Source organism: Lactonifactor sp. BIOML-A5, assembly GCF_009677585.1.
Taxonomy (GTDB): Bacteria; Bacillota; Clostridia; order Lachnospirales; family Lachnospiraceae; genus Lactonifactor.
In genome coordinates this window covers 1-57,671 of sequence record NZ_WKYV01000017.1, presented here as the reverse complement: position 1 = coordinate 57,671, position 57,671 = coordinate 1, and the positions used below count along the sequence as shown (strand labels likewise).

General features: G+C 46.5%; 53 protein-coding genes (1 of these 53 running past the window's edge). 6 read left to right on the top strand and 47 right to left on the bottom strand.

Annotated elements, in window-relative coordinates; translation table 11 throughout:
- The 17 genes from GKG41_RS14390 to GKG41_RS14310 form a co-directional block, all read right to left on the bottom strand.
- Positions 1-1,027, bottom strand: the 5' portion of a protein-coding gene (locus GKG41_RS14390; protein ID WP_154259775.1) for a methionine gamma-lyase family protein. 275 nt of this gene lie to the left of the window's left edge; the window shows 1,027 of its 1,302 coding nt (coding positions 1-1,027); it begins with the start codon at positions 1,025-1,027; its stop codon lies beyond the left edge, outside the window.
- Positions 1,008-1,976: a tRNA (adenosine(37)-N6)-dimethylallyltransferase MiaA gene (miaA, locus tag GKG41_RS14385; RefSeq protein WP_154259773.1), complete on the bottom strand. Its 969-nt coding sequence runs from the start codon at positions 1,974-1,976 to the stop codon at positions 1,008-1,010. The genes GKG41_RS14390 and miaA overlap by 20 nt, the downstream gene beginning before the upstream one ends.
- 9 nt (positions 1,977-1,985) lie before the next feature.
- The gene (gene mutL / locus GKG41_RS14380; protein ID WP_154259771.1) at positions 1,986-3,953 is read right to left on the bottom strand and encodes a DNA mismatch repair endonuclease MutL; all 1,968 of its coding nucleotides are present in this window, start codon (positions 3,951-3,953) and stop codon (positions 1,986-1,988) included.
- 4 nt (positions 3,954-3,957) lie between these two features.
- On the bottom strand, positions 3,958-6,627 hold the full coding sequence (mutS, locus tag GKG41_RS14375; protein WP_243141049.1) for a DNA mismatch repair protein MutS: 2,670 nt from the start codon (positions 6,625-6,627) through the stop codon (positions 3,958-3,960).
- Positions 6,628-6,632: 5 nt separating this feature from the next.
- Positions 6,633-8,087, bottom strand: a complete 1,455-nt coding sequence (gene miaB / locus GKG41_RS14370; protein ID WP_154259769.1) for a tRNA (N6-isopentenyl adenosine(37)-C2)-methylthiotransferase MiaB — start codon at positions 8,085-8,087, stop codon at positions 6,633-6,635.
- Positions 8,088-8,143: 56 nt separating this feature from the next.
- Positions 8,144-9,034 (bottom strand): M14 family zinc carboxypeptidase, encoded by an 891-nt coding sequence (locus GKG41_RS14365; RefSeq protein WP_173015665.1) that lies wholly within the window; start codon positions 9,032-9,034, stop codon positions 8,144-8,146.
- Between the two features lie 127 nt (positions 9,035-9,161).
- Positions 9,162-10,418, bottom strand: coding sequence for a glutamate-5-semialdehyde dehydrogenase (locus tag GKG41_RS14360; protein WP_279233632.1), 1,257 nt, complete (start codon positions 10,416-10,418; stop codon positions 9,162-9,164).
- A gap of 22 nt (positions 10,419-10,440) precedes the next feature.
- The gene (locus GKG41_RS14355) at positions 10,441-10,989 is read right to left on the bottom strand and encodes a 5-formyltetrahydrofolate cyclo-ligase (protein ID WP_154259765.1); all 549 of its coding nucleotides are present in this window, start codon (positions 10,987-10,989) and stop codon (positions 10,441-10,443) included.
- Complete coding sequence (locus GKG41_RS14350) at positions 10,967-11,188, bottom strand: DUF896 domain-containing protein (RefSeq protein WP_154259763.1); 222 nt, start codon at positions 11,186-11,188, stop codon at positions 10,967-10,969. The genes GKG41_RS14355 and GKG41_RS14350 overlap by 23 nt, the downstream gene beginning before the upstream one ends.
- 19 nt (positions 11,189-11,207) lie before the next feature.
- Entirely contained in the window at positions 11,208-12,053 is an 846-nt protein-coding gene (gene proB / locus GKG41_RS14345; protein WP_154259761.1) for a glutamate 5-kinase, read from the bottom strand.
- 103 nt (positions 12,054-12,156) lie between these two features.
- A complete protein-coding gene (locus GKG41_RS14340; RefSeq protein ID WP_154259759.1) occupies positions 12,157-12,639 on the bottom strand; it encodes a hypothetical protein in 483 nt (160 codons plus the stop codon).
- Between the two features lie 60 nt (positions 12,640-12,699).
- Complete coding sequence (locus GKG41_RS14335) at positions 12,700-13,857, bottom strand: DUF3048 domain-containing protein (protein WP_154259757.1); 1,158 nt, start codon at positions 13,855-13,857, stop codon at positions 12,700-12,702.
- Between the two features lie 14 nt (positions 13,858-13,871).
- Entirely contained in the window at positions 13,872-14,369 is a 498-nt protein-coding gene (ybeY, locus tag GKG41_RS14330; protein WP_154259755.1) for an rRNA maturation RNase YbeY, read from the bottom strand.
- 18 nt (positions 14,370-14,387) lie between these two features.
- Entirely contained in the window at positions 14,388-15,386 is a 999-nt protein-coding gene (locus tag GKG41_RS14325; protein WP_154259753.1) for a PhoH family protein, read from the bottom strand.
- Positions 15,379-16,617, bottom strand: a complete 1,239-nt coding sequence (yqfD, locus tag GKG41_RS14320) for a sporulation protein YqfD (RefSeq protein ID WP_154259751.1) — start codon at positions 16,615-16,617, stop codon at positions 15,379-15,381. Before yqfD ends, GKG41_RS14325 begins: the two co-directional genes overlap by 8 nt.
- Positions 16,618-16,632: 15 nt before the next feature.
- Positions 16,633-16,911 carry a YabP/YqfC family sporulation protein gene (locus GKG41_RS14315; protein ID WP_072852776.1) on the bottom strand — a complete coding sequence of 93 codons (279 nt, stop codon included), beginning with the start codon at positions 16,909-16,911 and terminating at the stop codon, positions 16,633-16,635.
- Positions 16,912-16,932: 21 nt separating this feature from the next.
- Positions 16,933-17,484, bottom strand: a complete 552-nt coding sequence (locus tag GKG41_RS14310) for a DUF2284 domain-containing protein (protein ID WP_154259749.1) — start codon at positions 17,482-17,484, stop codon at positions 16,933-16,935.
- Between the two features lie 188 nt (positions 17,485-17,672).
- On the opposite strand from GKG41_RS14310, the gene GKG41_RS14305 reads away from it, so the two are divergent.
- Positions 17,673-18,338 (top strand): trimeric intracellular cation channel family protein, encoded by a 666-nt coding sequence (locus GKG41_RS14305; RefSeq protein ID WP_154259747.1) that lies wholly within the window; start codon positions 17,673-17,675, stop codon positions 18,336-18,338.
- Here GKG41_RS14305 and GKG41_RS14300 read toward each other — a convergent pair.
- The 4 genes from GKG41_RS14300 to GKG41_RS14285 form a co-directional block, all read right to left on the bottom strand.
- On the bottom strand, positions 18,312-19,151 hold the full coding sequence (locus GKG41_RS14300) for a DUF6179 domain-containing protein (protein ID WP_154259745.1): 840 nt from the start codon (positions 19,149-19,151) through the stop codon (positions 18,312-18,314). The genes GKG41_RS14305 and GKG41_RS14300 overlap by 27 nt on opposite strands.
- Before the next feature lie 17 nt (positions 19,152-19,168).
- The gene (locus GKG41_RS14295; RefSeq protein ID WP_256282003.1) at positions 19,169-19,711 is read right to left on the bottom strand and encodes a DUF6323 family protein; all 543 of its coding nucleotides are present in this window, start codon (positions 19,709-19,711) and stop codon (positions 19,169-19,171) included.
- Positions 19,712-19,887: 176 nt separating this feature from the next.
- Complete coding sequence (locus GKG41_RS14290) at positions 19,888-20,367, bottom strand: NAD(P)H-dependent oxidoreductase subunit E (protein WP_154259743.1); 480 nt, start codon at positions 20,365-20,367, stop codon at positions 19,888-19,890.
- Positions 20,368-20,499: 132 nt separating this feature from the next.
- Positions 20,500-21,318 carry a MerR family transcriptional regulator gene (locus tag GKG41_RS14285; RefSeq protein ID WP_154259741.1) on the bottom strand — a complete coding sequence of 273 codons (819 nt, stop codon included), beginning with the start codon at positions 21,316-21,318 and terminating at the stop codon, positions 20,500-20,502.
- 150 nt (positions 21,319-21,468) lie between these two features.
- Here GKG41_RS14285 and GKG41_RS14280 point away from each other — a divergent pair, with 150 nt between their 5' ends.
- On the top strand, positions 21,469-21,927 hold the full coding sequence (locus tag GKG41_RS14280; RefSeq protein ID WP_347563363.1) for a helix-turn-helix domain-containing protein: 459 nt from the start codon (positions 21,469-21,471) through the stop codon (positions 21,925-21,927).
- Positions 21,928-23,103 carry a macrolide family glycosyltransferase gene (locus GKG41_RS14275; protein ID WP_154259739.1) on the top strand — a complete coding sequence of 392 codons (1,176 nt, stop codon included), beginning with the start codon at positions 21,928-21,930 and terminating at the stop codon, positions 23,101-23,103.
- A gap of 10 nt (positions 23,104-23,113) precedes the next feature.
- Here the strand turns inward: GKG41_RS14275 and GKG41_RS14270 are convergent, their stop codons facing one another.
- The 22 genes from GKG41_RS14270 to GKG41_RS14165 all read right to left on the bottom strand — a co-directional run bounded on the left by GKG41_RS14270 (position 23,114) and on the right by GKG41_RS14165 (position 49,004).
- A complete protein-coding gene (locus tag GKG41_RS14270; RefSeq protein ID WP_347563362.1) occupies positions 23,114-24,754 on the bottom strand; it encodes a Na/Pi cotransporter family protein in 1,641 nt (546 codons plus the stop codon).
- Positions 24,755-24,858: 104 nt separating this feature from the next.
- Positions 24,859-27,918 carry a bacterial Ig-like domain-containing protein gene (locus GKG41_RS23780; RefSeq protein WP_154259737.1) on the bottom strand — a complete coding sequence of 1,020 codons (3,060 nt, stop codon included), beginning with the start codon at positions 27,916-27,918 and terminating at the stop codon, positions 24,859-24,861.
- Between the two features lie 74 nt (positions 27,919-27,992).
- Positions 27,993-28,988, bottom strand: coding sequence for a DUF4003 family protein (locus GKG41_RS14260; protein WP_154259735.1), 996 nt, complete (start codon positions 28,986-28,988; stop codon positions 27,993-27,995).
- 289 nt (positions 28,989-29,277) lie between these two features.
- Positions 29,278-30,870, bottom strand: coding sequence for an L-serine ammonia-lyase, iron-sulfur-dependent, subunit alpha (locus GKG41_RS14255; protein WP_154259733.1), 1,593 nt, complete (start codon positions 30,868-30,870; stop codon positions 29,278-29,280).
- 210 nt (positions 30,871-31,080) lie between these two features.
- Entirely contained in the window at positions 31,081-32,034 is a 954-nt protein-coding gene (locus tag GKG41_RS14250) for a DUF4097 family beta strand repeat-containing protein (protein ID WP_154259731.1), read from the bottom strand.
- Positions 32,018-32,614 carry a DUF1700 domain-containing protein gene (locus GKG41_RS14245; protein WP_256281329.1) on the bottom strand — a complete coding sequence of 199 codons (597 nt, stop codon included), beginning with the start codon at positions 32,612-32,614 and terminating at the stop codon, positions 32,018-32,020. The genes GKG41_RS14250 and GKG41_RS14245 overlap by 17 nt, the downstream gene beginning before the upstream one ends.
- Positions 32,607-32,927 carry a PadR family transcriptional regulator gene (locus GKG41_RS14240; RefSeq protein ID WP_154259729.1) on the bottom strand — a complete coding sequence of 107 codons (321 nt, stop codon included), beginning with the start codon at positions 32,925-32,927 and terminating at the stop codon, positions 32,607-32,609. The genes GKG41_RS14245 and GKG41_RS14240 overlap by 8 nt, the downstream gene beginning before the upstream one ends.
- A gap of 219 nt (positions 32,928-33,146) precedes the next feature.
- Positions 33,147-33,611 carry a VOC family protein gene (locus GKG41_RS14235; RefSeq protein WP_154259727.1) on the bottom strand — a complete coding sequence of 155 codons (465 nt, stop codon included), beginning with the start codon at positions 33,609-33,611 and terminating at the stop codon, positions 33,147-33,149.
- Positions 33,612-33,693: 82 nt separating this feature from the next.
- Positions 33,694-34,530, bottom strand: a complete 837-nt coding sequence (locus GKG41_RS23925; RefSeq protein WP_347563361.1) for a helix-turn-helix transcriptional regulator — start codon at positions 34,528-34,530, stop codon at positions 33,694-33,696.
- A gap of 28 nt (positions 34,531-34,558) precedes the next feature.
- A complete protein-coding gene (gene rlmH, locus GKG41_RS14225) occupies positions 34,559-35,038 on the bottom strand; it encodes a 23S rRNA (pseudouridine(1915)-N(3))-methyltransferase RlmH (protein WP_154259723.1) in 480 nt (159 codons plus the stop codon).
- Positions 35,039-35,112: 74 nt separating this feature from the next.
- A complete protein-coding gene (gltA, locus tag GKG41_RS14220; protein WP_154259721.1) occupies positions 35,113-36,501 on the bottom strand; it encodes an NADPH-dependent glutamate synthase in 1,389 nt (462 codons plus the stop codon).
- Positions 36,501-37,388 carry a sulfide/dihydroorotate dehydrogenase-like FAD/NAD-binding protein gene (locus tag GKG41_RS14215; RefSeq protein WP_154259719.1) on the bottom strand — a complete coding sequence of 296 codons (888 nt, stop codon included), beginning with the start codon at positions 37,386-37,388 and terminating at the stop codon, positions 36,501-36,503. Before GKG41_RS14215 ends, gltA begins: the two co-directional genes overlap by 1 nt.
- Before the next feature lie 104 nt (positions 37,389-37,492).
- Positions 37,493-38,608: a chitobiase/beta-hexosaminidase C-terminal domain-containing protein gene (locus GKG41_RS14210; protein ID WP_154259717.1), complete on the bottom strand. Its 1,116-nt coding sequence runs from the start codon at positions 38,606-38,608 to the stop codon at positions 37,493-37,495.
- A gap of 38 nt (positions 38,609-38,646) precedes the next feature.
- Positions 38,647-41,103, bottom strand: coding sequence for a DNA translocase FtsK (locus tag GKG41_RS14205; protein WP_154259715.1), 2,457 nt, complete (start codon positions 41,101-41,103; stop codon positions 38,647-38,649).
- 31 nt (positions 41,104-41,134) lie between these two features.
- The gene (locus GKG41_RS14200) at positions 41,135-42,010 is read right to left on the bottom strand and encodes an undecaprenyl-diphosphate phosphatase (protein WP_154259713.1); all 876 of its coding nucleotides are present in this window, start codon (positions 42,008-42,010) and stop codon (positions 41,135-41,137) included.
- Between the two features lie 153 nt (positions 42,011-42,163).
- Positions 42,164-42,874: an ATP-dependent Clp protease proteolytic subunit gene (locus GKG41_RS14195; protein ID WP_154259711.1), complete on the bottom strand. Its 711-nt coding sequence runs from the start codon at positions 42,872-42,874 to the stop codon at positions 42,164-42,166.
- A gap of 121 nt (positions 42,875-42,995) precedes the next feature.
- The gene (locus tag GKG41_RS14190) at positions 42,996-43,724 is read right to left on the bottom strand and encodes a YebC/PmpR family DNA-binding transcriptional regulator (RefSeq protein WP_154259709.1); all 729 of its coding nucleotides are present in this window, start codon (positions 43,722-43,724) and stop codon (positions 42,996-42,998) included.
- Positions 43,694-45,079: a hemolysin family protein gene (locus tag GKG41_RS14185; RefSeq protein WP_154259707.1), complete on the bottom strand. Its 1,386-nt coding sequence runs from the start codon at positions 45,077-45,079 to the stop codon at positions 43,694-43,696. Before GKG41_RS14185 ends, GKG41_RS14190 begins: the two co-directional genes overlap by 31 nt.
- 54 nt (positions 45,080-45,133) lie before the next feature.
- Complete coding sequence (locus GKG41_RS14180; RefSeq protein ID WP_072852726.1) at positions 45,134-45,508, bottom strand: type II toxin-antitoxin system PemK/MazF family toxin; 375 nt, start codon at positions 45,506-45,508, stop codon at positions 45,134-45,136.
- A gap of 119 nt (positions 45,509-45,627) precedes the next feature.
- Positions 45,628-46,800, bottom strand: a complete 1,173-nt coding sequence (gene alr, locus GKG41_RS14175; protein WP_154259703.1) for an alanine racemase — start codon at positions 46,798-46,800, stop codon at positions 45,628-45,630.
- A 4-nt stretch (positions 46,801-46,804) separates the two neighbouring features.
- The gene (locus tag GKG41_RS14170) at positions 46,805-48,298 is read right to left on the bottom strand and encodes an NAD(P)H-hydrate dehydratase (RefSeq protein ID WP_154259701.1); all 1,494 of its coding nucleotides are present in this window, start codon (positions 48,296-48,298) and stop codon (positions 46,805-46,807) included.
- A 61-nt stretch (positions 48,299-48,359) separates the two neighbouring features.
- Complete coding sequence (locus tag GKG41_RS14165; RefSeq protein WP_072852719.1) at positions 48,360-49,004, bottom strand: redox-sensing transcriptional repressor Rex; 645 nt, start codon at positions 49,002-49,004, stop codon at positions 48,360-48,362.
- A gap of 134 nt (positions 49,005-49,138) precedes the next feature.
- On the opposite strand from GKG41_RS14165, the gene GKG41_RS14160 reads away from it, so the two are divergent.
- A complete protein-coding gene (locus tag GKG41_RS14160; RefSeq protein WP_154259698.1) occupies positions 49,139-51,049 on the top strand; it encodes an ABC-F family ATP-binding cassette domain-containing protein in 1,911 nt (636 codons plus the stop codon).
- Between the two features lie 68 nt (positions 51,050-51,117).
- Here GKG41_RS14160 and GKG41_RS14155 read toward each other — a convergent pair whose 3' ends face one another.
- The 4 genes from GKG41_RS14155 to GKG41_RS14140 form a co-directional block, all read right to left on the bottom strand.
- Positions 51,118-52,314 (bottom strand): NADP-dependent isocitrate dehydrogenase, encoded by a 1,197-nt coding sequence (locus GKG41_RS14155; RefSeq protein WP_154259696.1) that lies wholly within the window; start codon positions 52,312-52,314, stop codon positions 51,118-51,120.
- Entirely contained in the window at positions 52,311-53,027 is a 717-nt protein-coding gene (locus GKG41_RS14150; protein ID WP_226904428.1) for a GntR family transcriptional regulator, read from the bottom strand. The genes GKG41_RS14155 and GKG41_RS14150 overlap by 4 nt, the downstream gene beginning before the upstream one ends.
- A 15-nt stretch (positions 53,028-53,042) precedes the next feature.
- Complete coding sequence (locus tag GKG41_RS14145; protein ID WP_154259695.1) at positions 53,043-54,440, bottom strand: 2-isopropylmalate synthase; 1,398 nt, start codon at positions 54,438-54,440, stop codon at positions 53,043-53,045.
- Positions 54,441-54,550: 110 nt separating this feature from the next.
- Complete coding sequence (locus GKG41_RS14140) at positions 54,551-55,393, bottom strand: S8 family peptidase (protein WP_072852709.1); 843 nt, start codon at positions 55,391-55,393, stop codon at positions 54,551-54,553.
- 120 nt (positions 55,394-55,513) lie between these two features.
- Here GKG41_RS14140 and GKG41_RS14135 point away from each other — a divergent pair, with 120 nt between their 5' ends.
- Positions 55,514-57,205: a S8 family peptidase gene (locus tag GKG41_RS14135; RefSeq protein ID WP_154259693.1), complete on the top strand. Its 1,692-nt coding sequence runs from the start codon at positions 55,514-55,516 to the stop codon at positions 57,203-57,205.
- Between the two features lie 62 nt (positions 57,206-57,267).
- Positions 57,268-57,540 (top strand): chorion class high-cysteine HCB protein 13, encoded by a 273-nt coding sequence (locus GKG41_RS14130; RefSeq protein WP_154259691.1) that lies wholly within the window; start codon positions 57,268-57,270, stop codon positions 57,538-57,540.
- The last annotated feature ends 131 nt before the right edge of the window (positions 57,541-57,671 follow it).

The following is a 57,671-nucleotide window of genomic DNA, read 5'->3' as shown; positions in this document are numbered from 1 at the left end:
AACCGATGACTCCCTCCGGCTTATGAAAAGTAATTGCCTGGATAATATCATGGCGGCTTTCCCTGCCGTTTGGAAGGACCTCAAACCCCAGCTGCTCGTAAAGGTTTGCCGCAAACACTGCCCCTTTCAGGGCGCCTGCCACAACAGTAGGGGCAAGAAAAAAACCCTGATAAAAGGGCTGGTTTACCCCCAGTGTAGCCCCCACTTCCTTTCCGAGTCCGGGAGAGGTGAGGCGGTAGGCCGCATTCTCCACATATTCTGCTTTTCCTGCAATATACCCACCGATAGGAGCAAGTCCCCCTCCCGGATTCTTGATCAGGGAACCCACAATCAGATCCGCCCCCACATCAGAGGGTTCTCTTGTTTCCACAAATTCTCCGTAGCAGTTGTCTACCATACAAATAATATCCGGTTTTATCGATTTTATAAAAGCAATTAGTTCTCCGATTGCATTCACTGAGAAGGAAGGGCGGGTCTGGTATCCTTTGGAGCGCTGAATGGTGGCAAGCTTTGTTCTGCTGTTTATGGCAGCCCGGATAGCTTCATAATCAAAGCTTCCGTCCGGAAGAAGCTCTGTCTGCCGGTAGCTGACCCCGTATTCGGCCAAAGACCCTTGGGAAGGGCGAATCCCAATCACCTCTTCCAGCGTGTCATACGGCTTTCCCACAGGAGATAAAAGTTCATCCCCGGGCCGCAGATTGCCGGAGAGAGCCACTGCCAGAGCATGGGTGCCGCAGGCAATCTGCGGGCGCACCAAAGCCGATTCCGTGTGAAAGGTATCTGCGTAAACAGACTCCAGGGTATCTCTTCCCAGATCATTATACCCGTATCCGCTGGATGCATAGAGGCAGGCCTCGCTGACCCGGTTTTTCTGCATGGCGTATATTACTTTCATCTGATTATACTCTGCTACCTCGTCTATGCCTGCGAACCGTTCCCTTAAGAGCGCTTCCGTCCTCTGTCCGAACATCCGGACTTTCCCGGATATTCCCAGTTTTTCATATATTTCATCTATTTCCTGTCTCATGTTTTTTCCAAATTCCTTTCTCTTCGCATACGGAAAGCATATACTCCAGTATCTTATCCTCTCTTCCGTCAAATGCTTCCTTTTCCAGCCATATTACGTCCCGCTCCCGCCGAAACCAGGTAAGCTGCCGCTTGGCAAAATGCCTGGTATCCCGTTTCAGTGTATAGACAGCCTCCTCAAGGCTGCATGTGCCGTCCAGGTATGACAGAAGCTCTTTGTAACCCAGCCCCTGCATGGAGACCATATCTTTCGTATATCCCATACGGTGGAGCGCTTTCACTTCCTCCAGAAGCCCCCGTTCCATCATCTGATCGATCCGTTGTTCTATTTTTTCATAAAGGCGGCCTCTCTCTTCGTTCAGGACAAAATAGGCATATTGATAAGGTGACTCCTTCTGCCGTTCCTGTTCATTGTGGGCCGATATGGGCCTGCCGGTCTTCTCGTAGTATTCCAGCGCACGAATAACACGCTTTCTGTTGTTGGGATGTATAGAAGCCCCGGAAACCGGGTCTGCCTGGCACAGGCAGCTGTGAAGGTATTCATTTCCCCGCTCGTTGGCCAGGGCTTCCAGTCTGCGGCGGCAGGCGGTATCGTCATCGTTCTCCGCAAAGTCTATCCCCTTCACTACAGACTGGATGTAAAATCCAGTTCCCCCGGTAAGAACAGGCAGTCTTCCCCTTGCGTAGATATCCTCCATGGCTTCTAACGCCATCGTCTGAAATCTTACTACATTAAAATCCTCGGAGGGCTCCAGCACATCAATGAGATGATGGGGAACTCCCTCCATCTCATCCGGATGTATCTTGGCAGATCCGATATCCATATACCTGTAAACCTGCATAGAATCTGCAGATATAATTTCTCCATTTACAGCTTTCGCCAGTGAGAGGGAAAGCTTCGTCTTTCCCACGGCTGTGGGGCCTGTGAGAACAATCAGCGGTTTCTTCAATCTTTTCACCTACACGATTCGTTTAAATTTCTTTTCCAGTTCATATTTGGTCATGGCAATAATCGTCGGCCTTCCATGAGGACAGTGATACGGATTATCCAGGGTCAAAAGTTCCTCAATGAGCCGATCTGCCTCGCTGCAGGATAATGTCTGGTTTCCTTTTACAGCAGCTTTGCAAGCCATAGTTGCCAGCCGGTGGGTCAGAAGTTCCAGGGAGGAACGCTTGGTGTCTCCCTCCAGATGGTCTAAAAGTTCCAGAAAGAGTTCTGTATCTGCCACACCGTAAAGATTCGACGGAACAGCCCGGATACTGTAGCCTCTCCCCCCAAAGGATTCAATCTCAAAACCAAAGGAAGTGAAAACCTCCATATTAGCCCGCAAAAGTTCCTCTTCCTGGATGCTCAGCTCTATGATAAGAGGCGGACTCAGGTACTGGGAATGTATCTCCTTATTCTGCAAATCCTTCATAATGCGCTCATACAGCACTTTTTCGTGAGCGGCATGCTGATCAATAATATAGAATTTGTTGTCATACTCTACCAGCCAGTACGTATCAAATAACTGACCGATGATACGGTGCCGGGACCTGGCAGACGGGGACAGCAGCTTTTCCTCAAATAATTCCAGCTGTCCGGGAGCTGCTTCGTGGTCTTTCTTCCCCGCCTCTTCTATTTCTGCGGTTTCCCGGGATTTCCCGGCATCCTCCCCGTCAGTCTGAAGAGGCACAGATATCTCCGGCTGTGGTGTCTGTTCCCGGAATACCTTCTGGCTTTCCTCTGTGTTCCCTGTCTGAGGGCGGACAGCTGAGTATTCCGTGTTCTCCCGGATGTGCTCCGAAGGATGCACTGTATTTGCTGTATTCCCGGACGGCTGCACCGCCGTTTGGACTGCCATCCGCTGTTTTTCAAAGGGTTCCGGAATGGTTCTCTTGGGAGGAGGCAATTCCTTTTTCTCTCTGGAACGGTCAAAACTCACCTCCGGAATAAGCTCCTTATGCGTCAGTTGCTCAAGCAGCGCCTGATATACAGCCTGATACACCTCCTGCCCGCTGCTGAAGCGGACCTCCATCTTCGTGGGATGTACATTAACATCCAGTTCTTCGCCTTCCATAGTCAAATGAAGAGAGACAAACGGATATTTATGCTGCATGAGAAATGGCTTATAGGCGTCTTCTATTGCTTTCATTATAATCTTACTTTTCACATAGCGGCCGTTGACATAGTAATTTTCAAAATTCCTGTTTCCTCTGGAGACAGAGGGCTTGCCCATATACCCCTGAATGGCAAGGCCGTTCCTCTCATGACGAATCTCCATAAGCTCCCTGGTAATGTCTCTCCCGTAGATGTGATAAATCACATCTTTTAGATTATTATTTCCTGAAGTGTGTAATTTTGTCTGTCCGTTACTAATATACTTAAAAGAGATGTCACTGTGGGACAAAGCCAGCTGTTCCATAAAGCTGCTGACATAATTGGCTTCTGTCACAGGGCTTTTCAGGAATTTGGCCCGCACGGGAGTGTTGAAGAAAAGATTGCGCACTAAAAAGGTGGTTCCGTTGGGCGCCCCGATCTCTTCCAGCGTTTTTTCCTCTCCCCCCTCAATGACATACCGGGTTCCCGTCAGCTCCCGGACGGTTTTGGTAATTAACTCAACCTGTGAGACAGCAGCAATGCTGGACAGAGCCTCACCCCGGAACCCCAGGGAGGATATGTGGGTCAAATCCTCTGCCGACGCAATCTTACTGGTGGCATGACGCAGAAAAGCAAGGGGCACCTGTTCTTTTTCCATACCCGCTCCATTGTCTGTGATTCGGATAAAAGAGATACCCCCTTCTTTTATTTCCACAGTTACGGCGGTGGCCCCTGCATCAATGGCATTTTCCACCAGCTCCTTAACTACCGAGGCAGGACGCTCCACGACCTCCCCGGCAGCAATTTTGTCAATCGTACTTTTGTCCAGTACTGCTATTTTTCTCAAAGTATCACCACCGATTCTTTAATTTAGTCTGCAGCCGGTAGATGGTATTCAGAGCATCAATCGGCGTCAGGTTTCCAACATCTATGTTCTTCAATTCTTCCAGAATATCATTGTCCTGTACCGTATCCAGAAGAGAGATTTGATCCAGCTCCATCTGGTCATAGGTAACCTGTGCTTTTTTCCTGGAGCCTCTGGTCAGGGCAGAGTCCGCTGCAATCTCCTTGACCGCAGAAGTTATATCCGCATCGCTGAGCTCTTCTACCAGTTCCTTTGCCCGCTCAATCACAGTTTCGGGAACGCCCGCAAGCTTTGCTACCTGAATGCCGTAGCTTTTGTCTGCGCCCCCCTTTACAATCTTGCGGAGGAATACAATATCGTCCCCCTTCTCTTTTACAGCAATGCAGTAATTGTTGACCCCGGAAAGCTTTCCTTCCAGCTCCGTTAATTCATGGTAATGGGTGGCAAATAGTGTCTTTGCCCCCAGAAGCTTCGGGTTGCTGATATGTTCAATCACAGCCCATGCAATGCTGAGACCGTCAAAGGTGCTGGTGCCCCGTCCGATTTCATCCAGAATCAACAGGCTTTTGGGCGTTGCATTTCTCAGTATATTGGCGACCTCTGTCATCTCAACCATGAATGTGCTCTGTCCGCTTGCCAGATCGTCGGAAGCTCCCACTCTAGTAAAGATGCGGTCCACAATTCCTATATTGGCTTCTTTTGCAGGAACAAAGCAGCCCACCTGTGCCATGAGCACGATCAAGGCCGTCTGCCGCATATACGTAGATTTTCCTGCCATGTTGGGACCTGTGATCACGGACACTCTGTTCTTATTATTATCCAGATACGTGTCATTGGGAATAAACATATCATTGGAGATCATTTTCTCCACCACCGGATGGCGCCCTCCCTTGATGTCTACAACTCCCTTGGTATTAATCTTTGGCCTTATATACTGGTTCCTCTGAGCCACCACAGAAAGGGAGGAAAAAACATCCAGACGCGCAATGGCCTTGGCTGTCTTCTGAATCCGCAGCACTTCTTTTGCGATAGTTTCCCGAACCTGGGCAAACAGCTCATACTCCAGAGCGAATAACTTATCTTCCGCACCTAAAATCGTATCTTCCAGCTCTTTCAGCTCCGGTGTGATAAAGCGTTCCGCATTTGTCAGTGTCTGCTTTCTTGTATAAGAATCGGGTACCATGGAGAGGAAAGAATTTGTCACTTCCAGGTAATATCCGAAGACTTTATTATATTTTACCTTGAGATTCTTGATACCGGTGCTCTCCCGCTCCTTTGTCTCCAGCTCTGCCAGCATACTTTTTCCTTCCGTCTTTGCACGGCGGAACTTGTCTACCTCTTCGTTATACCCTTCTTTTATAATTCCCCCCTCTTTCATGGCCAAAGGAGGTTCCTCCATAATAGCACGGTCGATGAGCTGAAAGAGATCCTGGAGATCGTCCATTTCCTCTCTGACAGAAACCAGCTCCCCACAGGAGAACTCTCCTAAAAGCTGCCTGATATAAGGGAGCATCTGAAGAGAGGACTTAAACGCTATGAGATCCCTGGGGTTAGCTGACTGATAGCTGACACGGCTTACCAGACGCTCCAGATCGTAAACAGGTCCAAGGTATTCCCGTATTTCCTCACGGGAGATAGCCTTCTCGTTCAGCTCCTCAATGGCGTCCAGGCGCCGGTTGATGGATTCTTCCTCAATCAGAGGCTGTTCTACGAAGCTGCGGAGCATTCTGGCTCCCATAGCGGTTTTTGTCTTATCCAGTACCCAGAGGAGAGAACCTCTTTTCTGCTTTTCCCGGAGTGTTTCTACCAGCTCCAGGTTTCTCCGGCTGGAACTGTCTATGAGCATAAAGCAGTCTGTAATATAGGGGGATATAGTAGTCATGTGGGAAAGTGAAGTCTTCTGGGTCTCTGTGAGATACTGAAACAGAGCGCCAGCCGCAATTACACCGCAGTCGTAATCCTTTAACCCCAGCCCTTCCAGAGTTTTTACTCGAAAATGCTCCAGCAGGGCCCGTCTGCACAGTTCGTCGTCAAAATACCAGTTATCCAGGGAATATACGGTAATTCCCAGGCGGTTCCGCATATCCTGTATATCAATCCCGCACATATAAAATGGTTCGTTGCAGATGATTTCTGCCGGGGAAAACTTATTGATCTCATCCAAAAGCTTTCGTGATTTATTTACCTCTGTGAGAAAGCAATCCCCTGTAGTGACATCCGCCACGGCAATTCCAAAGATTTCGTCAATGTAGACCAGGGACATGATATAGTTGTTCTTTGTCTCATCCAGGGCCTGGGTATTCAGAGTCGTACCGGGTGTGACTACCCGCACCACTTCCCTCTTTACCATACCCTTCGCCTGCCTGGGGTCCTCCACCTGTTCACAGATTGCCGCTTTATATCCCTTTTCAATGAGACGGTTTATATACGTCTCCGCAGCATGAAAAGGAACTCCGCACATGGGAGCCCGCTCTTCCATTCCGCAGTCTTTACCTGTCAGGGTAAGTTCCAGTTCTCTGGAAACCGTCAGTGCATCGTCAAAGAACATCTCATAAAAGTCACCCAGACGGTAAAATAAGATACAATCCGGATATTCATCCTTTGTCATTAAATAGTGTTGCATCATTGGTGATAATTTATCTCTGTTTATTTCCATTCGTTTTATCCTTCGTTTTTTATTGCTGTCCCCATATAGTAAAAACCTTTGCACTCATCCAGAGAAACCTTGAATAATTTTCCTGTCATAGAGGCATCCCCCGGAAAATGTACCAGCAGATTATTTCCCAGCCGCCCCGTCACCAGAGAATTGTCATGTTCATTTACTTCTTCAACTAAAACCTCCTGTACAGTTCCGGTCAGCCGTGACGAGGTTTCCCGCGAGATTTCCTGCACTTCTTTCAGCAAACGGTCGAAACGCTCCTTGACTACCTCTTCCGGAACCTGATCCTCCATAGCAGCCGCAGGAGTTCCCGTTCTTTTGGAATAGATAAAAGTGAAGGCACTGTCATACCTCACCTTTCTGATAACATCCAGCGTTTCCAGGAAATCTTCCTCTGTCTCCTGGGGAAAGCCCACGATAATGTCTGTGGTCAGAGATATATTGGGAACGGCCGCTCTGATTTTATCAACTAATTGAAGGTATCTCTCTTTTGTATAATGCCGGTTCATCTTTTCCAGAATCCGGCTGCTGCCGGACTGGAGCGGCAGATGGAGATGAGGACAAATTTTTTTGCTCTCTTTCATAACCTGGATCAATTCGTCTGAGAGATCCTTTGGATGAGAGGTCATAAAACGAATCCGCTCAATTCCCTCAACCTTTTCAATCTCCCGGAGAAGTGCGGCAAAAGTCATGGGAGTATCCAGTGTCTTGCCGTAGGAATTCACATTCTGCCCCAAAAGCATAATCTCTACCACACCGTCTGCAGCGAGTGCTTCGATTTCCCGTATAATATCTCTTGGGTTCCTGCTTCGCTCACGTCCCCGGACATAAGGTACTATGCAGTAGCTGCAGAAGTTGTTGCAGCCGAACATGATATTGACCCCTGATTTGAAGGGGTATTTTCTCTCACTGGGCAGATCTTCTACAATCTGATCCGTATCCTTCCAGATATCAATCACCATTCGTTTGGAATCCAGAGCCGTGGCAATCAATTCCGGAAATTTGTAAATATTATGGGTTCCGAAAATAAGATCCACAAAGGAATAGCTCTTCTTCAATTTTTCAACCACATGGGGTTCCTGCATCATACAGCCGCAGAGGGCGATCATCATATGAGGATTCTTTTTTTTCAGACTGTGGAGGTAACCCAGACGGCCATAGACTCTCTGATTGGCATTCTCCCGGACGGTACAGGTATTGTATATGACGAAATCAGCCTGCTCCGAAGCTGCCTCCTGATAGCCGATTTCCTCCAGAACTCCCACAAGCTTTTCGGAATCCCTGGCATTCATCTGACAGCCAAAGGTATTCACGCAAAAAGTCAGGGGGCGCCCCAGCTTTTTGGAAGCATCCCCGATTTTCTTTTTCGCTGCCGCCATATAATAATACTGCCTGAGAGGTTCTTCCAGGGGGGCTTCCCCTGTAATATCTATTGTATCCATAGAAATATTTGACATAATAATTTCCTTTCTTTCGTGTTCATCAGCAATTATACCAACCATATCTTGTATTTTCAAGACATTTTCAAAACCGCAAGAGGAATGGAACGGATTTCGGCATAGGTCTCCGCCTGATAATCCACCGACAGGGGAAAGGACGCCTCATCCGGTACAGTCTCAATGGTGATTGCGGGCTTCTGAAAAGTCTCAGAATAGTAATTTACAGAGTTTCCCCCGCTGATTACAGATAGGAACTCTTCTTCCTTTTTGCCAAGCGCGTAATGGCAGATTTTCTGCAGCTGGCGGGCCATGCGAAAGCTTTTCTGGTTGTACAGAAAAGGCATAGCATTTCTGTAGTAGTAAATCAGTCTTCCCCTGGAATGAAAATCCAGATAGGCCACGGTCTCATAGCTGTGAAAAAGTTCTATGAGAGCTTTCGTCTCGTTTTCACTCCCGGGATAATCTTCAGGCTGCTGCTGAACATAGGATTTGCAGGGGAAGTTTCTGTTAATGTCTACGCTCCTGGCGTTATATTTCCACACACTCCAGTCAATCTCTTTCATCCGCATGCTGTGCCGCAGCACCGGATGGCGGATACCGGAAAATCCCTGAAGGGCTGTTTCATAGCCATCCGGATTCACCAGGGGTACAAAACATATAGAATAGGTATTACAGAGTTTATGTACATCATAGATATCGTATAATAAGGTACGCTTCTCATAGGCCTCACTGTACTCTTCAATCATGCGGACCAAAACTGCCGGATTCGCACTTTCTCTGCCGTGAACGCCGGCGGTACATATAAGAACCTGTTCTCCCAGGCCCAGCCGTATCATGGGTATCGGGCGGTTGTCATGACTGAGTCCTATATTCCGGAAGATAAGAAAATCTGAGTAGGCGGCAGCCAGAAGTTCCATAGCATCGTACAGTTCGTCATATGTATAGTGCTTGTCTAAAGAAATCATAAAAAGCCTCCTCTGCATACTTTAGCGTACGGCATCTGCCGTGCGCCGGTCCGCAGAACATGTAAGTAATGTCCTCGGACAAATGTTTCCACTAAAGTATATGAAGAGGAGGTTTCTTTTATGACACCTATGGACGGATCTGTCCGTTTCCATAGATGATATATTTAGTTGTGGTCAGTGCCAAAAGTCCCATGGGACCTCTGGCATGGAGTTTCTGTGTGCTGATGCCAATCTCAGCTCCATAACCGAACTCAAATCCATCTGTAAAACGAGTGGAGGCATTCACATACACCGCCGCTGCATCTATTTCATCCAGGAATTTCTGGGCGTGAGCATAATCCTTTGTAATGATAGCCTCCGAATGTTTGGTATTATACTGGTTTATATGGGCAATGGCCTCATCCAGGGAGTCCACAATCTTTACGGACAGAATATAATCCAGATATTCCCTGCCCCAGTCGTCCGGTTGGGCAGGCACGGCGCTGGGCAGAAGGGAGAGCGCCCGTTCATCGGCGCGCAGTTCAACCTCATGTGTCCGGGACAGGCGGGATGCCAGAAGAGGCAGAAAGGCTTCCGCAGCCCTGCAGTGCACCAGGAGGGATTCACAGGCATTGCAGACACCAACTCTCTGGGTCTTTGCATTCGTGACAATTTCCGCCGCCATAGCGAGATCTGCAGACTCATCTACATAAATATGACAGTTCCCGGTACCTGTCTCAATTACAGGAATGGTGCTTTCATTTACCACGGTGCGGATCAGCCCCGCACCTCCCCGGGGAATCAGTACATCCACATATTGATTCAGCTTCATGAAGGCTGCCGCTGTCTCTCTGGAAGTGTCTGTAATCAGAGATATCGCATCCGAAGTGACCCCGCAGGCCTCCAGGCTTCTGCGGATACAGGCTACAATAGCCTGATTGGATTCTATGGCATCACTTCCGCCCTTGAGTATAGCTGCATTGCCGGTTTTGAAGCAAAGTCCGAAGGCATCTGCCGTAACGTTAGGTCTTGCCTCATAGATAATGCCCACAACTCCCAGAGGGACTCTTTTTTGTCCGATAAGCAGACCGTTGGGACGCTTTTTCATTCCCAGTACTTCCCCCACAGGGTCTTCCAGCTCTGCCAGCTGGTACAGACCCTCAGCCATTCCCTGAATCCGCTCCCCGGTCAGTGTCAGACGATCCAGGAGGCCTTCCGGCATCCCCTTTTCTTTTCCCCTGGCCACGTCAGCCCCATTGGCTTTCAGGATAGTATCTGTATATGTACGCAGATCGTCAGCTGCTTTTACAAGCACTTTGTTTTTAACCGATGTCTCCAGGCTGCGCAGTATGGTTTCTGCGTCCTTGGCTTTTCTTCCTATCTGTTCCAACATTGCGTTCGCCATAGTTATTTCCCCCTGCTTACTGCTATTCTATAATCTCTTTTTCCGTCACCAGTTTATCCGGAAGGATATCCGTTTCTTCGTAAGGTGCCTCGGGCACCAGCTGAAAATCAAACGCCACTGCTACGGTGGGATGGTTTCTGTGCCTGCTGAGGTACCGGTCATAGAATCCCTGTCCGTACCCCACCCGGTGGCGCGCCCGATCAAAAGCAACTCCCGGGACAATCATCAGAGCGTCCTCCCACTCCACGGTTTCCCCTCTGGCTGGTTCCGGAATCTGAAAATACCCTGGTTCCAGCTGTTCAAAGGAATCCAGCCGGTAAAAAATCATATCCTTGCCGTGTACTTTGGGAACGGCCACCTTTTTCCCCAATTCCCAGGCACGGGTAATAAGCTCTTTTGTGGAAACCTCGTGATTGTAGTCTGCATAGGCATAGATACAGGAGGCTTTTTCAAATTCATGGAGCTGAAACAGCTTCTCCATAATCAAATGGCTGTCTGCCAGTACCTGCTCCTCTGTCGCTTCACTTCTCTTCTTAAATATCTCTTTTCTAATGACCTTTTTTGCTTCCATACTTTTCCCCCAGATTAACGACGCTTCCGTCTTTTTCTACCAAATCAATCGTATCAAGCTGAGATCTGAGATTCATCCGCACCAGTGCGATGTACTCCTGACGAAGCTTTGCCTGTTCTTCCCTCTCAGCATCCGTGAGGCCTTCGCCTTTGGCTTTCCGTGCCAGTTCATTGATTCGGTTTAGTTTCATTGGATCCATAGTTTACTGTGTTCTCCTTTTACAATAATTTTTCTATATAGTCTATCAGATAAAATTCTTCTTTGGCATTGGCCAGAAATAAGGTGCCGTGATTGCGGCCTGACATTATCTTGTGAATAATGTGGAAGTCCTTTCCGTTGGCAATCACCATATCCGCTCCTGCACTGGTTGCTATTGTAGCAGCGGAAAGCTTCGTGGCCATCCCTCCGGTGCCCACATTGCTTCCGGTACTGGATTTGCCCATGTCCAATAAGGTATCATCAATGGTCTCAACCACCTCAATAAAACGTGCATCCGGGTTTGTATTGGGATCATCGGTGAATAAACCGTCAATATCTGAGAGCAAAATCAGAAGATCCGCTCCGATCAGAGCCGCAACTACGGCAGACAGATTGTCATTGTCTCCGAATTCAATTTCATAGGTTGAGATGGTATCATTCTCGTTGACAATAGGGATTGCCCCCATGTGAAGGAGTTCCTTAAAGGTATTCTTGGCATTCTGGCGGTTCAGGTTGTTCACCATGGTGTTTTTTGTCATTAGCACCTGGGCCGCGGTTTGGTTATACTCAGAAAAGAGCTTCTGATAGATCATCATCAGACGGGCCTGTCCAATTGCTGCACATGCCTGCTTTTCTGATACGGAATTCGGCTTTCTGTCAATGCCCATAACACGGCTTCCCACAGCGATTGCTCCGGAAGAGACCAGTACAATATCCTTTCCCTGATTGTGAAGATCGCTTAATTCCCTTACCAAAATCTCCATCTTTGTGAGATTCAGTCTCCCCGTCTCTGCATGAGTCAGAGAGGAGGAACCTATCTTAATCACAATTCTCTTTTTATCTTTTAAACGTTCACGTATATTCATGGCTTTTCTCCCTGTAAAATCATATCGCTCTTATATTACAACATTTTTTTCTGTTCGTCCAGAGGAGCGCGGTCTAGACCAGAGTACAGGGAGTACCTGGGGTTCAGCTGGAGTAATTCTCCAGAAAACTGTATAGTTCATCCACTGTGGGGATGGTTTTTCCTTCTTTGATTTCTGCCTGGAGTTCTTCCGGGAGGCTGTCTGTGGCTATGTCTGTATATTCGTAAACCGTCTCGCCGTCCTCCAGATATACCGTTACGGAATTATCCGTATCTTTTATAAGAAAATTCTTCTCTTCCTCCTGACTTTGTCTTAAAACAATATGGTCAGAGGAATAGCTTACCACCTGAAACTGCTGCTGATCCAGTTTTCCTGTGGCTGCATCGTAGATTTCAAAAGTATACAGTGCATCCTTTCTGGGAAAGCTCCCGGACGCATCTGTCTCCTGGGCATTCAGCCTGTCCACAGTGCGGTTCAGGACAGTCAGCCTGTCTTTGAGAGAACTGACCTGATAATTTGTATAAAATCCTGCACTAAGAAAGAATACGGCAATAAAAATGCCGATACTATAGTATGCTTTACGCATGAGATATCACTCCTTTTTGACTATAGTATCGACCAGATTTTGCTAATTATTCAGCCGCGTCTATTCTGCATCCAGATTCTCGTCCACCTCTGAAGGAGCGGGCTGCTCTGTGCTGGTTCCGTCATTGATTTCTACGTTGGCAGCTTCTGTATCCTGTACAATACATACCCATGTTTTTCCCGTATTCAGCGTAATTTCGTTTCCGGATGCGTCATAATAACGGGTAGGCCCCCATTCATTGCCGTTTTTCGTCCAGGTAACATCTATGGCCTGCCCATTGGTAATATATTTGCCGCTGCCTCCGGATAAGGTATCCACATTCAGATAAGAACCATCCGGGTAATACTCCCAGGGAGAATACTCAATAAGAATATTTTTGTAGGCTAATTGTTCCCCGGTCAGCTCATCAATCTGCGGCTCTCCATACTGGAAACGGTAATAAAGTCCGTCATCCTGATGATATTCAAACCAGGGATCATTGACTTTGTAGTGAAGTCTCACATAGGACGCCGGCGTTCCGTTATCCAAAGAAACCGTCTCCCCCACCTTGGCAAACTGGTAATGTCCTGTGTAGTCAGAAGAATACTCCTGTGTATATCCGTTAATCTCAATCCCTTTTTGAAGGCCTTCAAAACTTGTATAGGCATTGTGAGGCGCTTTTCTGTCTTTTGTCCTGTAATACACCTGGCTCCCGTAACCGGAAAGTCCGCTTAAATTGTTGACATTCTCCAGGTCCAGATACGGCAGAGCATACGCTGCCTGACCATAGTGGGCATAAATGGCATCAAATTCCAGGGCGTAATATATATAATAATCCCGGCAGCTTCTGACAGAGCCTATTTTGGTAAGGTTGTCGTAGTCCTCGAAGATCCCCATCAGACGGGTAATTCCACCCTCTACAGGCGCCTCGTACACAACTCCTGCGTTGGCTATTCCTGCCTGGGGAACTGCTTTTTTGATGTTATTGAGCATTACGGCAACCGGACGCCTTGTACCGATCGCTTCTGAAACGTATTCTCCGGTCAGGTAGCTCTTTACCATACCGTCTGGAATCTGTTCCTTGTCAGGTACTTCTGCTTCAACAATTTCTTCCGGCTCCTCCTCCTGTACAGGTTCTTCTTCCTTTACTTCCGGTTCCTTCGGCTCTTCCTTCTTGCCGCATCCAAACAGCACTGCTGACGCAAGAACACAGGCCAAAACCACCTTATAACGCTTCATGTGACTTCCTCCATTTATCTTTTGATTTGTAAACCGGACAGGATTGCTTCCTGCTTTTCTTCCATTACAGCGGCTTCCCCGGGTGTCATATGATCATATCCCAGAAGGTGCAGCATACTGTGAGCAGTCAGAAAGGCAAACTCCCGAAGCTGGGTATGTCCGTAGGCCTCTGCCTGCTCCTTCATGCGGGGAACAGATATCATGATATCTCCCAGCATAAGCTCCCCCGTGTCGGGATTAAAGCAGTCATCTCCCATAGTTTCAATTATACCATAGTCTGCCGGAGATGAAAATGGGATCATGGGAAAAGACAGAACATCTGTCTCCTTATCCATTCCTCTGAACTCCCGATTTACCCGGCGAATTTCCTCTGCACCGGTGAGAACCAGGCTGATTTCCGCCTCATAGGGACACGCTTCCCGATCAAGAGCCGCATCTGCCACCTGCCTGGCAATTGTCTCAAAATCAAAAGAAATTTCCTGTTCATATTCATTTTCTATTGTAAGTGTCATACGCTTATCCTCTGTCCTTTATCTCTCCCGTTCCCTGCGGGTGTTCTTTTGTGGTTTCTGCCTTTTCTCATAGGTATCATAGGCCTGTACAATCTTCTGTACCAGCGGATGGCGAACCACATCCTTGCTGGTTAACTGGGAAAATGAAATACCCTCAACCTTTTTCAGTACCTGCAGCGCCACATCCAGTCCTGAACGGGCTCCGCTGGGGAGATCCTTCTGGGAGAGATCTCCTGTGACAATTACTTTCGACCCAAATCCAATACGGGTCAAAAACATCTTCATCTGCGCAGGCGTGGTATTCTGTGCTTCGTCCAGAATTATAAAGGCATTGTCCAGGGTTCGCCCCCGCATATATGCCAGAGGAGCCACTTCAATCAACCCTTTTTCCATATTCTTGGCAAAGCTTTCCGCCCCCATAATCTGATACAGAGCATCGTAGAGGGGGCGCAGATAAGGATCTACCTTGCTCTGCAGATCTCCCGGCAAAAAACCCAGCTTCTCCCCGGCTTCGATGGCCGGCCGGGTAAGAATGATGCGGCTCACTTCATTGTTCCGGAAGGCTGTAATAGCCATGGCCATGGCCAGATATGTCTTGCCGGTACCTGCAGGACCCAGTCCGAATACAATCATATTCTTCCGAATCTGATCCACATACTGTTTCTGCCCCAAGGTCTTAGGCTTGATAGGGCGTCCGTTTATGGTATGGCAGATACAGTCTCTGTCGATCTCTACAACATTCTGCTCCTTCTCCTCAAAAGAAAGAGATAAGGTATAGTTTACCTGTTGTTCCGTAATAGTATTCCCTCTCCTGGAAAGCTCTGTGAGCTGCTCGAATACCTTTTTCGCCTGTCTGGTATTCTGTTCCTTTCCAAGAATCTTAAGATTGCCGTCCCTTGAGATAACGGTTACATTCAGGGTCTTTTCTATCTTTTTTACATACTCATCAAATTGTCCGAATACGTTTCTTTCATGGTCGATGGGTATTTCCATCAGGGTTTCAACGATATTACTCATCCGTCTCTGCTGTCCTTTCTTCTGCTTCCGGAGGCGCCACCACTTCTGTGGGAGCTTCCTTTCCTATCTTTTCTATCACTTCGATGGATCCTTTCGAAATACAGGAAGTGGAATTTATCTCTATTTTAACACGATTGTCACAAATTTCTACCCCTTTTTCAGATAATTTATCCAGAAAAGAGGTAAGCTTCCTCTGGGCCTTCTTGGTGGCTTCTGCCTTGGTATAGGTTAAGGTTTCCGGCGTATATTCATAGTCCGTAATGGTTCCGTAACTGATGGGGAGGTAAAAATTTTCCGTAAGCTTCACTCTGTCCGTGGATGATACGCTGTGGTAATCCGTAAACGGGGCACGCCCTTTGGTAGAAAAATAAGTGTCCATAATCTGCAGTATATAGTGCTTTTTTGTCTTTCCTGTATAAACCCTTTTATCGTAGGACAGCGGAAACTCCTGGTAATACTGGTACTGCGTCCGCACATAGATATCGGCATCGGAATGCACATACTCTCTCTGGGCCGTCTCTCCGCTGTCATCTTTTATATCCAGCCGTCCCAATACAAGAATATCTCCTTCTTTGCACACATCCCCTTTTGCCATCTGGGGAGTTCCCTGCCGGGTTACCATTGAGACGATGGTTCCTCCCTTTTCAGCCACAAGGTCACAGGGAGAGGTGTCTGCCGCCTCTTCCTCCACATACCGGTCTGTATTTTCCTGCACATGGAGAATCAGCCGTGTCCCCTGTATCTTGGTAGACACCCAGATAATATCCGGAAATTCCTTTCGTATCTGGGCTGATATCCAGGCGCAGTCAAGTTTTCTTTTGGCAATTCCGTGATGGACATCCAGCTCATCGAGATAGAGGAGAATGGACTGGGTACTGTTGGACAGGTTCCCATCCACATGTATATTCCAGATATATAAAGACATACTGTAAAGCAGGAACAGGCAGAGAGCAATCCCAATAAAAAAGGCCTTTCTCTTTTTGTTTTTGTAAAAAAAGAAAGGCAGTCCATATTTTCCCTTAATCATGATTCTGGTCTTTGTTTTTTTGCAAAGCGGCTTTAGCTGATAAAAGCCCTGAATCGTTATATTCATTTCATAGTAATTCTCCACATGAGTCAGATCCCAGATGGGAATATTATGATTGGCACACAGATTTAAAAAGCGTTCCGGTTCCTTGCTCATCAATCGGATATGCAGATAACCCTTTCCGTAATATTTCCATTTTTTCAAATATCATACCTCCGTTTATTCGTGATATACGTGAAGAATACAACCCTGTATCTTCATTTCTTCGCTGGTATAATACTCTATTTTCAGGTTTCTTCCCTCCACCCGGATTTTCCCTTTTTTTGTCTGAACCAGGATCCCCCAGTCTTCATATTCCAAAATGCTTTTATAATTTTCTATGTATAGCTCTGAACTTCCCACAATAGTAACCACCACATCGCGGTAAGCCAAGTCCCTTGGAATCTGCAGAGTGTTCACTATGTCGCCGGCTAATTTTTTAGGCTTCTTATGCTTCACAAAAAGCCTCCCTTGTGGTTATTATTCTCTAATATATGTATCCTCCAGGAAAATAATTCCAAACCAAAGGATTTGATTGTAGCCGATGGTGTAATCCATCTCAAAACGCTCTGCCAGCTCGGTCACCACGATTCCATGGCTCTCCACACAGGGGTGCATCTGCTCCGGAAAACGGCAGGGGCTGTCGGGATAGGCACACTCGTCACAGATGTCACAGGATTCTGTGGACAGTGCCATGCAGTGGATTCCCTGGCCTTTGATAAAGGCTTCTATCCGGGCAACAATATCCTCGTGTTCCCTCCTGGTGCCCAGAGTTTCCTCCATATTCATAATATCAGAGACCTCAGCCACTGTGGAAAAGAAAAAACACTGAGGATAGGACAAGCACCGCTCCCGGCACTCTTCCAGAGTACCTACACCGGGAGGGCAGGCCCAGGTAGTTCCATATCGCTGGCATTCCTGCTGGCATATCGTCCGGATTCTGGGAGAAAATGCCAGCTCCTCTGTGGGGATAAACACGTATTGATAGATGGGAAACTGACTGATAAAAGTCTCAAATGCTTCCATATTCATTGTATAAGAATCTCCTTCCATTTTACCTTAAGGCTATTGTATCTGAATTGTCATAAAACTGCAAGAACCGGTAGCTCTGAGACTTCTCCTGTGGTAAAATAATGGTACTGTTCACATGTCACTGTCCCGCGGGTTGCTTTGCACAGTAAAATACACTTACTACTATTACAGCTTTGGAGGAATAGATAATGGAAATTCACTGGACAATGCTCTTTGCTCTGGAAGCCGCAGGCACGATTGCCTTTGCCTCTTCCGGCGCCATGGTGGCTATAGAAAAGAATCTGGATCTTTTGGGGATTATTGTACTTGGAGTCATAACTGCAGTAGGCGGAGGGATGATAAGGGATATTACCATTGGCAATATCCCTCCCAGCCTGTTCCGCAATCCCGTATATGTATGGATGTCCCTGATCACAGTACTCCTGCTCTTTCTGGTTATCCGTTTTCATCCCAGAATTATGGAGGGCAGATACCGCTCCACTTACGAAAAGGTTATGAATATCTTTGATGCGGTAGGTCTGGGCGCGTTCACTGTCGTAGGCATTAACACAGCCATAGAAGCCGGATACGGCGACTATCGGTTTCTGGCGGCTTTTCTGGGCGTTGTCACCGGTGTCGGAGGGGGAATGCTGCGGGACATTATGGCAAACCAGACACCCTATGTACTCCGGAAACATTTCTATGCCTGTGCTTCTATTATCGGCGCTGTCTGCTATATCTTTTTACGGGAACTCATTCCCGGAAACAGTGCCATGCTGCTGTGTGCTTTTATTGTGGTTATAATCCGTCTTCTGGCAACCAGATACCGCTGGAATTTGCCCAGAGCTTCAGGAAAAAGTAAAGACAGAAGATAAGGTGCCGTGTGCCAGGCTGTTTTCTATCCGCGCTGCCAGATCCCGGCTCAGCTGCATAAAATACCGGGACATGCCGGGGGTATCTGTCCCCCGGGTGATAATCTTAATGATACCTGCCGTCTTTCTCTCCACCTGCTTAGGCAAGTCTCCCGAGAAATAGCGTTCTATCTCTTCTTCGTGCTTCTCATAAAGAACTGGTTCATATAAAGGGCAGTCTGCAAGAAAACAGCCAATGGCATTGATAAGCACCAGCTCACTTATATTTCCCATATAAGGTGCTCTGTTTCGTTCCTCCTGCTGCCTCACCAGATGTTCTGTTCCTTCAGGGGAAAACAAAGTAAGAAACTTCTGTTCCAGTAAAAGGTTTCCCAGATACTCATAAACCAAATCGATTCCCTGCTGCCTGTAATCCAGAAACAGTGGCGGGTAGTCCAGTGTGAGCAGGTGGTCCTGGGGACAAAACCGGGCATCGTACCTGAGAAAAAACTGGGGCATACCCTTTTGAACCGTGTCTCTGTAATTAGCGCATCCGTAAAAGAAGAAATTCTCCATCAGCTTCTCATAAAGTTCCTTTGTCCGCCATACTTTATGAATAACCGCCTCATAGCCGGCTTCATAAGCTGCTCTGGCCGTCAGTTGATGTTCTGCGGCCAAAGAATTGGGAGAAGAATGTTCCAGTTCCTCGATACAGTAAATGACCGCTTCCATCAGGCTTCGGGCAGTTTCATAGGGCACAGAGCTGCTCTCCTTGCTGGTGTATTTGTCAATCAGATACGAAACCACAGGCAACACTTCCTCTGCTGTATATGTCATAGTACTCCTTTCATGGGCTATCGCCAGGCCAGCTCCTTCAGAGCCTCAAGATACAGTTCACTGTCCCACCGTTCTTCCTCGCTGAACCCTTCATATTCACCGCTGCCGCCTGAAGCCAGATACCCATCGTACCCATAGCGTATTGCCCGTGCGAACCGCTCCAGACAGGTAGATTCCAGGTATTCCAGGTCTCCGAAGCAGATGTTCTCAAAGGTGTCTTTCATAAATTCCAGCAATTCGTCATCTGACAGTTTCTCCAGAGACTCGTTCTTAAAGCGGTAAAAGATATCCTGAAGCCTGGCCAGGGTGCTTCCATAAGTATCGGAAGTAATGTAGGAAGAGTCGCAGAAGGTATAGATAAGCTTATCCAGGATCCCGCCGCCCAGTTCCACCCTCTGATAGGCTTTGAGGCTCTTATTTCTGCACTGGATCAGCTCCTTTGCCTCTTCTGCTGAAAGAGACAGGCCGAAAGACTGGGTTTGCTTGTTGCAGTCCAGAATCAGGCGCGTCTCCTCTTCCTGCTTCTGCACCTGCCATAGGGCGAATATATTCTCTGTCACAGTATCACTCCTTTCTGTAGGTGGAGCTAATTATACGGCCCGGCAAGAGGGATTGCAAGACTTGAAAAAAAGCCTGTTTTGTGGTAATATAATACTTAGAAAAGAGGCAGAACCGTATGGTTTCTGCCTCTCATTTTGTATTCAGCCCTGCAGCAAACAATTTTTTCATGCCGGTGTCACAGATTTTTAACCACTTCCAGAATCTCCTCTGGGGACCGTCCATAATACCACATCCCATCGATCACGGCATTGGGCGCTGTTCTGCAGCGCTTCAGACAGTTTTGCGTCCTGAGATAAATGCTTCCGTCTTTGGAAACACCATTTTTTCCAATCTGGAGCTCTTTTTTAAGTATGGCAAGGAGTTCTTTCCCGCCCTTTCTGTGGCATCGTTCTCCCGTGCAGATAAGGATTTCATGGGAGTAGGGGATCTCTTTCAGGGAAGGGGAGAGACGAAGCAGCACTCGGATAAAGGACAGCTTGACTCCAGCAGCCTTTGCTGCACGCTCGCTCAGCCAGACAGGGATACTGCCATAGGCCTCTTGAAGCTCCCAGAGCATTTCTTTTATTGTATTCTGCTCTCCTCTGTTTTCCAGACTGCTGTAATACTCCAGAATCTCATCAAGCTGCTGTTCTGTCTCATGTTTGGTTTCCTTCATTTTTATTCTCCTGTCATTGTCCGGCAAAAGCCGGCAAGTACTCTGTGGGATATCATCCTTCAGAGATAGCTTGCCCTGAATTTTAAAGTATATGCCCCGGGACCGTTCGAACAGGAAACTAGGATCAGAGTATTATTTTTGCTTTATGGGATAGCAGACCTCTGTGACCAATTCTTCCGGATTCTGCGTCTGTGCCGGACTTACATGATAGATGCAAAAAGAAGGCCCGCTGATCTCATATCCGTTGTCACACAGCCATTTGGCGACAGCTTCATTTACTTCTGTGATTTTTTCGTAGCTGCCCTGATAAGTGGCGGATGCAATTTCAAAAGCATCCACTGTTTTGAATTTCACATGTTCGGTATCTTTATAGGTCCCCTTTACCTGAAGCTGTATTTCTACATCCACCTCTCCGTCACTGAATCCTTCGTCGTGAAACAGGGCAAGGCCGCAGCAGGGCTCTTCTTCCTGGAGATTCATGGCTGCAGTCTCCTTGTATAAGGTATTCCACAAAATATGTTCCTGATGATACGCAGGTATTACCATTCTCACGCTTGCTACATATCTTTTCGGCATTATTTTTTTTGTCACATCATAATTCATCATAAGTTCATCCTTTCCCAGCCTCCTAATGGCTGTATCAAGGAGCTGCAGACGGCGCTTTGCCTCTTCCGCCTGTTCCTGCACTTCCAGCTGCTTTATCTCCAGATATTGCTTCAGCGCCTCTGGATCATGGTAATTCTTCAGCAGCTCTGCGATGGCAGTAAGGCCAAATCCCATATCCTTCAGTGCGGCAATCCGTCCGGCCACAGGAAGCTGTGTCTCGCTGTAATAGCGATAACCGGTAAAAGGGTCCGTACTGGCAGGAATTAAAAGGCCTATCTGATCGTAATGGCGCAGCATCCGTATACTAATCCTTGACAGTTTTGAAAAATCTCCTATTTTCAGCATGTTTCTACCTCCACATATATGTGTTTTTGAGCTCACTGTCAGTATAGAGTATAACACTATGAGAGAGTCAACTGGAAATAACATCAATGTTATCATTCGTTGATAGACATTAAATCAAAAAAGAACTACAATGTAGGAAAAATGAAAGGCATGATAAATATGAAAAATATGATTGGAACCAATCTAAATAGATTAAGAAAACTGCATCAATATACCCAGGAGGAGATTGCGGAAATGCTCTCCGTCTCCAGACAGTCAGTGGCCAAATGGGAATCGGGGGAATCTATGCCTGATATGATAAGCTGTGCAAAACTGGCGGAAATATTCGGAGTCACAATTGATAACCTCGTTCACCATTCGGAAGAAGACTCCGGCCTTGTGATTCCCATGAAAGGAAAATATTTTTTCGGAGCTGTCACAGTGGGGGAGAGAGGCCAAATCGTAATACCCAAAAAAGCCAGAGAAATCTTTCATATCCACCCGGAAGATCAACTCTTAATACTGGGCGATGAAGAGCGGGGACTGGGCATTGTCCATCAGAGAGAGCTGATGAAATTCGTGGGCAGGATGGGGGTTGCGTGCAGCGATATCACAGAGGAGGAAACATAGATGGGAAAAGTAGTATATTTTTGTATTCCAGCTTACGGACATACCAACCCCACCATAGCAGTTGTGCGGGAGCTGGTAAAACGGGGACACGAGGTATGGTATTATTCTTTTGCACCTTTCCGGGAAAAAATTGAGGATACAGGAGCCCATTTTATCCCCTGTGATCATGCTTTGCCCGAGCTGAAGTCCTCCGACGAAAAAAAGATCGGAAAAGATTTTGCTGCCCTTATCGAGATGGTCGCCGACACTACTATAGCTCTGAATGAACAAGTCTGCCGGGAGCTCACCCATATAGCTCCTGACTGTATTGTAACTGATTCCCTGTGTTTCTGGGGAAAATTGTTTGCCAGGAAGCTTGCCGTTCCCTGGGTGTGCTCTACCACAACCTTTGCCTTCAATGAACATACAGCCAAACTGATGAAGGGAACTCTGCCGGAAACCCTGCGCCTGCTGACCGGAATGCCCCGGATCAACCGGAAAATCTCCCAGCTGCGCCGGAATGGATTCCCCATTGAGAATTTTATCTCCATCATACAGAACGACAACCATACAGACACCATTGTCTATACCTCAAAAGAATTCCAGCCCATGGCAGAACTCTTTTCCCAACGGTATGCCTTTGTGGGACCTTCCATTGACCATATCTCCGTCCCTCCCGACAGCAGAACACGACAGCGTGTCTATATCTCCTTAGGTACCGTGAATAACAGGAACCGGCGATTCTATCAAAACTGTATTGAGGCGTTTCGCAAAGAAAATCTGGACATAGTGATGTCTGTGGGCGAAAAAACAGATATCTCCTCTTTTTACCAGGTTCCGGAACACTTCCATATTTTTCGGAGCGTAGATCAGATCCGGGTTCTGCAGAATACCGATGTCTTTATTACCCACTGCGGCATGAACAGCGTAAACGAGAGTCTGTACTACGGAGTCCCTATGGTGCTCTTCCCGCAGCAGGAGGAACAGCGCCTTGTGGCAGCCCAGGCTGCCGCTGCCGGGGCCGGCATTCTTCTGAAACACTCCCGTTCTGAAGATCTGAAAAGCGCTGTCCGGGAAGTGCTTGGCAATGACCGGTTCAAAGTCTGTGCCCAAAAACTGGCAGACAGCTTCTCCCGGGCAGGAGGGGCTGCAAAAGCAGCAGATGCCGTATGCGAAGTGATGAACCGGTCCCGTTAATCCTGTCACCTTATATGTACTGCTTCTCTTCCTCCGGGTCTTTTTCCAGGATAGAAAAAGCAATATTCGTTGCATGATCGGCCACACGCTCCAGGCCGGTCACCAGATCCGTGAAAATAATACCCGCCATGGGAGAACAGGTTCCCTTCGCCATCCGCCTTACATGGTTCTCCTGCAGCTCCCGCTCCATATGATCAATGCTGTCCTCAAGCTCCAGAATATCGGGAAGATTCCTGGGATCCAAAGAAGTAAACATTTCCATAGACTTTTCCAGAATCTCCATGGCCTTCCCGTGCATTACCAGAATTTCCTTCTCCCCCTTCTCGGTAAATGTAATGCCGTCTTCTCTGCATTTTACCGCCGCATCTGCAATATTTTCCGCATGGTCGCCAATCCGTTCAATATCGCTGACCACATGAAACAATCCTCCGATCCGCTCAGCATCTGCCACCGGCAGCTGAAGCTGATTGATGCGCACCAGATAATCCGTAATTTCCCGGCTTAAAAAGTCTATCTGTTTTTCTGTCTCATACACCTGGCTTATCTTGTCCTCATTCCCATCAAAGAAAGCTTCCATGGATAGGCTCAGATTCCCCTTGGTAAGGGCGGCCATCCGCTCAATTTCCTGTGTTGTCTCTACCACGGCAGTAGACGGGGAAAAGATGTTCTGCTTTCCAATATAAAGGAGCTGGTACCCTTCACTCTCCTTATCCTCACCAGGAATCAGCCGTTTTGTCAGCTTCACAAACTGCGTGGAGAGAGGCAAAAACAAAAGTGTCTGAAAGGTCTTATAAAAGGTATCTGCATTTGCCACACACCTTCCCACATCGGAGCCCGAAATTTTCAGAATAAAGGGTTCAAAATACTGCATGCCAAAGACAAGCAGCCCCCCGATAATAATCATGCCGAAGACATTAAATAATACATGAATGAGAGCCGCCCTCTGGGCATCTTTTTTCGCTTCCAGACAGGCCAGGACCGCCGGCGTACAGGAGCCGATATTACAGCCTAAAATTACATAAAAACATACTGGGAGTCCCACTAGTCCCTGGCTTGCCATCAGCAGCAGAATACTTACCGTTACAGAAGAGCTCTGCACAATCACAGTCAGAACAGTGCCAAGCAGAATCCCAAGCAGCGGATTATCAAGGCTGCCAAGGACCTGCAGTACCGTCTGATACTGTCTAAGTCCTGCCATAGCATCCTTCATCATACTGATCCCCATAAACAGTGCCCCGAATCCCAGAATAACTTCCCCTATTTTTTTTACCATGGGTTTTCTGCCGAACATCATAAATACGGCGCCTACAAACAAGATAAATGGGGCAACCCCTGTGAGATTAAAAGCAACCAGCTGAGAAGTGATAGTTGTACCGATATTTGCGCCAAAGATGATTCCCACAGACTGAGCAAGCGACATGATTCCGGCGTTGACAAAGCTGACAACCATAACCGTAGTTGCTCCTGAGGACTGGATAATTGCAGTAAAAAGTGCGCCAAAAAAAACCGCTATCATTTTATTCTTGGTCATGGCCTCCAGTATATTCCTTAGTTTTGCCCCGGCTGCCTTCTGCAGCCCCTGGCTCATAAAATTCATACCAAATAAAAACAGACCAAGTCCGCCTAATAACGTCAAAAGTAATTCCATCATTTTCTCCTTAGTTTTAACAAGAATTGCCGCATTTCACAGCTCCTGACCAGGTATTATAATCCGGAACAGCGGCTGTGAAGTACGGCCGGCATACAGCCGGAGGTTCACCTTGGAATCCAGGCACCTCCGGCATTAAAATAATAACGGCTTTTTCCGATCTGTAACCAACCGGCAGCCATCGCTCCGCTTCCTTTCAGGTAATACCAGGTACTTCCCAGCTTCAGCCAGCCCGTGGCCATCGCTCCGCTTCCCTTCAGGTAATACCAGGTGTTCCCAAGCTTCAGCCAGCCCGTGGCCATCGCTCCGCTTCCCTTCAGGTAATACCAGGTGTTCCCAAGCTTCAGCCAGCCCGTGGCCATTGCTCCGCTCTCCTTCAGATAATACCAGGTGTTTCCGAGCCTCAGCCAGCCCGTGGCCATTGCTCCGCTCTCCTTCAGATAATACCAGGTGTTTCCGAGCCTCAGCCACCCGGTTTGCCTGTAGCCGTGATTATTAAAATAATACCATCTGTTTTCAATCAGCACCCAGCGGGAAATGGGATACGTGCCGTCGGCATACACATACCTCCATCCCTCACTGTTTTGTACCCATCCTTCTTTTCTTTCAGGAGGCGGAACCACGGTTTTTTCAGAAATACTCACAGTAAAATAACAGTATATATTTTCACTGTAAGAAACTTTTATGGTTTGACTGCCTGTGCGGGAAGAGTCGAAGCCTGAAATTCCATACTGGGAATCATTCAGGCCTATGACTGTATTATCAGCCAAAACTGCCTGTACTGCCATCCCTGATGTATCCAGCTGTTCCCCTGTCTCATATTGCCTTTTGGCCGGAGGAATACAGGTAATCCTCACCACTGGATTCTCCGTGGGATCCGGTGTGTCTGTGCCGGAAGGCCCCTCCAGTTTCTTTGTTTTCAAAAAAGCACCGGGATAATTGGTATATGCTATATAGATATATTCATTATCTGTATGAAGAGCAACCTCAGGATAAGAGGCGGTATCTACTGAACGATCCACCGCGCCTCCAAAGGGTTCCCATACCGCATCCTTATACCGATACACCGAGACTTTGTAGCTCTCACCAGAGGAAGCCTGCATAACTGCCGCATACGGAATCCCTCCGGCCACCGTCAAATCACAGGCGATTCCACGTGCTGTCATTGCAAAATCACCTGCCGCAGACCAGTTTCCTTCAGAAAACCGGTATGCCTGAAGTGTCTGTCCGTCGTCGCCGTCAATAGCCGCACAGAGGTAAACCGATTCTTCCTCCCCCGGAGAGACCGCAAAGATACTGGATACAGCTTCTGGAGCCGGCAGTTCTTCTATAGATGCATCACCTGCTATTTTATATACAGAAATCTGGTTGTCCGGAAAAGAGCGGGCCGCCAGATATGCAGTGTCACCCTCCGCTTGTATGGATGGATTATATCTCTCCCCCAGACTTACAGAGGTAACCTCTCTGCTGTCCGGCTGAAATCTTATAAGCTTCAGATCCGGGGTTGCCTCCAGAGTATCCGTATAGGAGATGTATAGACTGTCTCCGGCGGCAGCGGCCTGGTAGTCTCTGTTATATACGTTAGACGCTAATGGTATGGTCTCCCAACTGCCATTTACGAACATAGCAGCAAAAAGGGTGCTGCTCCCGTCCCTCTGGCTGGTATACAATATACAGGGGATATCCCTGTAAAATAACAGCCGTTCGCTTCCGGCGGCCGCCGCCGGAAGCCCGGGAGCGACTTTGCTCCAGCTGCTATTATTCCAATGGGACAGATACACAGTTTCTCCATCGTCGTGAACAGCATAGATATCATTGGAGGAATGAATAGCGGCAGAGAACTGGGAGGTGAAAGCGAAATCTGTATCCAGGCCGCAGGTGTCCCACAGTTCCAGGTCCCCCAGGTCCCCGAATTCAACGTCAAAGGTAATATTCTCTCCCCCTCCGGCACTCACATTTTTTATTACAATTCCTGAATTGCTTCCATCCGAAAAGCTTATTATACTTTCTTCCGGCGTATTGTCTGCAATGGTTCTTGTAAAATCCGCAGATCCAAAGGACGTGCGGTTTATCTCCGGAGCCGCAGACAGGAAAGACTGACTGAGATCTTTGGAACAATTCTGTTCATCCGTCACCCCCGGCCGAAAAATGTAGACACCATCTTCCCTGGAAGCATAATTCGTCAGACCTGCAACCTTGGTATTTATGCGGTAGATAATCAGCCCGCTTCCCGGAATCTTAATATCCAAAGGCTTGCTGCTGAAATCATAAACCGGCTTTTTCCTGTATTCCACTACAAAAAATTCGTTGGAGGAAAGAGGGGATTTCAGAATATATGCATGAGTTCCTTCTGCATTCGTCTGGGTATCCAAAGTCAATCCCTTTGCAGATTCTGTAATGGTATCTATTTGCGTCCATCCGGCAGCAGACTGGCGCAGGTAAGCAAGTGGGTACTGAAGATATATGGAAGAGCTTGCCATAAGATCCCAGGTCCCTACTGGGCTGTCATCTGCCGCACCGTCTCTGTATAAGTCGGGAAATCCTATGGAGTGCAGAAATTCGTGGCAGATAACGCCCTCCCTGCTTATGCTGTCTTCAAATACACTGTATCCGTTCAGCATATTGTAAGAAAAGACTTCCTTTCCTCCGATGGTCCCGCTGCCGTCGTAATTAGCCTTGTGGGAATAAAAAGGGCTCCCCCGATCATCGGAAAAGGGCTTATCTGCCACTATAACCAGATTGTCCACCGTTCCGTCCCCATCATAATCCAGAGTCTCGGATGTCTGGATCTGATCTATCACATAATCGACCAGAGAATATTCATCAGAAGCTGACTCCGGCGGAACCACATAAGGGGTAAAAGAGACGCCGTCATACTGGGGAAAAATATTATGTACCTGAAATTGTCCGTAAGAAATCTCTGTAAGGTAACTGGAGAGAGAGGTTCCGTATCCTGGATCCTCCCACAGTTTAAATATTTCTTCGCCTTTATCTTTTACAAAATTCTTTGCTGTGAGGGGTTCAAACTGTACAAAAACCACTAAATTGGCAAATTCTCTGACTTCCTCCTTCCGGGAAGCGGCTGATGTACAGACAGGCGGCAGCAGACTGCCTGACAGCAATGCAAATATCAGCAGACAGACTGCTGTTTTCGTTTTCTTTTTCATAACTAACCTCCTGTCTGAATAACGCCTTTCTGACAGCCTTTATAATTTATTCTGTCAGGCATCGTCCTCATGACCTAATCACTTGCGCCGGATGAAGCGGACGCCGCCGCAGTGCTCGCCGCAATAGCAGCTAACAGCGCCGCTTCCTGAGCAGCAACCATGGAAATGGTTCCGCTTATTGCTGCTGTATTCAAAGCTTTAGGTTCCTCTGTGGTATATTCATCTGCAACCAGCATTCCGGCATACATCACACGCTGCTTCGCTCCAATGCCAAAAGCCCCAAATCCTTTCTGGGTCTTCAGATAATCGTTCACTTCCGCAACCTCTGAAGCTACCAGCTCTGTTCCGGCATCCAAAAGCGCCAGTACTCCCAGAGTAGGCAGCTCATACCCTGTTCCGTATTTGCAGCCAGCTGATTTGAGTTTTTCAAAAAGCTCTATAGATTTGCGGCATTTTTCCCCGGGACTCCCCTCTCCAAGAGTCAGTACATGACTCAGGGACTGAACGGCATTTCCGGAGAAGAAATGTTCCTTAAGTACTTTGTAACATTCTTCCATTTCCTCTACAGCCAGTCTTTCATCCTTATTTGACAGGGCAAGCAGTACCGCCATGCTGCTGTCCTCCCCGGAAGTCAATAGAGGATGTTCTTTTTTCATAAGGTCATAGATGCGCCGGGTACGCCGGGCCACCTCACTATATTCCTCCGGCTGGACCATATCAGCCGTAATAATCGCTGTGACAGGCAGATATGCGGAGGAATAAAACTCATTTTTTAACTCCCCGTAAGCACTCAAGGAGTTTTTAAGCCTCCTCTCAGGGCTCGCATCTGCCGCCAGCAGAGATATAATCGCTAACCTGGACATACCCCGAAAATTTGAGAAGGGTCCTGTCTCCTGTTTTAACAGCTTTTTGCATTCCTCCATCCGCTCAATATTGACGGACATGTTTCTGCCTGTAAAAATACTTGCGGACAGGGGATACATGTAGCTGTTTTCCCAGCTGAAACGGCTCCTGATTTCATTTCTGTTCTGTACAAATAATTCGCATCTGCTCTTCATTGCCTGATTCATATGAGTTCTCCTATTCCCGTTCTCTGAAATCACTTCCCGGCATTACCGCCCAATACTCAATAGCATAGATTCCAAAAAAGTGGGGATCATTTCATTTACATGGATTTAACATTGTTTTTACAATTCATTATACAAGATAACGGCATCAATTTCACTAGTTTTGACACAGTAAACTATAAATATTTTATTTTCTCTCTTCTCAAACAGGGGCTGCCGCACTAATTTAGTGCCGCAGCCCCTGTACATTACTTCCCTTGGCCGGGTATAAAAGCCAGCATTTTGACTACATTTACCGATTCTCACAAAAATCCGCAATTTTCTGTCCTGTGGGAGTACAGCAGAGTCCTCCGTACGTTCCTTTCAGACACACAGGGAGTTGTCCGCCCACGCGGTTCATTGTTTCTATGGTCTCATCCAGCGGAATCTGTACAGAAAAACCACATAAAACCAGATTGGCTGTAGAAACCGCATTGGATACGGCCATAGCATTCCGGGCATTGCAGGGCTCATATCCAACTGATACGGCGTCACAGATTAGACCTAATATGTTCTGCAGCGTTACAGTCGCCGCCATGTATGCCTGGCTGGCGCTTCCTCCCATCAATTCTACCACACCCGCGGAAGCCATAGCACTTGCTGAACCGCACTCCGCCTGACATCCTGCTACCTCCCCTCCGAAAGTAGCCTGATGGGCAACAAAGATACCAACGCTTCCGGCAGCAAACATTGCTTTCGCTATTTCCTCTTCACTCAGTTTCATATGGTCTCCCAGATAGACAACTGCCGCCGGAAGAATTCCCACCGAGCCAACCGTGGGGGATGCCACAACCGCACCGGGGCGCTCTACTTCCACCGATTCCAGAACTCCGACTGCCACGCATACAATGTCATTTAACACCCCAATGTCTGCCATCTTAATCTTCTTCTCTTGGATCTTCCGATACATATGTGCAGCTTGTATGGGATAAAGTCCGCCCACCTTTTCATCCGTAATGGTTTCTATTCCTCTCTTTACAGATTCCCTCATGACTCTGACAATATTTTTCATAATATCCATAACCTTTTCACGGGTATAACCGCTGCGGGCCATCTCATAAGCGATTCCCAGCTCGCCGGCACTGTCAATGTTATGTGCCTTCCCATATTCCAGCGCTTCCGCCGCTGTTTTAAAGGGTATATTGTCATACTGGAAACGGGACAAAACGGGAAGTACATGTTCGGCATACCGTACACAGGCAACACCTTCCAGCCTGGAAAATGCATGCAGCTTCTCCTCACCCAGCTCTGCTCTGGTCTCCAGATAAAGAATTCTTCTGTCCTCTCCCGTGCTCTCTTTTATTCTGCATTCATCCTCAATAATTTCCGCCGCCTGTTTCTCAATCTCATTATTCTGCGCATCTTTTTCCAGATAGAGAAAAAGTGTGTTAAAGTCACCTTTTATACAGATGGGACATTGGTCAATCTCTACAATCTCAATGGCTCCCCCGCCAATGGATGTGGTGCCCAGAGTCATCTTGTCTCCATTTTCTCCTGTCAATTCCAAATAGGCATAATTCGGCTGTTTATTCTCTTTCGGCTCTTTCACAAACTGAATCTCTACCCCTCTCTCACGGGCAATCTCCAGTGCATCTGTCATGTCCTCGCTGTCTATTTCAATCCCCAGCAGTCCGGCTGTAAAACCTCTGTCTGACCACTGTAATTTATAATAGGCGGCATACGAACTATTGGGGTCAAATGAAATTCTCGCCTGCCGTATATTCCCTCTCAGCAGCATGCGGGCAGTAGCCCCAATTCGGTACGGACCTGCAGTATGCGAACTTGACGTGCCTACCATAATGGGCCCAAACACCTCATTAAAAATACTTCCATAATATGTATCCATGTTATCCTCCTTTTAAGATCTTACGTATATTTACAACTTTATAAATCCACTATAGAGTCAGTACCGCCACATGTCAATAATTATCCCCCAAACCCTTCTGCTTTTGTCAAATCAACCAGAAAACAGCAAAAGGGATAACAGGCTCTTTGACCTGTTATCCCTTTTGCTCATACAAAACCTCTATGCACTACCGAACAGTATTGTTTCGCCCTACTCAGCCTGGGTAATCATAATATCACCGTCATCGCAATTAACCACAATTTTATTCTTTGCGCTGTTGTTTGTTCTGATACGTTTTTCATCGTTACCACCAACAGACATTTCAGGGTATCCCGGGAGTTCTATGTTTCCATACTCTGTTTCCAGTTCGAATTCATAAGTCTCTGTTTTTCCCAGAAGGCCCAGTCTTACGTTGCCGTACTCGTTGTCAATCCGTATAGCCTTTGCACTGCATCTGTCTGCGGAGAAGTCTCCGTCGTCCAGTTCTGCTTCCAGCCTCTGACTTTTCACTGTACCCAGTTCGCACTTTCCATATTCATTATAAAGTATTGCAGCAGCGGCGTCCAGAGATTTTATTTTCAAAGTTCCGTCATCCATATTGATTTTAAGCTTCTCCCCCTGAACATTTCCCAGATCCACCTGCCCGTAATCATTTGTAATCTCCATGGTTTCTGCTTTCAATTGTTCTGCCCGGATGTCCCCGTCATTATTTTCTAATCTAATCTTCGTAAAATATTTTTCTGCGGGTACATATAATGTCACATAATAATGCGAAAGAGCGGCATCGATATCTCCTATGGAGAAAAAGTTAAAACCAATGAATCCACCGGCTGTTCTTTCTTTAAAACTTAGCTTCTGGTTCTTCACCTCCAGCGCAGGCTTTGGTTCACTGCCGTCAAGGCGGTACTCGATATAATAACCGTCAGAGGGAATAATCTCCAGATCTGCATATTGTATGGTGATGTCTATGGTTGAGAATTCATCTAATTTCATTTTTTCCTGAATATAAGGTGAGTCGGCTCCACTTTCATTTGCTGTGTGGATTCCGGATTTGTCAATATAGAATCCCGGGCGCCCTCCCAGCAGTAATCCAAGTATAAGTAAGACTGCACCGGCGCCAATACAGATAAACGAAGCCAGATATACTTTATTTTTCACTTTCATGTTTTTTCCCCTTCCTTGCTATCTTTCCAAATAATCCTGTCATTCCATTTAAAAATCGCCTGCTCAGCCATAAGCATCCTTTTACCACCCAGAATCCGATTCCAATGGCAATCAGACTCAAACCGGTGCTTGCCAGTCCGTTAATTGGTGATGTAAAAAGCAGCCACAAACTGCCGCCCAACAGAGGTATCGCAGATAACGCCAAGGCAACCGCTGTGACAATCAGTGCAAACAGGATACAGAAAATTACCAGTACAAAGGATAAGGCAAGAACCCCTGCCGCAAAAGCCAGTGGAAGGCCGATTGGTGCGGCGAAAACAGCTAAGATGCCCACCCAAACTGCAGAAACCCCCCGTTTCACACTTTTCTGTGATTCCATGGCATTTTGGACTGCCAGCGAACGGATAATTTCATCGGCAGCAGTATCAGGGCTTCCCAGATCTTCAATGGCCTGACCCTCCTGTTCAGGTCCGGCTTCTGCAAAATATTCCTCAAAATATTCTATAGCTTTGTCGAAGTCTTCTTTTGGAAGTCTGCGCAGATTATGCCGCATCTGGCTCATATATTCTTCTTTATTCACACTCTTCTCCTCCTTCAACAATTTTATCAATCTCACTTTTATACAGTTCCCACTCTCTCAAAAGGACTTGATACTGAGACTTGCCTTCTTCCGTGATTTGGTAGTATTTGCGGTTGCGTCCCTGATGCTGCTCATCATAGACAGTCAGACAGCGGTTTTCCTGCAGTCTGCGCAGAACAGGGTACAATGTGGAGTCCTTAGTATTCGAGACAGTTTTTATAATCTGACTGATTTGGTAACCATAAGCATCTTCTTTTGCCACAACAGCCAGCACAAGCAGATCGAACATTGGTGCATTTAATGGAAAAATCATAATACTCTCCTTTCCTATATGCTTTTTATATGTATATTATATTCCGTATAATATGTATTGTCAACATATATATTTTAATTTACTATATCTTTGTGCTTTTTAACCGCAGCCTCCGTATTCCACTTTCTAGTCCATTAACACTACTATAATTTGGTTCCCGGAACATTAAAAAAGGAATAACAAGTATCAAATCCTTGTTATTCCTCTCGCACACTCTGCCTATTCATTCAAAAGCTTACACAAATCTTCTATTGAGACATCCATTCGAACAGAAGTTTCTTCCATGGTCAAGCCTGAATCAAGAAAACGGGTTACTACCATTTTCATACATTCCCCAACTTCAATCATATGTCCGTCTAAATCATAGAATCTCACGACACGCTGTCCCCAGCCGCACTCTATCACATCACTCACATACTCCAGATTAGAATATTGCTCTAACCGTTTCAGAAAACAATCGAATTGTTCCTCTTCAAAACAAAGTTCTATGTTATTGGGTCTTTGTATTATTCTGTCTTTTGGCAGCTGTACCAGCCAGTCAAATTCCTCCTGCAAAGATAATCCGCAGGTAAATGAAATATTCTTGCCGTAATCCTGATCTACCTTCAGTCCAAATAAATCCTCATAAAATTTTCTGGACGCATTTATATCATGCACGGCAATTACAGTGCTCATGTACTTCATGCTTTGCCCTCCTTGGTTTTCTTCTAGTTTACCACAGATATTTACTTGATTTATAGGAAATAAACGACATTAATATTCCAAATTACTCCAGCATTATCCGCACTGCCTCCCGGGGAGTTACAGAGTGATATTTTTTAAAATCCGAGATAAAGTGGGATTGATCCGTATATCCGTATCGGCAGACAATATTCATATAGTCAATATTTCGCACGGCAACCAACTCCTGCCAGACAGACTGATAACGGACCAGACTCATTAACTGCTTGGGAGTTGTACCCACTGCGTCCAGAAAAATCCTCTGTACCTGGCGTTCGCTGTAGCAGAGGTGCCGGGCCAGCTGTTTTAAGGTACCGGTTCCTTTCTGTCTTAAAATATAATCTACCCCATCAAAAAAAGGCAGAGAAATTTCATCCGTCCGCATCAGCTTTTTAATATATGCTTCGGCAATCAGCATTCTTCTGTTAAACAAAGGCTCCTCAAATATTTTTTCGCACAGTTCCTCTATGGATGGAAATATATCCCCGGAGGGCACCGCTTGATTTAAAGTTCCTTCCATGGGAAGCCTGCTTATACAATTCATAGCCCACATAGGAAACCTCACTGCGAAAATGGAAATCTTCTTATCCTGCTCATCCCAACTGTCAAGGACGGGGCAATTGTTCAGGCCTAAAAAAATATGCTTGATCCGTCCTGTTCTATGATTTTTAATGAGCATCAAATCAAAACATGTGTCAGGTATAATTAATATATGGCCGTATATGGAGGACTCATGAGGGTTGAAACTGCATGCGGATCCCCAAAAGCAGCGGATATACGGCTGTAACAAGGGAGATGGCGCAATGTTAACATATGTTTTATCCTCAGTAAAAGGGACTGCGGTTGCGGACCTGTATCTGGTGTGAAAGTCAATGGAGCTCATCCTATTCCTCCGTTCGCACTTAATCTCACTATTTATGATACGGTTCATGATTTATAATCCGAAAACTCCGGTATATCTGTTCCAGCAAAATCATACGCATAAGCTGGTGTGGGAAGGTCAAACTGGAGAAACTAAGTTTTTCATCTGCTCGTTTTAGCACAGCATCACTCAGTCCAAGAGAACCGCCGATAATAAAAGTAATGTGGCTGCATCCCTGCACCCCGAGTTTTTCCAGCTTTTGAGACAAAGCCACCGAATCAGGCATATCTCCGTCGATGGCCAGAGCGATGACATAGGAGTCATCCCTGAGACACTTTAGTATTCTCTCCCCCTCTACTGTTCTAATTTGATCCTCCAGAGCTTTACTCGCTCTGTCAGGGGTTTTTTCATCCGCCACCTGAAGGATCTCCAGACGACAGTAGCGGCTGAGGCGTTTCGAATATTCATCAATACCCGCCGTCAGATACTTTTCCTTGATTTTTCCAACACATAAGACAGTAATTTTCATAATAACTCCTTTGGGGACAGGCCATAACGAATTTGGGACGTGTTCTTTTTAAAAAGAACACGTCCCCTTTTTATTTATTTTTTAGAAAGGAACTCATGGATTCCTTTGGCTCCTGCTTTTCCGGCTCCCATTGCCAGGATAACGGTTGCAGCTCCGGTTACAGCATCTCCGCCGGCAAATACGCCTTCTTTGGAGGTCTGGCCGTATTCCTCATCTGCTATGATACATTTCCTCTTGTTTACATCCAGACCGATGGTTGTGGATGAGATCAATGGGTTAGGTGAGGTACCTAAGGACATGATTACGGTGTCTACTTCCATTTCAAATTCGGAACCCGGAATTTCTACGGGGCGTCTTCTGCCGGAAGCGTCCGGTTCTCCCAGCTCCATGCGGATGCATTTCATTCCTTTTACCCAGCCGTCTTCATCTGCAAAGATTTCTAAAGGATTGGTGAGGAGATCCATGATAATGCCTTCCTCTTTTGCATGGTGCACTTCTTCTACTCTGGCAGGAAGCTCTGCTTCACTTCTGCGGTATACGATATGTACTTCTGCTCCCAGTCTTTTTGCTGTTCTGGCAGCATCCATGGCTACGTTGCCGCCGCCGATAACCGCAACCTTTTTGCCTGTTTTGATTGGGGTGTCATAGTCATCCCGGAATGCTTTCATAAGATTGCTTCTTGTCAGATATTCGTTGGCGGAGAATACTCCGCTGGAGATTTCTCCGGGGATACCCATGAACATGGGAAGTCCGGCACCGGAACCGATGAATACAGCTTCGAATCCTTCGTTCTGCAGCAATTCATCTATGGTCGTTGATTTGCCGATTACTACATCGGTTTCAATCTTAACTCCTAAGGATTTAACATTTTCCACTTCCACTGCCACTACCTTGTCTTTTGGAAGACGGAATTCAGGAATGCCGTATACCAAAACACCGCCCGGCTGGTGAAGGGCTTCAAATATGGTTACATCATAGCCTAATTTGGCCAGATCTCCTGCACAGGTCAGTCCTGCAGGGCCGGAGCCAATGACGGCTACCTTATGTCCGTTGGAAGGCATGGGCGGTTCCGGCTTTACGCCGTTTTCTTTGGCCCAGTCTGCCACAAACCGCTCCAGTTTTCCGATGGAAACCGGTTCACCCTTTATTCCGCGGATACATACACCTTCGCACTGGCTTTCCTGAGGACATACACGTCCGCATACTGCCGGAAGGGAACTGGATTTGCCGATAACCTTATAAGCCTCGGCAAAATTGCCTTCTTTTACTTCTTTGATAAACCCTGGAATGTCGATGGATACCGGACATCCGGATATACATTTAGCATTTTTACAGTTAATACAGCGGGAAGCTTCTTCCATGGCTTCCTCTTTATTATAACCCAGGCATACCTCTTCAAAATTCGCTGCTCTGGCCTGGGGATCTTGTTCTCTTACAGGTACTTTTGTTAATTTGTCAGCCATTATTTATCACCTCCACAATGTCCGCATCCGCCGTGATGGGTGTCCCCCTCGCGAAGCTTTAATAAAGCACGGCCCTCTTCTGTTTTGTACATTGCCTGTCTCTTCATTGCCTGTGCCCAGTCAATGAGATGGCCGTCGAATTCAGGTCCGTCTACACATGCAAACTTAATCTCATCTCCAACAACAACACGACAGGCGCCGCACATACCGGTACCATCTACCATAATAGGGTTCATGCTGACAATTGTAGGGATATTTAATTTTTTAGTGGTTAAACAGCAGAATTTCATCATAATCATAGGACCGATAGCTACACAGACATCATACTGTTTTCCTTCTGCGGTGAGATCCTCAATCACCTTTGTAACCATACCGTGACGTCCGTAGGAACCGTCATCTGTCGTCACGTATAAGTTTCCTGCCACTGCTTCCATTTCTTTTTCAAGGATTACCAAATCTTTTGTCTTGGCGCCCACAATGACATCTACGTCTACGCCATGTTCATGAAGCCATTTGACCTGGGGATACACCGGTGCGGTGCCAACGCCTCCTGCAACAAACAGCATTTTTTTCTTCTTCAGTTCTTCAATATCTTCATGGATAAATTCTGAAGGCTGTCCCAGCGGACCAACTACATCGATAAAAGAGTCGCCTGTTTTCAAATGAGACATTCTTTCAGTTGATGCGCCCACCGGCTGAAATACGATTGTAATAGTGCCAGCTTCTTTGTCGTAGTCGCAGATAGTCAGAGGAATTCTCTCTCCCACTTCATCAATTCTAACAATCAGAAACTGTCCGGGCTCACAGTGCTTAGCAATTCTCGGAGCCTCAACCTGCATGAGAAAAATATTCCCTGCAAGGTTTTCTGCGTGTAGTATCTTGTACATAGTTCCCTCCTAAAAAATATGTATTCATTATTACATAAATAACGTGTATCACTGTCTAGTATAAGGCAAAATGCCCAAAATATCAACGTTATTTTTTTACCAATCTAGTAAACTACGTAGGTTTCGCTGGCTACATTGCTCACTTTACCATCCTCATCCACTAAAATTACCGAAAAAATATTTTCCCCCTCCTGCATAGATACAGGTCCTCGGTATCTTTTGCTGGAGGTTGTAGGAGTTTCATTAAAAGCATAGTAGGCAGTACAGCCTTCTGGTACTGTCACTTTAATAGTATCTGTGATCTCAAATTCCCCTGAAGTAGGTGTAATCTCAGGTGTCCCAGGTCCCACCAGCGTAATGGTATAATTCTGTGTGACGATTTCGCTGGGAATCCCTTTCTCATTGTAGGCAATTACATTTAATACCGTACTGCCCTCAGGGAGTTCAATACTGCCGCTGTACGGTCTGCTGGTCTTATCCGGGATACTTCCGTCTGTTGTGTAATAGATGGTATCTGAATCCTCCGAGGGATAGAGATTCAGCTTTAATTTCTTTTTGTAGGTACCGGATTCATCGCTGAATTTTGGTACCTCACAGACATAAGACGCGTATTTCTCCAGAATCTTTTCCTCCGTGCAGTTATCCATGAGTGCCTTGATTTCTTCCGTTTTATCCAATGCCTCATAGAGCCGCAGAAGCTGTCCGTAGGCGTTGACACTGGTGGGATGATTTTTCACAGCTGATTCCAGGATGGGAAGCGCTGTGCCGGTATCACCCTGAGCAGTAAAGATTTCCGCCAGCAGAAGATTTGCCTCCACACTGTCAGGATTCAGAGAAAGAGCCCTGTCTGCATATGTTAAAGCTTTATCAAAGTTCTTGTTAGAAAGCTCGGATTCTGCCTGGGCCAGCTGATAATCAAAGGAATTATAGTTCTTTCTGTTAATGATAAAAGCAATCAATGCCAGGAGCAGTACACAGATAACAAATCCCAGAACAGTAGTATGTACTTTCTTCTTTTTTTCCTCTGCTTTTCTTCGGGCCTCTTCCTGTTCCTGTTTTCTTCTTATCTCTTCGGGGTCTGGAATGCTTTTTTTAATCTGATGCTGCTGCATCAGAGTTTCAAGTGTTGAATAATCGGGAACCCATTGTACTTCCTGTCCGCAGACAGGACAATACAGGGTGCCATCCTGCATATTCGCTCCGCACTTTGAGCATTTCATAGTTTAATACCTCATTTCTTTTATTTGCAATGATCCTTTTACAAGCACTCTTCAATGTATCGTTCAAATTCTTCCATGCTCATCAGCACTTTTCTGGGTTTGGTGCCTTCCTCTTCGCCAACTACTCCGGCGTCGCACAGCTGTCCCATAATTCTTGCAGCGCGGTTGAAACCGATTTTAAACATGCGCTGGAGCATACCGATAGAAGCCTTATCTTTTTCTATAATAAATTTGCCTGCGTCTATAAAATAATCGTCCAGATCCCTGCCCCCCTCAGAGGCCCCTGCAGAAGAGGCGGTCTGTGCCTGGTTGATTTTTTCTTCGATTTCCGCATTATATTGAATTCCATGGTTCTGCTCCGATAAAAAGCGGACAACCTCTCCCACTTCCGGGTCTGAGACAAAAGCCCCCTGTACTCTGGCCGGCTTTTGATATCCCTGGGGATAAAAAAGCATATCTCCTTTTCCCAACAGCTTTTCCGCTCCATTCATATCCAATATCGTCCTGGAATCCACGCCGGAGGAGACTGAAAAGGCAATCCGGGAAGGCATATTTGCCTTAATAAGACCGGTTATTACATTCACAGAAGGGCGCTGAGTCGCTATAATCAGATGGATACCGGCCGCCCTGGCAAGCTGAGCCAGACGGCAGATAGCATCCTCCACCTCGCCCGGAGCAACCATCATCAGATCCGCAAGCTCGTCCACAATAATAATAATCTGAGGGAGAGGCTTCGGCTTAGTTTCATCCTCAATGTCCTTGATAGCAGCCACTTTTTTATTGTAGCCCTTTAAGTCCCTGACATTATATTCCGCAAATTTGTTGTAACGTTCCGTCATCTCGGCAACCGCCCAGTTCAGAGCACCCGCTGCCTTCTTCGGATCCGTAACAACAGGGATAAACAGATGGGGAATTCCATTGTATACACTCAATTCCACCACTTTGGGGTCTATCATAATCAGCTTCACCTCTTCCGGATCTGCTTTATAAAGAATACTCATAATCAGTGTATTAATGCAGACCGATTTGCCGGATCCTGTGGCTCCCGCAATGAGGAGGTGCGGCATCTTGGCAATATCTGTAATTACAGGCTGGCCCGCGATATCCTTGCCTGCGGCAAAGGTTAGTTTTGATTCCGCCTTTCTGAAGGCGTCTGTGTCTATCAGATCCCTGAGCATAACTACACTGTTCTTTTCATTGGGTATTTCAATTCCCACGGCAGCTTTTCCGGGAATAGGTGCCTCTATTCGAATATCTGTGGCTGCGAGGTTCAGCTTAATGTCGTCTGTCAGTCCCACAATCTTGCTGACCTTTACCCCCTGTTCCGGCTGAAGTTCATATCTGGTAACGGTTGGCCCGCAGCTGACATTGGTAACCGTAACTTCAACCCCAAAACTTTTTAAAGTATCCTCAAGCTTTCTGGCCGTTTCTCTCAGATGTAAATCCGAGTCGCCTCCCGCTCCCCGGCTGCCTTTTTTCAGAAGAGTAACCGGGGGAAACTCATAGGCGTGGGTCTCAGCTGCAGTATGCGTTGCAATCTCGTCCTTAATATTGCTGATGCCGCTCTCGATTTCCTCCTTGGTAGAACGCGGATTCCTGGAGACTGTATTTTCTTTGGACGGCTCCTCCGAAGCTGCTTCTGCCGGGGGATCGGAGCGGTGGATCTCAAAGGTTTCCTCACGGGACTCTTCCCCGGAGGGTTCCGGAACATGGACTGACTCCGCCATATCAACTGAGGTTCCGGCTGATTTTCTTTTCCGTCTGGCCGGCTTTTCTTTAACCGGCTGTTCTTCTGGAGCCCCAGCAGGTGCCAGATTAGCATCCACCAAAGTATCTTTCGCCCTGCGGGAACGCCTGCCATCCCCCTGTTCCTCTCTGGATGCCGCAGCCGTTCTCTGGGCTTTTCTGGTCTTCCGCTCGCTTTGGGCTGTCTGGTATACCCGGCTTCCCCCTTTTTTCAAAAAGGAAAAAAAGGAACGCTGTGTGATTAGAATCAATGAGATGATGAGGGCTATGATAAGGATTACATAAGCGCCTGCAATCCCGAACGCCATACTGCTTATATTGCAAAGCAGTCCCCCTAACACTCCTCCCCCGGTTTTATATTTTGACGAGGTTTCATAATATTCTAAAATTGTTGTACCTTTTAGATACCCCTCTGTGAACAACTGCATTAAACCGCAGGCTGCCAGGAAAAACAGGATGCTGCCTATCAGCTTCCTGCGCGCCAGCTTGTTCTGTCTGTTGGATATGAAAAAAGCAATTGCCAGAAACAAATAAATTGGAAATATATAAGACATGAGACCAAAGATCCCAAAGAAAAAGGCACTGATCCCATTGCCAACCACGCCTCCAATTCCAAAATTACTGATGAGCAGGATGATTGACAGAGCAAGGATTACCAGCAGGAATATTTCTCCATAAAGCAAGTTCTCAGAAGCAGTTTTCCTGCCGGCAGTCTTCTTTTTTGTTGTTCTCTTTTTCGCTGTGGCCATTCGGGCTCCCCTCCCTTATTGTTTTACGCAATTACAAAGCAAAATGACATACGATCGCCACAATACCCATGAAAAAGCAATAGATAGAAAAATACCGGAACTTTTTCTTCTGCACCATAACAAGCATGGTTTTGATACAGATATACCCTACGATACCCGCAATTACTGTACCTCCGATATAAGTCAGCATCATCTCCCAGCCAATATCCAGGCCCGGGATATCTTTAAATTCCAGAATTGCCGCTCCGAGAACAGCCGGAATAGACATCAAAAAAGAATATTTTACGGCAAACTTGCGGTTAAACCCACAGAGAAGGCAGGCTACAATCGTGGTACCTGAACGGGATACCCCGGGGAATGTTGCCAGACCCTGACAAGCGCCTATCGCCAGTGCGTGCCAGTAGCTCACATCCTTGGGAATTTTCTGTCCGGCTTTAAAATAATCTACTACAAGCAAAAGAACGCCTGTCACCATAAGGCCGATTCCCGGAGCCAGAAGCGTTGCGGCAGCCGCTGTTACAACTTCTTTCATAAGCAGGCCTATGACACCCGTGGGGATAGTGGAAACGAGAATCAAAAGAATCATTTTCCGGTAATTGTTGGAGATGATTTTTTTATACCGTCTGGCGTCTCCTTCTTTTTTGTTATGTACCATTGTCTTGGCATTCTGAATAATGTCATAGACAATTCTGCAGAATTCCAGAATCAGACGGGCAATGTCTTTGCGAAACGCAACCAAGATTGCGATCAGCGTTCCTACATGGAGCATTACGTCATATAAGATTCCAGTTTCGGTATTGATCTTTAATATATTTTCAAATATAGCCAGATGTCCGGAACTGCTGATGGGCAAAAATTCCGCGACACCCTGTATTACTCCCATGAGCAGGGCTTCTAGTATCGTCATTGTACAATTCCTTTTCTTTTGTATTTAAGCAACTGTGCTCAATCCGATATTATAGCATAATTTCCGGTTTTGCACAATTAGTAATTCGTGTAAACAGTCTCAGACCGGGGGAGTTTCCAGATAATTCCACCCCGCTCCCGGCCTGAGGAAAAGTTACTGCTGTTTGGATTCCTCAATCAGCTGATAGAGCTTTTTCAGTGCCTGGCTGATGCCGCCCACTTCATCAATGAGACCTTCCCTGACTGCTTCTGTCCCCTCCAGCATTGTTCCCACATCTTTCACCAACTGGGTAGTGTCCAGCATCAGGGTTTCTATTCTCTCCTGCTTCATGTTTGAGTGGGCAGAGATAAATCCGGTGATTCTGTCCTGTATCTTTTCCATGTTCTTATAAGATTGCATCACGCCGATAAACATACCGTTAGTCCGAACCGGATGTATGACCATAGTAGCACTTGGCACGATAAAGGAATAGTCTGCGGATACGGCCATAGGCACCCCTATAGAATGTCCCCCGCCCAGAACAAGAGATACGGTGGGTTTGCTTAGGGATGCAATCATTTCCGCGATGGCAAGACCCGCCTCCACATCCCCCCCTACTGTATTCAAAAGGATAAGAAGACCGTCAATATCCTGATTGTCCTCGACCATAGCAAGCCTGGGAAGTACATGTTCATACTTCGTGGTTTTGCTGTTATTGGACAGGGATTCATGTCCCTCAATCTCCCCGATAATTGAAAGAAGATGGATTCTGTGATCTTCGTTATTCTCGTTGAGAATTACCTGGCCGAATTCCTGAATCTGCTCATTCTGTGCCGCGGTTTTGTCTAATTCTTTCTGTTTATTTGCATCTGTATTATTATTCATAGCTGCCTCCTTTTTTGCAGATAGTATGTGTGAAAGGAGGACAAAAAATACGGGAAAGCGTTCCGAAAATGTACCGGAAAACTTTCCCCGCTTTTTCTCTTAATTATATTACAGCAGTTCTTTACTCATCCCAATTGTGATATACATACTGTACATCATCATCGTCCTCCAGAAGGTCCAGCGTCTTCTGCAGATTTTTAACAGCTTCCTCATCTGTAAGTTCTACATAGGTCTGTGGAATCATCGTGACCTCTGCTTCAATCATGGGAATGTTCATAGCCTCAAGAGCTTCTCTGACCGCCGTAAATGAATCCGGATCTGTGAGGATCTCATAGCTGTCATCTTCCTCCTGGAAGTCTTCCGCGCCGGCGTCAAGGGCTGCCATCATCAGATCATCCGCGTCCATCTCACATTCCTCTTTGTCGATGATGATCTGTCCCTTTTTATCAAACATAAAAGACACACAGCCGGGAGTGCCGATGCTTCCGTTTCCCTTGGTAAACGCACTCCTCACATTTCCCGCTGTGCGGTTTTTATTGTCTGTCAGAGTATCTACGATAATAGCAATTCCATTCGGACCGTATCCCTCGTATGTAATATACTCGTAATTATCGGCATTGGAATCTCCGGCTGCTTTTTTGATACCCCTGTCAATGGTATCGTTGGGCATGTTATTGGCTTTGGCTTTCGCGATAACATCTCTGAGCTTACTGTTATTGGCCGGATCCGGCCCTCCCTCTTTTACCGCTACCACGATTTCTCTCCCGATAACCGTAAAGATTTTTCCTTTCTTGGCATCGTTCTTTTCTTTCTTATGCTTTATGTTTGCAAATTTTGAATGTCCTGACATGCTTCTTCTCCTTCTTTTTCTTCTTGTAATTTTTTTACACGGACTTTTTGAACCGTATTATTTAATACGGACAGGATTTCGAAGGAATACCCTTTTCCCTGTACCTCTCTGTCCTCTTCTATATTGGGAATATGTCCCAGAATAGAAGTTAAATAGCCATTTAGTGTTTCATACTCTTCTTCCTCAAAATCTATTCCCAGCACTTCCCCGACCTGTTCCAAAGGTGTAAGGCCGTCCATGATCAGAGTATTATCATGCTGCGTCTGTATGAAATTATCATCTTCATCGTATTCATCGAGTATATTTCCCACAATTTCTTCCAGAATATCCTCCATGGCTACCAAGCCGGAGGTTTGTCCATATTCATCCACAACGATTACCATATGCACCTTTTTAGCCTGCATATGCTTAAAGAGCAGATTAATATTTCTTGTTTCGGGAATAAATACAGCGGGACGAATGAGATGGGAAATCTCTTTCAGCTGCTTATTCCCATTATGGTGATAGGTCAGCTGCTTCATGGCATCCTTCAGATGAAGAATCCCCTGAATATTATCAATATCTCCGGAATACACCGGATATCTGGAATTGCTTTTTTCCAGCATAACGCCGATGGCTTCATCCAATGTCAATTCCTCATCCAGGCTGTTAATATTCTTCCGGTGAGTCATAATATCCTTTGCCTCGGTATCGCTGAATTCCATAATATTCTGGATCATCTCTGCTTCGCCTTCTTCTATGACCCCCTGCTCGTGTGCCTCGCCCACAATGGAAATAATCTCTTCTTCCGTAAGGTCGTCAGAGACTTTATTGGGATCAATGCCGAAGATCCGGACCACCAGATTGGATAATTTTGTTATGACAAAGGTAAACGGACGGCAAAGCCTCATGGCCAGCCGTACAAAACCGACATAGCGGTAAGCATACTTCTCAGGATGATAACTGAAGATTTTTTTAAAGGAAAGGATTCCAATACCCAACAATAAAATCAGGATAACCAGAATTACAAGTATTACAGAAATCACTGATAAAACGGAAACTGATATGTATTGGTCCAGTGCATACCCTCTGAAAAAACGGATGAGATATGGGGTAAAGCCGCGCACGCCCAGATATCCTGCCAGAATACTGAAAAGTGTTGCAATTATCTGGAGCGTGTTGACAAATCCCGTGGGATTCTCCAGCATCTTCAGCAGATATCCTGCCTTTGTATCCCCGTCATCCGCCTTTTTCTCCAGTTCGCTTTCACTCACCCTCTGTATGGCGGCTCCAAATCCATATAAAATACCGTTAATAATGATAAATAAAACAAAAATTATGCAGGCCCATAAAGGGCTGCTACTCCCATCGTCCATGAAAAGCTCCTTTATTTTCCAAATTTCTCATTTGTCATTAAAAATATATCATTTTCATTTACGTTCGTCAAGATTACGCCTGTATGTAGGAAGATCCAGACTAATGCAAAGTGCCTGATTCACTTTCATAAGGATATCCTGATCCAGATGGCAGACCTTATCTTTTAATCTCCTTTTATCGATTGTGCGCAGCTGTTCCAGTAAAATAACGGAATCCTTTACAATGGCATAAGATGCTGCATCAATTTCAATATGAGTCGGTAATTTGGCTTTATTCATCTTGGATGTAATGGCGGCGCAGATTACTGTGGGGCTGTGCTTATTGCCCACATCGTTCTGTATGATTAAGACCGGGCGGATTCCTCCTTGTTCGCTGCCCACCACCGGCCTTAAATCAGCGTAAAATATATCACCACGTTTTATAACCACACAATTCACACTCCGATTCTTATTGCCGGGCATCGCATACAGCGGCCCGGCAATTATGTTATAGCCATAGTATTGCCATCTTCCTCATGTGTATTCAAACTGTATGTAATTTTTGCTAATCAATCTTCTTCAAAATAGTCGGTCTGTTCTGCAATCTCTCCATTCTTTATATATACCCGGGGAACCCGTTTGTTAATTTCTGTTACAAATTCATAATTAAACCGCCCGCAGAGATCTCCCAGTTCATCGGCAGTAATCGTCATCTCTTCATCTGTTCCCAGAAGAGTTACCGGATCTAGTTCCTGTACATTGGGGATCCTGGTGACATCCACCATAAACTGATCCATACAGATCCTGCCCAGGATAGGTGCCTTCTGGCCCCGTATTAAGACATGACCCTTGTTGGAGAGGAAGCGGGCGTAACCGTCTGCATACCCTACCGGAATCGTGGCTATCTTTGTCTCCCAGTCTGTTTTAAAGGTTCCTCCCAGGCTGACCGCCACATCGGCCGGCACAGTCTTAATGAAAGCAATATGACTTTTTAAAGACATTACAGGCTTCAGAGAAACGATATCTCTTTCTACCTTGCTGGAAGGATAGAGGCCGTAAAGGGCAATGCCGGTTCGGGCAAGATCCAGATTAGCCTCCGGTACACGGATCAAAGATGCGCTGTTGGAACAATGCTTAAGCGGAATATGAATGCCCGACTTTTCCGCCAGTTCCAGGAAGTTAAGATAGCGATCCAGCTGTACATAAGCAGGACGCTTGCTTGTTTCGTCTGCTCTGGTAAATTGGGAATACAGGCCTTCCACTTTGATATTGGGCAGAAGCTGAATACTTTGGATTAATTTAATGCTTTCTGCGGTATCTGAAAAACCTGTGTTGGTCATACCTGTATCTACGGAAAGGTGCACCTTGATTATTTTTCCTGCCTTCTGCCCCGCTTCCGACAGTTCCCGTGCCATATCCAGCTTAAAAACGGTGGGGCGGATATCATAGGCTGCTATTGTATCGTAATGCTCCCGGAAAGAATAGCCCAGAAGCAGTATAGGATTGTCAATGCCGTTTTTCCGGAGACTGACGGCTTCCTCCACTGTGGCCACTCCAAATCCCCATAGGTAGTCCAGATCTTTTATATGACGGGCAATGGGAACCGCTCCGTGCCCGTAGGCGTCAGCCTTCAGGACAGCCATAAGTTTGGTGTCCATATGTATATTGCGTTTCAGATTTTCCATATTGTGAATGATTGCATCAAGATCGACAGAAGCGTAGATACGGCTGTATTTTTTCATATTTTTATCCTCTTTCTCTCAAAATAGGAGCCAGTCCCCGGATAATATCCCGGGCCAGCAGACTATAGGATCCAAGCTTTTCTTTTGCAATATCTCCTGCCCTTCCATGGATATAAACCCCAAGAGGAGCAGCTTTTTCCGCCGGCAGGCCCTGGGCCAGCAGACCGGCAATCACGCCGGTAAGGACATCTCCCGCTCCCGCAGTGGCCATTCCCTCGTTGCCGGTCAGGTTCAGATAGCAGGCACCGTCCGGTAGGCAGGTCACTGTTCTGGCATCCTTACAGACACAGATTAGGTTTTTGGATCGCCCGTAAGCCTGTACATTTTTAGGAAATTCTTTTTTCAGGGCAGATACCGTGGTGTGGAGCAGCCGGGCCATCTCTCCCATATGAGGCGTAATCACACAGGGGCCGCTTCTTTTCGCCAGAAGTTCTTCCTGTGTGCTCAGCAGATTCAGACAGTCTGCGTCCAGTACCATAGGTTTTCTGCAATTTGCCAGAATCCAGGCAATCATATCCAAAAGCATAGGATCTTTGCCTATGCCCGGTCCAATGGCTATTACATCCGCCCACTGAACTGCCTCACTGACAGCCTGGGGATTCCAGTCCGCCTCGCCATATACAGAGAGCATTGCCTCAGGGAGCTGCGTCTGCAGTATAATTCTGTTTTCTTCCCGTGTATGTATTCTGACCATACCTGCCCCTGTTGCCAGACAGGCATTGGAAGCCAGAAAAGCAGCACCGCTCATTCCTTTGGTCCCTGCGATCATCAGCACTTTGCCAAAGTTCCCCTTATTCCCGGAGGGCTGCCGTTTCGGAAGAAGGCCAAGCTCGCTCTCATCCATACAGGAATAATACTTTCTTGTATCCCCAGTCTCCATCAGCTGTATTCCGATATCGGCGACTGCCAGCTCTCCTGCATACTCAGCTCCGGGGTAGAAATACAGACCTGCTTTTGGGAAGGCAAAGGTTACTGTTTTATCCGCCCTCACCGCTGTTCCCATAATTTCCCCTGTGTTTCCGTGGATTCCTGAGGGTATATCAACGGAAATCACCCTTGCAGATGCAGCGTTAATGGATGTAATAACATCATTATAACTCCCGCTTACCTTTCTGGAAAGACCAACCCCAAAAATTGCATCTACTATAGTAGTATATTCATCCCACGCCGGGTTATTAACAAATGGTACCCTGTAATTTTTTGCTATGTCTATTTGTATGCGCATTTCCTCTGTCCAGCGGTCTTTATTACCCACTAAAAATATTTCAGCTGTAACTCCTCTGTTGTGAAGAATTCTGGCCATTGCCACCCCGTCTGCCCCATTATTGCCGGACCCGCATACAAGCAAAATCCGATCTTTAGAAAAAAGCGGTTCCCTGATTTCTTCCACTGTACACAGGGCCGCCCGCTCCATCAATACAAGGGACGGAATCCCCATATCCTTTATCGTGTGGGTATCCAGGGCTTTCATCTGTTCGCTGGTTACTGCGTAATGCATAGATCCCCCTCCTCCTTGTTCGAAAAATTAGCAGCGGAAGCTCCGCTGCTAATTTCTCAATTTATTGTTGATGTTCATTCACATATCTGTTCAAATTATAGGACAGCCGCATCAGGCTTTCCGACAAGTGCACATTTTCTACAATCACATTTTCCGGTAAAGTGAGATCCAGGTGGGCAAAATTCCATATCGCCTTTATATTATTAGCCACCAATAAGTCAGCCATCTCTGCGGCTTTGTTTTTCGGCAGTGTCAGGGCGGCTATCTGTACACTATTGTTCTTTAAAAACTCCTCCAGATCACTTATCATCTTAATCTCAATTCCACGGACAGATACCCCTGCCAGTACGGGATTGACGTCAAACAGTCCAACTACCTTAAAACCTCTTTTTTCAAACTGAACATAATTAGCCAGCGCCTGTCCCAGATTGCCGGCTCCCAATATAATCATATGATGCACATGGTCTAATCCTAAAATTTTACCGATCTCCGTGTACAGGTACTGTACATTGTATCCATACCCCTGCTGACCGAAACCGCCGAAATTATTAAGATCTTGTCTGATCTGAGATGCTGTCACCCGCATCTTCTCGCTTAGTTCATTGGAAGAGATTCGCTCTACTCCGTCTTCCATTAGTTCACCCAAATATCGGTAATAGCGAGGTAGTCTGCTTATCACTGCCCTAGAAATCCCCTTAGCGTCCAAAAACTTACCCTCCTATTCTATTCTTGGTTTTATTATATATAACCGTTAAAATAATGTCAAATGATTATTGGATTTTTTCGGTTGTCAAATTTTGTTTTTTCGTTATAATAGGTATAGGAAACGGAGGAAGTGTTATGATACTAGCTTGTCAGGAAATAAATAAGACATTTGGAAGTATGCATTTGATAAAAAATGCTTCTTTTCACATAGAGGAAAGAGAAAAGGCTGCTTTGATCGGCATTAACGGCGCCGGAAAAACTACACTGCTGAAAATAATTATGGGGGAGATGCCTTCGGACTCAGGGGAAGTAATCCTGGCGAAAGGCAAATCCATAGGTTATCTTGCCCAGCATCAGGAACTGGACGGGGACCACAGTATCTATAATGTGCTCCTGGAGGTAAAACAGCATATTCTGGACATGGAAAAAAAGCTGCGTTCCATTGAAGCTGAAATGAAGCATACCGCCGGCAGTGAACTGGATCGTCTCATGGAGGCGTACTCCCGTCTCTCCCATGAATTCGAGCTGGTGAACGGATATGCCTATAAAAGCCAGATTACCGGGGTACTGAAAGGACTGGGATTTTCGGAGGAAGACTTTGAAAAGCCGGTCTCTACCCTGTCCGGAGGCCAGAAAACCAGGGTTGCTCTGGGAAAGCTGCTGCTGTCCGAGCCTGATATTATTCTTCTGGATGAGCCCACCAACCACCTGGATATGGAGTCTATCACCTGGCTGGAGTCCTATCTGCTGAATTATCCCGGCGCAGTTCTGATTGTCTCCCACGACCGGTACTTCCTGGATCGGGTAGTTACAAAAGTAGTGGAGATTGACTTTGGGAAGGTGACCACCTTCCTGGGAAACTATTCTGCCTACGGAGAAAAGAAAGCCATGATACGCAATGCCGAGTACCAGGCATATCTCAATCAGCAAAAAGAGATAAAGCACCAGGAAGAAGTCATCACCAAGCTAAAACAGTTTAACCGGGAAAAATCAATCCGGCGTGCGGAGAGCCGTGAAAAGATGCTGGAAAAAATCGAAGTTCTGGAGAAGCCCCAGGAAGCCGCAGACCAGATGCGGATACAGCTGGAACCCCAGATCGTCAGTGGAAATGATGTACTGGAGGTAGAACATCTCGGTAAATCCTTTGACTCTCTGCATCTGTTTGAAGATTTGAATTTTTCAATAAAGCGGGGAGAACGGGTGGCTGTTATAGGAAACAACGGTACCGGCAAAACTACCATTTTAAAAATCTTAAACGGACTGATTCCTCCGGATACCGGAGTCTTCCATCTGGGCAGCAAGGTACACGTGGGGTATTATGATCAGGAACACCACGTACTACACATGGAAAAAACCATTTTTCAGGAAATATCCGATGACTATCCCCGGCTGACTAACACACAGATCCGCAATGTGCTTGCCGCCTTTTTATTTACAGGGGATGATGTATTCAAACAGATCCAGTCCCTAAGCGGCGGGGAGCGGGGAAGGGTCTCCCTGGCTAAGCTTATGCTCTCAGAAGCCAATTTTATTATCCTGGATGAGCCCACCAACCATCTGGATATTATGTCCAAAGAGATCCTGGAGCAGGCATTGTGCGGATATACAGGCACTGTACTCTATGTCTCTCATGACCGTTATTTTATTAACCAAACTGCCACAAGGATCCTGGAGCTGACGAACCACAGTCTGGTGAATTATATTGGAAATTACGATTATTATCTGGAAAAACGGGACGAGCTCACCCAGATCTATGCGCCCGGAGAGGAGCCGAAGACTGCACAACGATCCGCAGCTTCACCTACCAAGACAGATTGGCAGCAGCAGAAAGAGGAGCAGGCCAGGAGAAGAAAACGGGAGAATGATCTAAAAAAGGTGGAAGCGGAAATCGAAAAGCTGGAAGACAGAGAGAAAGAAATTGACTGCGAGATGGAGAAAGAAGAGGTTGCCACTGACGTGGCCCAATGTGTGAAACTCAGCAATGAAAAGGCTGAAATTTCCCTGCAGCTGGAATCTCTCTATGAAAAATGGGAGGAGCTGGCCTAACAGTAAAAGAAAGGCAAGAGGGCATTCTGTCATTGATAGACTGCCCTCTCGCCTTTTATATATTTTATTTACAGATTTTCTTTCACTGCCAGGATGAATTCACGGCTGTTTAGTACCGTTGGATTTTCTATGGTAGTAATCAGAGCAAGATCCTTTGTCATCTTTCCTCTCTCGATGGTTGCTATAGTAGCTGTCTCCAGTTTATCGGCGAAAGCCATCAGTTCCTGATTGCCGTCCAGTTCTCCTCTTTTTCTCAGAGCTCCTGTCCAGGCAAAGATTGTTGCCACAGAGTTGGTGGAAGTTTCCTCCCCCTTCAGATGTTTATAATAATGACGCTGTACCGTTCCGTGGGCAGCCTCGTATTCAAAGTATCCGTGAGGAGATACCAGGACTGAAGTCATCATGGCCAAAGAGCCAAAAGCTGAAGAAACCATATCACTCATTACATCACCGTCATAATTCTTGCAGGCCCAGATAAAACCGCCCTCTGCTTTCATAACACGGGCAACCGCATCGTCAATAAGTGTATAGAAGTATGTAATGCCTGCCGCCTCAAATCTTTCTTTGTATTCTTTTTCATATACTTCCTGGAATATATCCTTAAAGGTATGATCGTATTTTTTGGAAATGGTGTCCTTAGTGGCAAACCATAAATCCTGTTTTGTGTCAAGGGCATAGTTAAAACAACTCTTTGCAAAACTGCTGATGGACTCATCCAGATTATGCATACCCTGTGCAATTCCAGGGCCTGCAAAGTTATGCACCAATTCTCTCTTCTCCGTACCGTCCTCAGCTGTGTATACCAGTTCTACCTTACCGGGACCAGGAATCACCATTTCCGTATTTTTATATACATCCCCATATGCGTGTCGGGCCAGGGTAATGGGCTTTTTCCAGTTTCTGACACAGGGTTCAATCCCCTTTACTACAATAGGGGCACGGAATACAGTTCCGTCCAGCATGGCGCGGATCGTGCCGTTAGGACTTTTATACATCTCCTTGAGATGGTATTCATCCATACGTGCAGCATTCGGAGTGATTGTGGCACATTTGACCGCTACTTTATACTTCATGGTTGCTTCTGCGGCATCAATTGTTACCTGATCATTGGTCTCATTTCTGTATTCTAATCCTAGATCATAGTATTCTGTGTTTAAGTCAATAAAGGGGGACAGTAATTCGTCCTTGATCATCTGCCAGAGAATGCGGGTCATCTCGTCTCCGTCCATCTCCACTAAAGGTGTCGTCATCTGAATTTTGCTCATTTTTTACCTCCTGTTATTAAGTCATCATCTGCTTTTAATATGTCTTCCAGGTTATAATGTCCCAGATTCTCTATTGTGTTAATAATGTGCTGGGTAGCTACCTCTTCCGCCTTCCCGGCGTCCCTGGCACGCAGGGCATCCAGGATCTTGTGATGCTCTTCGTTTGTCTTTTTACAGCGGATTCTATTGGATATGGAAGCTTTTCTTACCTTCTGAACGTACTGGTGATAGTCTGAAAGGGTGTGTGCCAGGATCTTGCTGTTGGAAGCCTCATAAAGCAGCTCATGGAATCTTCCGTCAAGTTCAAATACCTGATCATAGTGTTCCTTCTGGGCATGATACTCGGACAGAAAAGCAGTCTCTTCCATAAGATCCAACTGCTCCTTTGTAATGCTTTGGGCCGCCCACCGGGCACAGAGCCCTTCCAGCTTGGCACGGATTCGATAAATATCCTGAATATCTTTCACAGTAATGCCAGTCACAAAAGCCCCTTTGTTGGGAACAATATGCACCAGTCCCTCCAGTTCCAGCTGGCGCAGTGCCTCCCGCACCGGTGTGCGGCTCACACCCAGCTCCCCTCCGATAGCGGCTTCTATCAGTTCATCTCCCTGCTGATATCTGCCGCTTAAAATATCATCTCTGATTTTTTGAAAAACTTTGCCTCGAAGTGACGATTTTTTTAATTCGCCTCCCGGGCCGTCATAGTCTGCCACAATTAGACCTCCTTGTTAATTCGTTCCCAGCGTAATTCCAAGCCGCTCACAAGTCTCTGCAATCACAGATGTAAGCTCATCATCGGTCAGTACCGTAACACGTCCGTCCTCATATTCTTTATCTACCCAGGCTTTTACCATTGCTACCAGTTCGCAGTTTTTGCTTACCTGTGCATCCCCCTTCAGACGGTAATGTGTATTAATCCAGTGGGCAATGCCTGCCAAACCTGAAGTGTTGGAGACTGCCACCTCTACCGGACGGTTCAGAAACTTTTCCGTGTCAAAAATATTATAGATCTCTTCATTTTTCAGAAGACCATCCGCATGGATCCCTGCCCTTGTAATATTAAATGCACGTCCCACAAAGGGAGTTCTGGAGGGCAGACGATAGCCAATTTCCTTTTCGTAGTAATCTGCCAGTTCCGTGATCACTGTAGTATCCATCCCGTCCAGGGTTCCCTTCAGCTGGGCATATTCAAAAACCATAGCTTCCAATGGCGTATTTCCTGTCCTCTCTCCGATGCCGAACAGGGAACAGTTCACTCCGCTTGCACCGTAGAGCCATGCTGTAGTAGAATTGCTCACTGCCTTATAAAAATCATTGTGTCCGTGCCATTCAATTAATTCTGAGGGAACTCCGGCGTGCGTCATAATGCCGTATATGATACCCTGCACAGAACGGGGAATTACTGCCCCTGCATAGTTTACACCATATCCCATAGTATCGCAACAGCGAACTTTAATGGGGATCTGATATTCTTTCATCAGTCTCATCAGTTCCAGACAGAAGGGTATGACATAACCATAGATATCAGCCCTTGTAATATCCTCCAGATGACATCTTGGACTAACTCCAATCTCAAGGCATTCTTTGATGATGCTTAAGTAGTGTTCCATTGCCTGTTTTCTGGTCATCTTCATCTTATAAAAGATATGATAATCCGAACAGCTTACCAGAATCCCTGTCTCTTTTAATCCAATTTCTTTCACCAGTTCAAAATCTTTTTTATTTGCCCGGATCCAGCTGGTTACTTCCGGAAACTGATATCCTCTTTCCAGACATTTATAAACAGCATCCCTGTCCTTCTTGCTGTACAGGAAAAATTCACACTGGCGGATTTTCCCTTTGGGTCCCCCCAGTCTGTGAAAGTAGTCATACATAGTCACAATCTGCTCCGTGGAATAAGGAGCACGTGACTGCTGTCCGTCCCGAAAAGTAGTATCCGTAATCCAGATATCGTCCGGCATATGATGAGGAACAATACGGTCATTAAATGCAATCTTAGGCACCTCGGTGTAGGGAAACAGGTTACGGAAAACATTAGGGGTCTCCACATCTACCAGAGGATACATATGCTCCTCAAGAGTTAATAAATTCGTATGTGGATCCATCTTTACAGGTCTGTTTTGCATGTTCTTTACTCCTTTTCTCATTTCTTTATTTTTGTATCATCGTATACAATCAAACAATTAAGATGATTGTATACGATGATACAATATTTGTCAATGCATTGCAGGAAATTTTAGGAAGCTAAAAAGTCATGAATTGAAAAGCTGCCCCATCCTTGAATGTTGTGGGTGTACCCGAGATCTCTTGCGGTCTCTTTCAGCCTGTATTTTATTTCCAGATTACTCATTGCCGGATATTTTTCCAGAAGCAGAGCAATTGCCCCGGATATCATTGGAGTGGACATGGAAGTTCCGCTCTTAACTGTGTAAGACCTTCTGTCTGGCTTGGAGGAACAGGAAATAATGCTGTTGCCCGGAGCTACGATATCCGGTTTGCAGATGCACTGACTAGTGGGGCCCCTTCCGGAAATCCCCTGATGGCGTGTCAGCATATCACTGGATCCCACGGTTATCACCTTTTTGCTGCTGCCCGGGGCAGTAATGGTTCCCGGATGAGGCCCCATGTTGCCTGCCGCAGTTACCACGATAAAGCCATCATCCCAGGCAGCCTCCACCCCTTCAATCAGGTCTTTATGTTCATCGTTTACTTTTTGTGTGGTGCCCACAGAGATGTTAATAATACGGATATTGTAATTTTCTCTGTTCTCCCTTATCCATTCCAGGGCTTTTAGTACATGAGCCTTGCTGCCGTTTCCATCCTGATCCAGCACCTTAAGTGCGATAAGATCACAGGCGGGCGCCACTCCGCAGTAACGCCCCTTAGAAGCTATGCCGGCTCCCCCGATGATGCCTGCCACATGAGTTCCGTGTCCATTATCATCGTAGGGGGTGCGGCGATGATGAATAAAATCTTTAAAAACAACAATTCTATCTTCAAAATCCACATGGGGAAAGATACCGGTATCCAGTATGGCTACCCCGATATGGCGTCCAGTCAGCTTATAATTAGTGTCCAATTGTATTGCCTCATTGTTTATGCTTACTTTAAGATATTCGCTGTCAGAAAAAAAGCCATTAGCCTACTTTAATTCTTTGCGACATAAAATGAAAGCAAGGAAACATTTAAGGAGATTTTATTGGCAGACATACGAGATATGATACTGGATCAGAATTACGGAGATTTCATCATCCCCAACCGTCAGGGATTTCTGGAAAATTACAGGGACTACGGTCCCCAGGTACTGAACAGGTATTACGGACTGATACACCCCCCCTTAAACGGAAGATTTCTGGAGTATCTGAGCAGCTTTACCTATAACTTCACTCCAAAGCTTCTGACCCTCATGGATACGGTGAGTCTTGACGCCTCCGGAATCACAAGAGTACAAAACCAGCCGACTCTGAATTTGAAAGGAAGCAATATGCTCATAGGATTTCTGGATACAGGGATCGATTATACCCATCCGGTATTTCGCAGAAGTGACGGGAGCAGCCGGATCTACGGTATCTGGGATCAGACAATCCAGACGGGGACACCCCCTGAGGGCCAGTACTATGGCACCGAATATACCAATGAGCAGATTAATGAAACTTTGAGATCCGATTCTCCCTCTGCGCTGGTTCCTACGGAAGACACCAACGGTCACGGCACCTTTCTGGCCGGTGTGGCTGCAGGCTCTGCAATACCGGAAGAGGACTTTGTCGGTGCAGCTCCGGAAGCGGCTATTGCCATGGTGAAGTTAAAAGAGGCGAAGGATTATCTGAAGGAATTCTATTTTGCCACCGGTCCCGGACCCTTTTATCAGGACACGGACATTATTCTGGGCATACGCTATCTCCTGTCACTGGCAGGCCGCCTGAACAGGGCTCTTGTAATCTGCATCGGTCTTGGTACGAATCAGGGATCTCATTCAGGGGAAACACCCCTGAACTCCGTGCTGAGTTCTATTTCAGAAGAACGGGGCACCCATGCCGTTGTAGCTGCAGGCAATGAGGCGGGAAAGGCACATCATTATTATCAGTCCACAAATACAAATTGTTATCACGAGGCAGAAATCCTGGTAAAAGAAAATACCTCTGGTTTTACTATGGAACTGTGGGGTTCCCCCCTGGAAACATACTCCGTGGGGTTCGAAACTCCTCTTGGGGAGGTGGTTCCCAGAATTCCGGCCCGGATCCGGCTGACAGATACCATTGATTTTGTTCTGGAGAGGACTAAGATCTTTGTAAATTATGAAGGAATACAGACAATATCCGGGGGACAGATGATATTTATGCGTTTTACAGACCCCACACCGGGAGTATGGCGGTTAAGAGTTTACTGCAGTTCTGAGGGAACCGGCAACTTTCACATCTGGCTGCCTGTGTCAGGTTTTTCCGATCCTGATGTAATCTTTCTTCAGCCAAACCCGGATACCACTTTGACCACCCCCTCGGCATCGGACCAGGTAATTACTCCCAGCACCTATAATGCCTATGACGGAAGCCTGTTTTTGAATTCCAGCAGAGGATACACCCGCCTGGGAGATATCAAGCCGGATATTGCGGCCCCGGGTGTCAATGTATTCGGTCCCCGTGCAGGAGGCGGTTTCACCACCATGACCGGGTCCTCGGTTGCATCTGCCATTACCTCGGGGGCAGTGGCTCTGATCGCTGAATGGGGAATCACCAACCCCAGTCAGGAACGGGTATTCAACAGCGATGAGATAAAAACGCTGCTGATCCGGGGAGCAAACCGCAGCCCCTCAAGGCTTTACCCAAATCGGGAGTGGGGATACGGAACCCTGGATGTCTATCAGATCTTTTCATCTTTTTCATCTATTCAGTAACACATACAGGCCCTGACACATAAGATGAAGTGTAATCAAACAAAAATAATGGAGGAACAAACATGAGCGATTTAGCTGCTACAAACTGTGGATGCGGATGCGAAGATACTTGTCAGGGAGGTTGCGGATGCGGTGACCGCGGATGTGGTGTACGTCCGGACTGCGGATGTGGCTTCGGCGGAAATTCCTGTGGTTCTCTTATCTGGATCCTGATCCTGCTTTGCTGCTGCGGCAACGGCGGCTTCGGCGGTGATTCCTGTGGATGCGGAAACGACAACAACTGCTGCTGGATTATCTTACTGCTTCTGTTCTGCGGAAACGGTTCTTTCTGCTAGTACCAGCCAATAAAAAAGCCGGGGAGTTTTCCCCGGCTCAGACTGTAGACAAACTGGTTTTGGGCTTTGTATCCCAGAGCCAGTTTTCTTTTATTAACCAAATTGCGTTCCAAATAAAGTTTGTGTAATGG

Bases quoted from the DNA above. Each gene is read 5' to 3' on its own strand.
- mutS (WP_243141049.1), bottom strand. From the start codon at position 6,627: ATGGAAATAAACAGAGATAAATTATCACCAATGATGCAACACTATTTA.
- miaB (WP_154259769.1), bottom strand. From the start codon at position 8,087: ATGTCAAATATTTCTATGGATACAATAGATATTACAGGGGAAGCCCCC.
- GKG41_RS14365 (WP_173015665.1), bottom strand. From the start codon at position 9,034: ATGATTTCTTTAGACAAGCACTATACATATGACGAACTGTACGATGCT.
- GKG41_RS14360 (WP_279233632.1), bottom strand. From the start codon at position 10,418: ATGGCGAACGCAATGTTGGAACAGATAGGAAGAAAAGCCAAGGACGCA.
- GKG41_RS14355 (WP_154259765.1), bottom strand. From the start codon at position 10,989: ATGGAAGCAAAAAAGGTCATTAGAAAAGAGATATTTAAGAAGAGAAGT.
- GKG41_RS14350 (WP_154259763.1), bottom strand. From the start codon at position 11,188: ATGGATCCAATGAAACTAAACCGAATCAATGAACTGGCACGGAAAGCC.
- proB (WP_154259761.1), bottom strand. From the start codon at position 12,053: ATGAATATACGTGAACGTTTAAAAGATAAAAAGAGAATTGTGATTAAG.
- GKG41_RS14340 (WP_154259759.1), bottom strand. From the start codon at position 12,639: ATGCGTAAAGCATACTATAGTATCGGCATTTTTATTGCCGTATTCTTT.
- GKG41_RS14335 (WP_154259757.1), bottom strand. From the start codon at position 13,857: ATGAAGCGTTATAAGGTGGTTTTGGCCTGTGTTCTTGCGTCAGCAGTG.
- ybeY (WP_154259755.1), bottom strand. From the start codon at position 14,369: ATGACACTTACAATAGAAAATGAATATGAACAGGAAATTTCTTTTGAT.
- GKG41_RS14325 (WP_154259753.1), bottom strand. From the start codon at position 15,386: ATGAGTAATATCGTTGAAACCCTGATGGAAATACCCATCGACCATGAA.
- GKG41_RS14310 (WP_154259749.1), bottom strand. From the start codon at position 17,484: ATGAATATGGAAGCATTTGAGACTTTTATCAGTCAGTTTCCCATCTAT.
- GKG41_RS14305 (WP_154259747.1), top strand. From the start codon at position 17,673: ATGGAAATTCACTGGACAATGCTCTTTGCTCTGGAAGCCGCAGGCACG.
- GKG41_RS14300 (WP_154259745.1), bottom strand. From the start codon at position 19,151: ATGACATATACAGCAGAGGAAGTGTTGCCTGTGGTTTCGTATCTGATT.
- GKG41_RS14290 (WP_154259743.1), bottom strand. From the start codon at position 20,367: ATGAAGGAAACCAAACATGAGACAGAACAGCAGCTTGATGAGATTCTG.
- GKG41_RS14285 (WP_154259741.1), bottom strand. From the start codon at position 21,318: ATGCTGAAAATAGGAGATTTTTCAAAACTGTCAAGGATTAGTATACGG.
- GKG41_RS14280 (WP_347563363.1), top strand. From the start codon at position 21,469: ATGATAAATATGAAAAATATGATTGGAACCAATCTAAATAGATTAAGA.
- GKG41_RS14275 (WP_154259739.1), top strand. From the start codon at position 21,928: ATGGGAAAAGTAGTATATTTTTGTATTCCAGCTTACGGACATACCAAC.
- GKG41_RS14270 (WP_347563362.1), bottom strand. From the start codon at position 24,754: ATGATGGAATTACTTTTGACGTTATTAGGCGGACTTGGTCTGTTTTTA.
- GKG41_RS23780 (WP_154259737.1), bottom strand. From the start codon at position 27,918: ATGAAAAAGAAAACGAAAACAGCAGTCTGTCTGCTGATATTTGCATTG.
- GKG41_RS14260 (WP_154259735.1), bottom strand. From the start codon at position 28,988: ATGAATCAGGCAATGAAGAGCAGATGCGAATTATTTGTACAGAACAGA.
- GKG41_RS14255 (WP_154259733.1), bottom strand. From the start codon at position 30,870: ATGGATACATATTATGGAAGTATTTTTAATGAGGTGTTTGGGCCCATT.
- GKG41_RS14250 (WP_154259731.1), bottom strand. From the start codon at position 32,034: ATGAAAGTGAAAAATAAAGTATATCTGGCTTCGTTTATCTGTATTGGC.
- GKG41_RS14240 (WP_154259729.1), bottom strand. From the start codon at position 32,927: ATGATTTTTCCATTAAATGCACCAATGTTCGATCTGCTTGTGCTGGCT.
- GKG41_RS14235 (WP_154259727.1), bottom strand. From the start codon at position 33,611: ATGAAGTACATGAGCACTGTAATTGCCGTGCATGATATAAATGCGTCC.
- GKG41_RS23925 (WP_347563361.1), bottom strand. From the start codon at position 34,530: ATGAGCTCCATTGACTTTCACACCAGATACAGGTCCGCAACCGCAGTC.
- rlmH (WP_154259723.1), bottom strand. From the start codon at position 35,038: ATGAAAATTACTGTCTTATGTGTTGGAAAAATCAAGGAAAAGTATCTG.
- gltA (WP_154259721.1), bottom strand. From the start codon at position 36,501: ATGGCTGACAAATTAACAAAAGTACCTGTAAGAGAACAAGATCCCCAG.
- GKG41_RS14215 (WP_154259719.1), bottom strand. From the start codon at position 37,388: ATGTACAAGATACTACACGCAGAAAACCTTGCAGGGAATATTTTTCTC.
- GKG41_RS14210 (WP_154259717.1), bottom strand. From the start codon at position 38,608: ATGAAATGCTCAAAGTGCGGAGCGAATATGCAGGATGGCACCCTGTAT.
- GKG41_RS14205 (WP_154259715.1), bottom strand. From the start codon at position 41,103: ATGGCCACAGCGAAAAAGAGAACAACAAAAAAGAAGACTGCCGGCAGG.
- GKG41_RS14200 (WP_154259713.1), bottom strand. From the start codon at position 42,010: ATGACGATACTAGAAGCCCTGCTCATGGGAGTAATACAGGGTGTCGCG.
- GKG41_RS14195 (WP_154259711.1), bottom strand. From the start codon at position 42,874: ATGAATAATAATACAGATGCAAATAAACAGAAAGAATTAGACAAAACC.
- GKG41_RS14190 (WP_154259709.1), bottom strand. From the start codon at position 43,724: ATGTCAGGACATTCAAAATTTGCAAACATAAAGCATAAGAAAGAAAAG.
- GKG41_RS14185 (WP_154259707.1), bottom strand. From the start codon at position 45,079: ATGGACGATGGGAGTAGCAGCCCTTTATGGGCCTGCATAATTTTTGTT.
- alr (WP_154259703.1), bottom strand. From the start codon at position 46,800: ATGAAAAAATACAGCCGTATCTACGCTTCTGTCGATCTTGATGCAATC.
- GKG41_RS14170 (WP_154259701.1), bottom strand. From the start codon at position 48,298: ATGCATTACGCAGTAACCAGCGAACAGATGAAAGCCCTGGATACCCAC.
- GKG41_RS14160 (WP_154259698.1), top strand. From the start codon at position 49,139: ATGATACTAGCTTGTCAGGAAATAAATAAGACATTTGGAAGTATGCAT.
- GKG41_RS14155 (WP_154259696.1), bottom strand. From the start codon at position 52,314: ATGAGCAAAATTCAGATGACGACACCTTTAGTGGAGATGGACGGAGAC.
- GKG41_RS14145 (WP_154259695.1), bottom strand. From the start codon at position 54,440: ATGCAAAACAGACCTGTAAAGATGGATCCACATACGAATTTATTAACT.
- GKG41_RS14130 (WP_154259691.1), top strand. From the start codon at position 57,268: ATGAGCGATTTAGCTGCTACAAACTGTGGATGCGGATGCGAAGATACT.